At 45.7% G+C, this 57,671-nt stretch carries 54 protein-coding genes, 1 tRNA gene and 1 rRNA gene (1 of these 56 running past the window's edge); 44 read left to right on the top strand and 12 right to left on the bottom strand.

The window, feature by feature from the left end; genetic code table 11:
- The 3 genes in view from G632_RS0104330 to G632_RS0104320 are tightly spaced (at most 17 nt apart) and all read left to right on the top strand, a layout consistent with a single transcriptional unit that may run on beyond the window.
- On the top strand, positions 1 to 617 hold the 3' end of the coding sequence (locus tag G632_RS0104330) for a dihydroorotase (protein ID WP_022767808.1). Its footprint begins 691 nt before the window's first position; the window shows 617 of its 1,308 coding nt (coding positions 692-1,308); its start codon lies beyond the left edge, outside the window; the stop codon is at positions 615 to 617.
- Positions 618 to 626: 9 nt separating this feature from the next.
- Positions 627 to 1,418, top strand: coding sequence for a dihydroorotate dehydrogenase electron transfer subunit (locus G632_RS0104325; protein WP_022767807.1), 792 nt, complete (start codon positions 627 to 629; stop codon positions 1,416 to 1,418).
- A 17-nt stretch (positions 1,419 to 1,435) separates the two neighbouring features.
- Positions 1,436 to 2,335 (top strand): dihydroorotate dehydrogenase, encoded by a 900-nt coding sequence (locus tag G632_RS0104320; protein WP_022767806.1) that lies wholly within the window; start codon positions 1,436 to 1,438, stop codon positions 2,333 to 2,335.
- Positions 2,336 to 2,397: 62 nt separating this feature from the next.
- Here G632_RS0104320 and G632_RS0104315 read toward each other — a convergent pair whose 3' ends face one another.
- Entirely contained in the window at positions 2,398 to 3,021 is a 624-nt protein-coding gene (locus G632_RS0104315; RefSeq protein ID WP_022767805.1) for a hypothetical protein, read from the bottom strand.
- 231 nt (positions 3,022 to 3,252) lie between these two features.
- On the opposite strand from G632_RS0104315, the gene ispE reads away from it, so the two are divergent.
- Positions 3,253 to 4,122, top strand: a complete 870-nt coding sequence (gene ispE / locus G632_RS0104310; protein WP_022767804.1) for a 4-(cytidine 5'-diphospho)-2-C-methyl-D-erythritol kinase — start codon at positions 3,253 to 3,255, stop codon at positions 4,120 to 4,122.
- 13 nt (positions 4,123 to 4,135) lie between these two features.
- Positions 4,136 to 4,588 (top strand): DUF1934 domain-containing protein, encoded by a 453-nt coding sequence (locus G632_RS0104305; protein ID WP_022767803.1) that lies wholly within the window; start codon positions 4,136 to 4,138, stop codon positions 4,586 to 4,588.
- Between the two features lie 25 nt (positions 4,589 to 4,613).
- On the opposite strand, the gene G632_RS0104300 is transcribed toward G632_RS0104305, so the two are convergent.
- A complete protein-coding gene (locus tag G632_RS0104300; protein WP_022767802.1) occupies positions 4,614 to 5,087 on the bottom strand; it encodes a hypothetical protein in 474 nt (157 codons plus the stop codon).
- 134 nt (positions 5,088 to 5,221) lie between these two features.
- Here G632_RS0104300 and tig point away from each other — a divergent pair, with 134 nt between their 5' ends.
- The 5 genes from tig to G632_RS0104275 all read left to right on the top strand — a co-directional run bounded on the left by tig (position 5,222) and on the right by G632_RS0104275 (position 11,088).
- The gene (tig, locus tag G632_RS0104295; RefSeq protein ID WP_022767801.1) at positions 5,222 to 6,463 is read left to right on the top strand and encodes a trigger factor; all 1,242 of its coding nucleotides are present in this window, start codon (positions 5,222 to 5,224) and stop codon (positions 6,461 to 6,463) included.
- 73 nt (positions 6,464 to 6,536) lie between these two features.
- Positions 6,537 to 7,853, top strand: coding sequence for a C40 family peptidase (locus G632_RS0104290; protein ID WP_022767800.1), 1,317 nt, complete (start codon positions 6,537 to 6,539; stop codon positions 7,851 to 7,853).
- Between the two features lie 50 nt (positions 7,854 to 7,903).
- Positions 7,904 to 9,454, top strand: coding sequence for a glutamine-hydrolyzing GMP synthase (gene guaA, locus G632_RS0104285; protein WP_022767799.1), 1,551 nt, complete (start codon positions 7,904 to 7,906; stop codon positions 9,452 to 9,454).
- A gap of 550 nt (positions 9,455 to 10,004) precedes the next feature.
- The gene (locus tag G632_RS0104280; RefSeq protein WP_022767798.1) at positions 10,005 to 10,532 is read left to right on the top strand and encodes a cysteine hydrolase family protein; all 528 of its coding nucleotides are present in this window, start codon (positions 10,005 to 10,007) and stop codon (positions 10,530 to 10,532) included.
- Between the two features lie 49 nt (positions 10,533 to 10,581).
- Entirely contained in the window at positions 10,582 to 11,088 is a 507-nt protein-coding gene (locus G632_RS0104275) for a GNAT family N-acetyltransferase (RefSeq protein ID WP_022767797.1), read from the top strand.
- 52 nt (positions 11,089 to 11,140) lie between these two features.
- On the opposite strand, the gene G632_RS0104270 is transcribed toward G632_RS0104275, so the two are convergent.
- A complete protein-coding gene (locus tag G632_RS0104270) occupies positions 11,141 to 13,894 on the bottom strand; it encodes a phospholipase D-like domain-containing protein (protein WP_022767796.1) in 2,754 nt (917 codons plus the stop codon).
- A gap of 120 nt (positions 13,895 to 14,014) precedes the next feature.
- Here G632_RS0104270 and G632_RS0104265 point away from each other — a divergent pair, with 120 nt between their 5' ends.
- The 7 genes from G632_RS0104265 (at position 14,015) to G632_RS0104235 (ending at position 21,716) form a co-directional block, all read left to right on the top strand.
- Positions 14,015 to 14,494: a hypothetical protein gene (locus G632_RS0104265; protein WP_022767795.1), complete on the top strand. Its 480-nt coding sequence runs from the start codon at positions 14,015 to 14,017 to the stop codon at positions 14,492 to 14,494.
- A 294-nt stretch (positions 14,495 to 14,788) separates the two neighbouring features.
- Complete coding sequence (locus G632_RS0104260) at positions 14,789 to 16,522, top strand: ABC transporter ATP-binding protein (protein WP_022767794.1); 1,734 nt, start codon at positions 14,789 to 14,791, stop codon at positions 16,520 to 16,522.
- Positions 16,523 to 16,534: 12 nt separating this feature from the next.
- Positions 16,535 to 18,319, top strand: a complete 1,785-nt coding sequence (locus G632_RS0104255) for an ABC transporter ATP-binding protein (RefSeq protein ID WP_022767793.1) — start codon at positions 16,535 to 16,537, stop codon at positions 18,317 to 18,319.
- Between the two features lie 18 nt (positions 18,320 to 18,337).
- Positions 18,338 to 19,255, top strand: coding sequence for a radical SAM protein (locus G632_RS0104250; protein WP_026512379.1), 918 nt, complete (start codon positions 18,338 to 18,340; stop codon positions 19,253 to 19,255).
- A gap of 210 nt (positions 19,256 to 19,465) precedes the next feature.
- Positions 19,466 to 21,160, top strand: a complete 1,695-nt coding sequence (locus tag G632_RS0104245) for a phospho-sugar mutase (protein ID WP_022767791.1) — start codon at positions 19,466 to 19,468, stop codon at positions 21,158 to 21,160.
- 12 nt (positions 21,161 to 21,172) lie between these two features.
- On the top strand, positions 21,173 to 21,514 hold the full coding sequence (locus G632_RS20925; protein ID WP_051154858.1) for a hypothetical protein: 342 nt from the start codon (positions 21,173 to 21,175) through the stop codon (positions 21,512 to 21,514).
- 16 nt (positions 21,515 to 21,530) lie between these two features.
- Entirely contained in the window at positions 21,531 to 21,716 is a 186-nt protein-coding gene (locus G632_RS0104235; protein WP_022767790.1) for a CooT family nickel-binding protein, read from the top strand.
- 51 nt (positions 21,717 to 21,767) lie between these two features.
- On the opposite strand, the gene G632_RS0104230 is transcribed toward G632_RS0104235, so the two are convergent.
- From G632_RS0104230 to G632_RS0104220, 3 genes are read right to left on the bottom strand one after another with little or no spacing between them, the layout of a single operon-like run.
- Positions 21,768 to 21,983 carry a hypothetical protein gene (locus G632_RS0104230; protein ID WP_022767789.1) on the bottom strand — a complete coding sequence of 72 codons (216 nt, stop codon included), beginning with the start codon at positions 21,981 to 21,983 and terminating at the stop codon, positions 21,768 to 21,770.
- A gap of 17 nt (positions 21,984 to 22,000) precedes the next feature.
- Entirely contained in the window at positions 22,001 to 23,692 is a 1,692-nt protein-coding gene (locus G632_RS0104225; RefSeq protein ID WP_022767788.1) for a 2-hydroxyacyl-CoA dehydratase family protein, read from the bottom strand.
- Positions 23,693 to 23,697: 5 nt separating this feature from the next.
- Positions 23,698 to 24,885: a 2-hydroxyacyl-CoA dehydratase family protein gene (locus tag G632_RS0104220; protein ID WP_022767787.1), complete on the bottom strand. Its 1,188-nt coding sequence runs from the start codon at positions 24,883 to 24,885 to the stop codon at positions 23,698 to 23,700.
- A 196-nt stretch (positions 24,886 to 25,081) separates the two neighbouring features.
- Here G632_RS0104220 and G632_RS0104215 point away from each other — a divergent pair, with 196 nt between their 5' ends.
- Genes G632_RS0104215 through G632_RS0104185 form a run of 7 tightly spaced genes read left to right on the top strand, consistent with a single transcriptional unit; the run spans position 25,082 to position 32,697 of the window.
- A complete protein-coding gene (locus tag G632_RS0104215) occupies positions 25,082 to 25,843 on the top strand; it encodes a nucleotide-binding protein (RefSeq protein ID WP_022767786.1) in 762 nt (253 codons plus the stop codon).
- A 21-nt stretch (positions 25,844 to 25,864) separates the two neighbouring features.
- Positions 25,865 to 27,073, top strand: a complete 1,209-nt coding sequence (locus G632_RS0104210) for a 2-hydroxyacyl-CoA dehydratase family protein (RefSeq protein ID WP_022767785.1) — start codon at positions 25,865 to 25,867, stop codon at positions 27,071 to 27,073.
- Positions 27,070 to 28,845, top strand: a complete 1,776-nt coding sequence (locus tag G632_RS0104205) for a 2-hydroxyacyl-CoA dehydratase family protein (RefSeq protein ID WP_022767784.1) — start codon at positions 27,070 to 27,072, stop codon at positions 28,843 to 28,845. Before G632_RS0104210 ends, G632_RS0104205 begins: the two co-directional genes overlap by 4 nt.
- Before the next feature lie 54 nt (positions 28,846 to 28,899).
- Complete coding sequence (locus tag G632_RS0104200) at positions 28,900 to 29,694, top strand: acyl-CoA dehydratase activase (RefSeq protein ID WP_022767783.1); 795 nt, start codon at positions 28,900 to 28,902, stop codon at positions 29,692 to 29,694.
- 22 nt (positions 29,695 to 29,716) lie between these two features.
- Entirely contained in the window at positions 29,717 to 29,884 is a 168-nt protein-coding gene (locus G632_RS21900; RefSeq protein WP_022767782.1) for a hypothetical protein, read from the top strand.
- Between the two features lie 14 nt (positions 29,885 to 29,898).
- The gene (locus G632_RS18780) at positions 29,899 to 30,615 is read left to right on the top strand and encodes a hypothetical protein (protein WP_022767781.1); all 717 of its coding nucleotides are present in this window, start codon (positions 29,899 to 29,901) and stop codon (positions 30,613 to 30,615) included.
- An 18-nt stretch (positions 30,616 to 30,633) separates the two neighbouring features.
- Complete coding sequence (locus G632_RS0104185; RefSeq protein WP_022767780.1) at positions 30,634 to 32,697, top strand: oxidoreductase; 2,064 nt, start codon at positions 30,634 to 30,636, stop codon at positions 32,695 to 32,697.
- 59 nt (positions 32,698 to 32,756) lie between these two features.
- Here the strand turns inward: G632_RS0104185 and G632_RS0104180 are convergent, their stop codons facing one another.
- From G632_RS0104180 to G632_RS0104160, 5 genes are read right to left on the bottom strand one after another with little or no spacing between them, the layout of a single operon-like run.
- Positions 32,757 to 34,454, bottom strand: coding sequence for a GGDEF domain-containing protein (locus G632_RS0104180; RefSeq protein ID WP_022767779.1), 1,698 nt, complete (start codon positions 34,452 to 34,454; stop codon positions 32,757 to 32,759).
- Entirely contained in the window at positions 34,447 to 36,213 is a 1,767-nt protein-coding gene (locus G632_RS0104175) for a GGDEF domain-containing protein (protein WP_242826707.1), read from the bottom strand. Before G632_RS0104175 ends, G632_RS0104180 begins: the two co-directional genes overlap by 8 nt.
- A gap of 23 nt (positions 36,214 to 36,236) precedes the next feature.
- Positions 36,237 to 37,115, bottom strand: coding sequence for a TPM domain-containing protein (locus tag G632_RS0104170; RefSeq protein WP_022767777.1), 879 nt, complete (start codon positions 37,113 to 37,115; stop codon positions 36,237 to 36,239).
- A gap of 20 nt (positions 37,116 to 37,135) precedes the next feature.
- Positions 37,136 to 38,206 (bottom strand): hypothetical protein, encoded by a 1,071-nt coding sequence (locus G632_RS0104165; RefSeq protein ID WP_022767776.1) that lies wholly within the window; start codon positions 38,204 to 38,206, stop codon positions 37,136 to 37,138.
- A gap of 21 nt (positions 38,207 to 38,227) precedes the next feature.
- Positions 38,228 to 39,418 (bottom strand): SPFH domain-containing protein, encoded by a 1,191-nt coding sequence (locus G632_RS0104160; RefSeq protein ID WP_022767775.1) that lies wholly within the window; start codon positions 39,416 to 39,418, stop codon positions 38,228 to 38,230.
- Between the two features lie 588 nt (positions 39,419 to 40,006).
- Here G632_RS0104160 and G632_RS0104155 point away from each other — a divergent pair.
- From G632_RS0104155 to G632_RS0104100, 12 genes are all read left to right on the top strand, one after another.
- The gene (locus tag G632_RS0104155; protein WP_022767774.1) at positions 40,007 to 41,626 is read left to right on the top strand and encodes an ASKHA domain-containing protein; all 1,620 of its coding nucleotides are present in this window, start codon (positions 40,007 to 40,009) and stop codon (positions 41,624 to 41,626) included.
- 14 nt (positions 41,627 to 41,640) lie between these two features.
- Positions 41,641 to 41,973, top strand: coding sequence for a cupin domain-containing protein (locus tag G632_RS0104150; protein ID WP_022767773.1), 333 nt, complete (start codon positions 41,641 to 41,643; stop codon positions 41,971 to 41,973).
- Positions 41,970 to 42,140, top strand: a complete 171-nt coding sequence (locus G632_RS22105) for a DUF6472 family protein (protein ID WP_022767772.1) — start codon at positions 41,970 to 41,972, stop codon at positions 42,138 to 42,140. Before G632_RS0104150 ends, G632_RS22105 begins: the two co-directional genes overlap by 4 nt.
- 9 nt (positions 42,141 to 42,149) lie before the next feature.
- Positions 42,150 to 43,250: an ABC transporter ATP-binding protein gene (locus tag G632_RS0104140; protein WP_022767771.1), complete on the top strand. Its 1,101-nt coding sequence runs from the start codon at positions 42,150 to 42,152 to the stop codon at positions 43,248 to 43,250.
- Complete coding sequence (locus tag G632_RS0104135) at positions 43,247 to 44,137, top strand: carbohydrate ABC transporter permease (RefSeq protein WP_022767770.1); 891 nt, start codon at positions 43,247 to 43,249, stop codon at positions 44,135 to 44,137. Before G632_RS0104140 ends, G632_RS0104135 begins: the two co-directional genes overlap by 4 nt.
- A 26-nt stretch (positions 44,138 to 44,163) precedes the next feature.
- Entirely contained in the window at positions 44,164 to 45,036 is an 873-nt protein-coding gene (locus G632_RS0104130) for a carbohydrate ABC transporter permease (protein WP_022767769.1), read from the top strand.
- A gap of 19 nt (positions 45,037 to 45,055) precedes the next feature.
- Positions 45,056 to 46,642 (top strand): extracellular solute-binding protein, encoded by a 1,587-nt coding sequence (locus tag G632_RS0104125; protein WP_022767768.1) that lies wholly within the window; start codon positions 45,056 to 45,058, stop codon positions 46,640 to 46,642.
- A 52-nt stretch (positions 46,643 to 46,694) separates the two neighbouring features.
- Positions 46,695 to 47,432, top strand: a complete 738-nt coding sequence (locus tag G632_RS0104120) for a hypothetical protein (RefSeq protein ID WP_022767767.1) — start codon at positions 46,695 to 46,697, stop codon at positions 47,430 to 47,432.
- Positions 47,433 to 47,498: 66 nt separating this feature from the next.
- Positions 47,499 to 48,167, top strand: coding sequence for an NUDIX hydrolase (locus tag G632_RS0104115; RefSeq protein ID WP_022767766.1), 669 nt, complete (start codon positions 47,499 to 47,501; stop codon positions 48,165 to 48,167).
- A gap of 47 nt (positions 48,168 to 48,214) precedes the next feature.
- Positions 48,215 to 49,138 (top strand): hypothetical protein, encoded by a 924-nt coding sequence (locus G632_RS0104110; protein WP_022767765.1) that lies wholly within the window; start codon positions 48,215 to 48,217, stop codon positions 49,136 to 49,138.
- A gap of 54 nt (positions 49,139 to 49,192) precedes the next feature.
- The gene (locus G632_RS0104105) at positions 49,193 to 49,936 is read left to right on the top strand and encodes a DUF6033 family protein (RefSeq protein WP_022767764.1); all 744 of its coding nucleotides are present in this window, start codon (positions 49,193 to 49,195) and stop codon (positions 49,934 to 49,936) included.
- Positions 49,937 to 49,951: 15 nt separating this feature from the next.
- Entirely contained in the window at positions 49,952 to 50,653 is a 702-nt protein-coding gene (locus G632_RS0104100) for a LytR/AlgR family response regulator transcription factor (protein WP_022767763.1), read from the top strand.
- 51 nt (positions 50,654 to 50,704) lie between these two features.
- On the opposite strand, the gene G632_RS0104095 is transcribed toward G632_RS0104100, so the two are convergent.
- Positions 50,705 to 50,790, bottom strand: a tRNA-Ser gene (locus tag G632_RS0104095).
- Positions 50,791 to 50,943: 153 nt separating this feature from the next.
- Between G632_RS0104095 and G632_RS0104090 the strand changes: the two genes are divergently transcribed.
- The 8 genes from G632_RS0104090 to G632_RS0104055 form a co-directional block, all read left to right on the top strand.
- A complete protein-coding gene (locus G632_RS0104090; protein WP_022767762.1) occupies positions 50,944 to 52,017 on the top strand; it encodes a 6-phosphofructokinase in 1,074 nt (357 codons plus the stop codon).
- A 34-nt stretch (positions 52,018 to 52,051) separates the two neighbouring features.
- On the top strand, positions 52,052 to 53,653 hold the full coding sequence (dnaX, locus tag G632_RS0104085; RefSeq protein WP_022767761.1) for a DNA polymerase III subunit gamma/tau: 1,602 nt from the start codon (positions 52,052 to 52,054) through the stop codon (positions 53,651 to 53,653).
- 2 nt (positions 53,654 to 53,655) lie between these two features.
- On the top strand, positions 53,656 to 54,003 hold the full coding sequence (locus tag G632_RS0104080; RefSeq protein ID WP_022764712.1) for a YbaB/EbfC family nucleoid-associated protein: 348 nt from the start codon (positions 53,656 to 53,658) through the stop codon (positions 54,001 to 54,003).
- A complete protein-coding gene (gene recR, locus G632_RS0104075) occupies positions 54,003 to 54,602 on the top strand; it encodes a recombination mediator RecR (protein WP_022767760.1) in 600 nt (199 codons plus the stop codon). The genes G632_RS0104080 and recR overlap by 1 nt, the downstream gene beginning before the upstream one ends.
- Before the next feature lie 31 nt (positions 54,603 to 54,633).
- Positions 54,634 to 55,677 carry an aldose epimerase family protein gene (locus G632_RS0104070; RefSeq protein ID WP_022767759.1) on the top strand — a complete coding sequence of 348 codons (1,044 nt, stop codon included), beginning with the start codon at positions 54,634 to 54,636 and terminating at the stop codon, positions 55,675 to 55,677.
- 32 nt (positions 55,678 to 55,709) lie between these two features.
- Positions 55,710 to 56,936, top strand: a complete 1,227-nt coding sequence (locus G632_RS0104065; protein ID WP_022767758.1) for a DUF5711 family protein — start codon at positions 55,710 to 55,712, stop codon at positions 56,934 to 56,936.
- Between the two features lie 9 nt (positions 56,937 to 56,945).
- Positions 56,946 to 57,401, top strand: a complete 456-nt coding sequence (locus G632_RS0104060; RefSeq protein ID WP_022767757.1) for a CvpA family protein — start codon at positions 56,946 to 56,948, stop codon at positions 57,399 to 57,401.
- Positions 57,402 to 57,602: 201 nt separating this feature from the next.
- Positions 57,603 to 57,671 (top strand): 16S ribosomal RNA (locus G632_RS0104055); the annotation flags it as partial.

Raw genomic sequence — 57,671 nt, 5'->3', positions numbered from 1 at the left:
AAATAGCCAGAAAGACCGGCGCCACAATAGTTGTGCAGCACATAAGCGCAGCTGAATCGGTGGAACTTATAAGACAGGCCAGAAGAGAGTGGGTCAAGGTCTTTGCGGAGGCAACTCCACACCACTTTACGCTGACTGAGGATGCGGTAAGAAAACACGGCACCCTGGCCAAGATGAATCCGCCACTTCGCCTTGAGAGCGACAGACAGGCGATAATCGAAGGTCTGAGGGACGGAACCATAGATATGATCGCGACGGATCACGCGCCACACTCCAAAGAGGAGAAGGAAAAGAGCTTTAAGGAGGCGCCCAGCGGAATCACAGGACTTGAGACCTCGCTGGCACTGGGCATCAGGGAACTGGTAAAGCCCGGGCATCTTAGCCTTATGGAACTTCTATCTAGCATGAGTGCCAAGCCGGCGGCTCTGTACGGGCTTGAGGCAGGAGCCATAAGAGTTGGTGATAATGCGGATCTGATAATCTTTAACCCCGATGAGGAGTGGGTGTTTGACAAGAGTTTTTCCAAGGCATCGAATACACCGTTTCTTGGAGAGAGGCTCCCAGGCAAGATATTCTTTACCATCTGCAGGGGACAAATAGTATATAAAGCTGATTGAGGTGGATATATGGCAAAGAAAATGAAAACAGAGGCAAAAGTCCTCTCCCAGAGGCTATTAGCCGACGGAATCTATGACATGTGGCTTGAGACGGAGATGGCAGCCGATGCCCATCCCGGGCAGTTTGTGGGAGTGTATCCCGCAGGCAAGGCAACACTTCTTCCAAGACCAATAAGCATCTGCGAGGTTGATGGTGCAAGGCGTGCCATCAGGCTGGTGTACAGAGTAGTAGGCCAGGGAACTGCTGAGTTTGCGCTCTATCAGCCCGGGGACTACATCAGTATTCTGGGCGTTTTGGGAAACGGCTTTCCGCTTGATAAGGCAGAGGGCAAAAGAGTTCTTCTGATGGGCGGAGGAATCGGAGTTCCGCCTCTTCTTCAGACAGCAAAAGAGCTAAAGGCTGCAGGTAAGGCAGCATCTGTGACCTGCGTAATGGGATACAGGAACGCCGAGACTTTCCTACGTGACGATTTTGAGAAGGCAGCAGAGCTTGTCATTGCCACAGAGGATGGCAGTATCGGAACCAAAGGGAATGTCATTGATGCTATTAAGGAAAACGGTCTTGTAGCAGATGTGATCTATGCCTGCGGACCAATGCCGATGCTTAGAGCCATCAAGGCTTATGCTTCAGAGAATGGCATGAAGGCTTATGTTTCTTTGGAAGAGAGAATGGCCTGCGGCGTTGGAGCCTGCCTTGGATGTATCTGTAAGACAAAAGAGATCGATGAGCACTCACAGGTTAAGAATACAAGGATCTGTACCGACGGACCTGTGTTTGATGCTGACGATCTTGATATGTGATAGTTGGAGGTGAAGCTTTGAAACTTTCTGTTAATATAGCCGGCGTTGAATTCAAGAACCCTGTGATGACTGCATCGGGAACCTTCGGATCCGGCATGGAATATTCTGATTTTGTTGATCTGAACAGACTTGGTGCTGTGGTTACCAAGGGCGTAGCTAACGTGCCCTGGGAGGGAAACCCGACACCGAGAGTTGCGGAAGTTTACGGCGGAATGCTAAATGCCATAGGACTTCAGAACCCGGGAATCGAGACCTTTGTCAAAAGAGATCTTGAGTTCCTGAAAGGGTATGACACAAAGGTGATCGTCAACGTATGCGGAAAAAGCATTCAGGACTATGTTGATGTGGTAGAGAGATTATCGGACGAGCATGTGGATATGCTTGAGATCAATGTCTCCTGCCCTAACGTTAAGGAAGGTGCCATTGCATTTGGACAGAATGCCAAGGCCCTTACTGAAATAACCACCGAGATCAAAAAACACGCAAAGCAGCCTGTGATCATGAAGCTCAGCCCCAATGTCACCAGTATTTCAGAGATGGCAAAGGCTGCAGAGGCAGCAGGTGCGGATGCGATATCACTTATAAACACTATTACGGGAATGAAGATAGATATTCACAGAAGAAAGTTTGCTCTGGCAAACAGAACAGGCGGTCTTTCAGGCCCTGCCATCAAGCCTGTTGCCGTAAGGATGGTCTACGAGGCATCTCATGCGGTAGATATCCCGGTTATCGGAATGGGTGGAATAGCCACAGGAGATGATGCCATCGAGTTTATCATGGCAGGAGCAAGTGCTGTGGCAGTGGGAGCCATGAACTTCCATGACCCTTACGCAACAATTCATGTGATAGAGGGAATCGAGAATTACATGAAGCAGTACGGCGTAGAGGACATAAACGAACTTAGAAAAATACTGTGATAAAAGGAAAAAGAGGAAGAGCTTTTTACGGCACTTCCTCTTTTGTGTTACTAGCAACGGTATTAAGTTTCTACTTTCCCTGCGAGCTCGTCGAAACCTTTCATAACGGCGTCAAAGGTCTGTTTTGAAATATCAGGGAGCTCTCCACCCCAGGTCTTTTCGGCCTGTTTGTATCCCTTTTCAAATGCAGATCTCATCTTCTCGAGCTTTTCAGGATCGTCTCCTGCAAGCGCCTTGGCAAAATCAAGAATACGCTCTGAGGTCTGTTTAACGCCCCAATAGCCATTTTCTGAAATGTCTTCCTGCGCCTGCGCCTTGGTAGCTGCGTCTACTGTGAAATCACCCTTTGCAAGGAATTTCCAGATAGAATCCTCATCATTTTCGCTGTTTGCAATGCCATAGGTCTTGGCCTGCTTGCCCATCATCTTGTGGACGATGTCCAAAAGCTGCTGTTGGCGAAGCGCATCATCTGCTTTCAGCTGTTGAATGATCTTGGTTCTGTCTGTCTCTTTCGATGAAACCTTGGAGGTACTTGAATTTTCCTCGGATTTCTCGTATACGGCAGCCGCTTCTTTTTTGACCTCTACCTCTTTGTCTTTCTTCTTGTCTTCGACAGGAGAATTAACGGTTGAAGTATAGGTCGTTGCGATGTTGTTAGTAACCTCGGTAACTCCGTTTACGCCCATATAGAACTCCTTTTCCGCACAGGTTAGCTAATACCGCGCTGAAACGAAACTATAGTTTACCTATTCTGACTATCGGCTATTTTTTGAAAAACTTAACCCCTGAAATAAAAATTTTTCATTTTTTTTGTATTTTTTTTCTTGTAATGGATTATGGATGGTGAGAAGATGTGAAGTAGCGGGGGATGTAGAGATTTCTTTTGCAAATTACCAGTAGGGGAGCGGATTCGTAAGATGAAGATAACCAGAAAAGCTTATGCCAAGATAAACCTGGGACTTGATGTAATAGGGAAAAGAGATGACGGCTATCATCTGGTGAAGATGATAATGCAGAACGTAGACATATATGACACACTGACTTTCGAGGATAATGCCGGAGGGGAGATAACCCTTAAGGCTAATTCCGAGACCATTCCGACGGATGGAAGCAACCTTATCTGCAAGGTGGCAAATCAGCTGAAAGAGGAATTTGGTATTAAGGCCGGCGTAAATATCACTTTGGAAAAGAGAATTCCCGTGGCGGCAGGTATGGCGGGAGGAAGCACCGACGGAGCAGCAGCGTATCTCGCATTGAATGAGCTGTGGAATCTCGGGCTTTCCAAAGAGGAGCTGTGCAAAAGAGCTGTTAAGCTGGGAGCGGACATTCCATACTGCATCATTGGAGGAACGGCTCTGTCGGAGGGAATCGGAGAAGAACTTACCGTTCTTAAGGATGCCCCGGAATTCTATCTTGTGGTTGCAAAGCCTGCTATAGCTGTTTCGACAGGCTGGGTATATACAGAGCTTGATAGCAATGTTATTGAAAAACACCCTGATATAGATGGTATCAGGAAGGCCATAGAAGAGGGTGATGTCAGAGGAATGTGCGATAAGATACATAACGTACTTGAGCCTGTAACAACAGGTAAGTACAGCGTTATCAAGGATATAGAGAGAGTCCTTGAAGATAACGGAGCCGTAAGGGCTTTTATGACAGGAAGCGGTCCAACTGTTTTTGCTGTTTACGAGAGAGAAGAAGATGCCAGAAAAGGTTATGAGGCGGTCAAAAAATCCGGCCTTGCTCCGGAGCTCTTTTTAACAAAGCCAATTAACCCCGGCAAATGATCAGGTGAATTTTATGAAGAGAAATGTAGAGGTCAGTGTTACAGGCATACATTCAAGAGAAGGCGAGCCTACTGAAAAGGTTGAATCTTTGGCAGCGGGAATATATGAGCTTTTGGAGGACGGAAGTTTTATCGTCGAATACGACGAGGAACAGGATACCGGAGCCGGGAACATGAAGGTTCACAACCGGGTGCACATCGGTGCCGATGGCCGGAAGATGGAGATTGTAAGAGGAGGAGCAACTACCTCAACGCTTACATTTGCCGATGATCTTGAGTATGACACTGAGTATGCAACGCCCTATGGAACCATGCTGATGAAGGTAAGGACCAAGAGCTTTGACTTTACCAAGGTCGGCGGAGACGAGGAAATAAAGCTGGTTGCGGATTATGACCTGGAGATTGAAGGACAGGTGGTTTCAAGTTCGATGATAGTTATAGACATAAAAAATGCGGTGGCAAGCTGAGTTGTCACCGCATTTGTCTTTTTTATTATTTAACCATTTTTGCTCCGGCCTTTTCCTGAGCCTTGGCAACGAGATTCTTAAAGAATCCTTTCTTCTGCTCGGGAGCCTGAACCTTACCGTGAAGGCCCTTGACTTCTGTTACGTAGATACCGCTTACGGAAGCCTTAACCTCTTTTTTGGTAGGAACTGAGTCGAAGATCTTCTCATCACAGATAAGACTCATTACTCTGTTGCCGATCCTAACCTTGAGGATAGGAAGTCTTGAACCCCTGAGGAGCTTGGGAGTCTGATCGATAACGGCCTGTGGAAGACCTGCTTCCTTGAGCTTCATTCTCTTCTTGTCAATGATCAGCATTGTGACTGTCTGCTTCATGGCATCGAGCTGAACCTGCTGCTCTTCCTGCTTCTTCTGAGCTCTCTTACCGAGTATGAAAAGTGCAACACCAGCTGCAATCAGAACAACTAAAACTACAATTAAAACTATTAATCCTGTACTCAAAATGTAATCCTCCAAACTAAATAAAAAGTGCACTACCTATTCTAGCATTCTTTTTAGTTTTGCGCAATTAAATACTTTAATAAGAAGTTAGAGTGTGGTAGTATAAGAAATATTGTTTGAAGGAGTAACATATTATGAAGAAAAACTATAGAATAATCGCTGCTTTGGCAGCATCAATGGTTATGCTCTGTGCCTGCGGAAAAGAGGCAGCAACAGAGACAGCAACAACAGAAGCAACAGCAGAAGCATCAACAGAGGCTACAGCCGGCGAGGCAGCTCAGTCAACAGCAGATGTTTCTACAGATGCAGCTACGGAAGGAACTTCCGGAAGTATCGATGTATCAGGGCTTGAAGCCGTAACACTTAATGATGTTGATATCGACAGCCTGGTTAAGCTTGGAGATTACAAGGGAATCACACTTGATCTCAAGAAGACAGAAGTAACAGATGCAGACGTTGAGGACAGCCTTAAGAGTGCTTATTCTCAGAATCCTAACATGAAGGAAGTTACTGACAGAGCTATCGAGAGTGGCGATACAGCCAACATCGATTTCGTTGGAAAATATGCTGACACCAAGGAAGAGTTCCAGGGCGGAGCCGGACAGGGATATGACCTTGTGATCGGTTCAGGTTCATTTATCGATGGATTTGAGGATGGCCTTATCGGAGTTAAGAAGGGTGAGACAGTTGATCTTAACCTCACCTTCCCTGAGGATTATGGCGCTGCAGATCTTGCTGGCAAGGATGTTATCTTTACAGTAACAGTTAACAGCATCAAGGTTGCAGATACTGAGCCTTCTGATGAGTGGGTTAAGGGCCTTGGCCTTGAGGATGTTGAGAACATGGATCAGTTCAGAGCACATCTTCGTGCAGAACTTGAAGCTGATGCAGATACCAAATACAATGAGGACCTCAAGAACGCAGCTGTTGAGACGGTAGCAGACAATGCAACGGTAGACGATATGCCTGAGAAGCTCTACAACAGATACTACATTCAGATGGTAGATTCTCTTAAGAGCTATGTTCAGCAGATTTATTACACATACGGCGTTCAGGTTTCAGAGACAGAGTATGTTCAGACAGTAATGCAAAACAACGGTCTTACAGGAACTCCTGAGGATTACCTCAATGACCTTGCTAACCAGCAGACCAAGAGGATCATGGTTCTTCAGGCGATTGCAAACAAAGAGGGTATCGAGGTTTCACAGGAGACCATTGATAAATATATCCAAGAAGACTATGACAACTATTTCAAGTCAAGCTACAACACCATTGATGAGTTCAAGGCATCCTTTGACACAGAGGATTACAGAGAGCAGATCATGGCTGAGCAGGTTGCAGACTTCCTCGTAGAGAATGCAAATATTTCAGAATAATGTTATACTACATATAGTAGTAATTGGTTTTATTTGATACTAGTTGTTGAAATTAAAGCAAGGGGGTATTGGGATGAAAAGATTTTATTCTATCGTTGCCGTGATACTTTCCCTTGCTTTTTTTGTACTTACTCCGGTGCAGTCTTTTGCTACAACCAGTGAAGAACTCCAGGAACAGCAAAAGAAATTGGAAGAGGAAGAAAAGGCCCTGAAGCAGCAAAAGAAAGCGGCTGAGAGCCAGAAGGCAGCAAGCCAGAATAAGTTAAACGAGGCAAACAGCCAGATCTCGGAATCAACAGAGGGACTTGGAGAAACCCAGGAAGCTATTGATTCCACCAATGCTGAGATCGTTGGCCTGATGACAGATATTGAACTCATCAAAGAGGATATTGAAGATAAGACACAGCTGATAGAGCAGACCAATGCTGAATATGAAGAGGCCAAAAATCATGAGGAAACCCTTTATGAATCGATGGTACAAAGGGTTAAGTTCATGTATGAAAAAGGAAATCTGTCTTATGTACAGCTCCTGCTTACGGCTACAAGTTACGCAGATGCTTTGAACAAAGCTCAGTATATCGAACAGCTCTACGAGTACGACAGACAGAAACTCTCAGAGTATGTGGCAGCCAAGGAGGCAGCAGCTGCACTGGCGCAGAGGCTTGAAGAGGAAAAGGCAGAGCTTGAGGCCTCACAGTTTGAGCTTGAAGAGGAAGAAGCTTACATGGAAGAGCTTCTTGCTCAGTACAAGGCGACTTATGCAGACTATGAAGTTAAGCTTGCCAAGGCAAAACAGGACGCGGCAGTTTATACGGCTCAGGTCAAGAGCCAGCAGGCCAGCATCGCAGGACTTCAAAAGAAGATTGAGGATAAGCAAAAGGAAGTTGACGCAGCCAAGCAGGCTACTCAGAATGCATTAGAAGCAGAAAGAGCAGCTGCCGAGGCGGCTCAAAATACGGAATCCGACAGTGGTGAAACTTCATCGGGCAGCAGTTCAGGCTCAAACAGTTCATCAGGTGGCGGTAAGACCTATGCTGCAGCAGGAAGTGCTACCGGAAGCAATATTGCCAAGTATGCATGTCAGTTTGTCGGTAATCCTTATGTACCCGGTGGTACAAGCCTTACCAATGGAGCAGATTGCTCAGGATTTGTTCAGTCAGTTTACAAGGCCTTTGGAATAAGCGTTCCCAGAACCTCCTGGGGACAGGGATCCTACGGCAGAGAAGTTTCCTATGCGGATGCCCAGCCGGGAGATGTAATTTACTACGGCGGACACGTTGGAATATATATAGGTGGCGGACAGATTGTCCACGCCAGTACTCAGAAGACAGGTATTAAGTACAGCCCTGCAACTTACAGATCGATCATCACTGTAAGGAGATTTTTGTAAGGCAGTATTTGATGTGATAGAAGTTGAGTTTTTAGTTGCGAGGAGGAAGAATGGCTTCAGAAGAAAAGGTCATAGTCATTGACTTTGGCGGGCAGTACAACCAGCTTGTTGCCCGAAGAGTCAGAGAATGCAATGTGTACTGTGAGATTTATTCTTATCGTACGCCAATTGAGCAGATTAAGGAGATGGCGCCCAAGGGAATCATCCTTACCGGTGGTCCCAATTCCTGTTATGAGGATGGTGCACCTTCATACACCAAAGAGCTCTTTGAACTGGGAATTCCGGTTCTTGGACTTTGCTACGGCGCACAGCTTATGATGCACCTATTGGGTGGCAAGGTTGAGAAGGCTCCTGTAAGGGAGTATGGCAAGACCAATACTTTTATTGACGGATCCTGCGATACACTGTTTAAGGATATCGACAAGGAGACCATTGTATGGATGAGTCACTTTGACTACATCAGCAAGGTTGCACCCGGATTTGATATCATTGCACACACGGCAGATTGCCCTGTTGCAGCAGCTGCCTGCGAGGACAAGAAGCTCTATGCAATCCAGTTCCACCCTGAAGTTCTCCATACCGTTCAGGGTAAAGAGATTCTTCATAACTTTGTAAGGAATATCTGCAATACACAGGGAACCTGGAGAATGGACTCCTTCGTTGAGAATACGGTTAAGGAGATCAAAGAGAAGGTCGGCGATGGCAAGGTACTTCTTGCTCTTTCCGGCGGTGTTGATTCATCGGTTCTTGCAGCACTTCTTGCCAAGGCCATCGGAAGACAGCTCACCTGCGTCTTTGTCGATCACGGACTTCTCCGTAAGAATGAAGGCGATGAGGTCGAGGGAGTATTTGGACCAAACGGTAATTTTGATATAAATTTCGTCCGCGTCAATGCGGCTGAGAGATATTACGCTAAGCTCAAGGGCGTTGAGGAGCCTGAGAGAAAGCGTAAGATAATCGGAGAGGAATTCATCCGTGTATTCGAGGAAGAAGCCAAGAAGATCGGAGCAGTTGATTTCCTCGCTCAGGGAACAATTTACCCTGACGTTGTAGAGTCAGGACTTGGCGGAGAGTCAGTTGTCATCAAGTCTCACCACAATGTTGGCGGACTTCCCGACTATGTTGATTTTAAAGAAATCATTGAGCCACTTCGTCTTTTGTTCAAGGACGAAGTCCGCAAGGTTGGTCTTGAACTCGGACTTCCCGAGTACCTGGTATTTCGTCAGCCATTCCCCGGCCCCGGACTTGGTATTCGTATCATCGGTGAAGTTACAGCCGAGAAGGTTCGCATCGTTCAGGACGCTGACTACATCTACAGAACCGAGCTTGCCGAGGCAGGTCTTGAGAAGCTCCCTGACCAGTATTTCGCAGCTCTTTCCAACATGCGTTCCGTAGGTGTTATGGGAGATGAGCGTACTTACGACTACGCCGTGGTTCTCCGCGCCGTTGAGACCGTAGACTTCATGACCGCAGAGGCATCAGAGATTCCATTCGCAGTTCTTCAGAAGGTCATGAGCCGCATCATCAACGAGGTCAAGGGCGTTAACCGTGTAATGTTTGATCTTACAAGTAAGCCCCCGGGAACGGTGGAGCTTGAGTAAAAAATCAAAACCCGCAAACCTAGTATTTTCAAGGCTTTGCGGGTTTTTTATTATCTTTTTTGCCTTTTTCTATCTGACGAATTATTTTTCTATGCAGGTCATCCTGCTTGGCTTCTTCGACGCTAAGGAAGTCAATTGGTTACAAATTGTAACCAGATGAAAATGAAATAGTGATAGATCTGAAACAAACATAAGTTGACGATAAAAAGCACATGATTTACGTCTGAAATTGAATTTTTTGAAATTGAGATATATGCCTCAAAATGGACTACATCTGGATTTGAAAAAATGCTATTTTAGACGTAAAGAACAGGCGTAAGGCTTGGGTGAATACTAATTCATGTCTTGGTATTGTCGGGGATTGTTTGATAAAAATGCATATTGTCAGACAACTGTTGTCAAATAATGCTTGTAGAAAGAAAACTCTGCTTGCTATAATAGTGCTCAATACATCTGAAATTCGAAAAATATGATTTCAGACGTAATAGTTAAAATGGCATCGTCCAAAATCGAGAAAAGTAAGATTTGAGACGTAAAATGGGAGCAGGATATGATATTACTTGTAGTAGATGTCCAAAAGGGCATAACAAACGACAGGCTTTATGGGTGCGAGAGCTTTATCAATAACATAACTGAATTGATTAACACAGCCAGGAGCAACAATACAGAAATAATCTACATTCAGCATGATGATGGGCCGGGATCAGGCTTTTCGATTGGGGATGAAGCTTTTGAAATCGCAGAGCAGGTGGCGCCAAACAAGGATGAAAAAGTCTTTGTAAAAACCATCAACAGCTGCTTTGGAAATCCTGATCTTACAGAATATTTGAAACAGACGGGTGAAAAAGAGCTGATGATTATCGGGCTTCAGACCAACTTCTGTATTGATGCAACTGTAAAATCTGCTTTTGAGAGAGGCTATAAAGTAATTATTCCAAAAGGGACCAATTCAACTTTTGACAATGATTACATGGATGCAGAGACCACTTACAGGTACTATAACGAAATGATGTGGCCGAAAAGATTTGCGGAATGCGTATCGATGGAAGAAGCAATTAAACTAATGCAGAAGACCTGATAGCTAAGAACCCAAAAACCAAAGATCAAAAAAGAGTAGGCGAGATATCATGGAACTTAGAAAGATAAACAAAGAAGATGCAAAAGCACAGTGGGAGTATACTACAGCACTTCCTGAAGATGAGAACGGCTTAACAAATCCATATAACGGAGTATCATATGAGGAGTATATAGATCAGGTTCTGCAAACCCTGATTTCCTATGAACACCCTGTTAATATGCCGGATTGGTTTGTTCCGGAAACATATTATTACCTTTGGGATGAAGGACATCTTGTCGGAGAATTTCGCATCAGACATCACCTCACAGAAGCTCTTAGGAATGGTGCAGGTCATATCGGTTATAGCATCAAAAGAGACGAGCGAGGAAAAGGGTATGGTACAGCCGGCTTAAAGCTAACGCTCCTAGAAGCGAAAAAGATTGTACCAGAAGATGAAATCTACCTTCGCGTAAACAAAGATAATATTGCATCACAGAAGGTAATGCTTAAGAACGGAGGAAAGATAGTCGGTGAAGATGAGGGGCACTTTTTTGTTCGAATACAGAAAAATACATAAATAGACAGTGGTAAAAGGCAATTCACTTTTTGCCAGCGAATTGCCTTTTTTGTTATATTCCTAAATCATTTTCAGGTTTTGTTTTTTCAAAACTAAAATACATATCGTACAAGGTCTTGATTACGGTAGAATTTTCACTTTTCTCTGCAAGTTCTCCCCAACCGGAGCCGTCTCTTTGATACGATAAAAAGTTCAGACTACCGATAATGTAGTATTTGTTATCTACCATCATCAGCTTTGAGTGAGAACGATGACGATAACTTATGAACATTCCGGGATATTCTTTGTCGAATCTTTTATGCAAATCCATTATGTTTTTGACGGACCACTCAAAGCGAGTACCGGGCATTTCTTTTTTGGCTATTTTTTCCCTCAATCTGCTATCTGAATAGTCTTTGTCTTTATTATCATCCTTTAGTCCATAACGAATTTTTATTTTTACATTTCTTTTAAGGCAGCTTTCCATAAGGTCCGGAAATTCGTCGGATGCATATTTCCCCAGCCATGGAACAGCAATATCTATTTCACTACTAGCTGTTTTAAATGCATTTTTAAACTCATTTAGTATCTTATTCTCTTTTAAAATTGTCGAGCTCTTAAGCTCATTTTCAAGTTTTTCTTTGTCACGCTGCAGCTGGGAAATCTTATTATCCTGCAATGTGATTATTTCCTGGACCTTATTTTTCGCCTCCTCTAAAACTGAAATCTCTTTTTTGAGTTGTTTTTGCTTTTCTTCATTTTGGGTTATTTGCGTGGCTTGTGCTTGAATTACACCTTCATCATATTTCTTCTCGCTTTCCAATTTTTCAATTATATTATTAAGCTCAGTTGCTTTAGCACCCTGCGAATCTAATTTCTTTCTTCTTTCATCAAGCAACTTCTGTTTCAAATAGATATCGCTTTCAAGTTTATCATTATTATTTTTTAGTTTTTCATTTTCCTGATTAAGGGCTCCAATTACAGACACTTTCTCTGAAATAGCAGCTTCTAAATTCTTAATTTCAGCATGTCCTTGCTTTATGTCCGTTAACAGCTTTTGGTATTTTTCTTCATAAGTCTTATTAAGGTTATCTATTTCAATCTTCTTATCCTTCAAGTCATTTTCCAACTCTGATATTTTCTTATTTAATTCATTCAGTTTGGCTTGTAGCTCAAGCCTTTCAGCTTCGTCGACAATTGACTTTTCTAGTTGGCTCTTGAGTTCGTCACGTTCTTCTTCTAAGCGCTCTTTTTCAGCTTCCTTTGAAGCAATTTCCAGGTTCAATGTCTCCTTTTCAACTACAAGCTGTGCATTCTGATGTGAAAGATCGTTGAGTTTTACTTGGCTCTCTTTAAGTTTTACTGCCAGAGAGTTTATAATCTTTTTAGCAGAAATACCTCCCGTGGACACAGGTTCTTGAGCGTCTTTGATAATGCCATACTCTATGAGAACACGACGTAAATCATCTTCTCCAAGCGCAATATCATCCGGCTTGGGAAGCCCTCGGAGTACCCCGGTCAAATTGATTTTTTTATCAACTTTATAGAAGATCTGACCACACTCTTGCTTTGTTGAAAACTTGATAAACAGTTGATCGTTGGTGGAAGGTTCGCCGAGAGCCTGAGGGTCTTGAGCCCTTAGTAGTTCAATAAGTCGTCTTTCTATTTTCTCAAACGCATTCCATTCGCATGAATCCACCATTGATTCAAAAAAACCGTTTAGCAGATTGAGTTCTGAATATGATGAAATCCAGAGCTTGCTGATTTGGCCCACCAGTATTTTTCTTAGAGCTATTTTCTGTTCATCGAAATGTTTAATCGCATCCTTAGCTTGAGATATGGTGTTTTCTCCTTGAAGGATCGATTCTTTTTTTCTTATTTTCTCGCTTTCTTTCTCCTTTATCTGATTATTTATGAATGAAACATCTGCATTGGATTCAGATAGAGATATATTGAGTGTTCTCAGATATTCATCATCTTTTTTTATCTCTGCGGATAGCCTGTCATTGTTTTCAGAAAGGCTTTTAATCTGACTTCTTATAAGGTCAATTTGCCCGGCAATAGTATGCAGAGCTCTAAGTCCTGCCTCATATCTTGTTGACAAATCCTGATCCATTTTCGAGATTGTGGTTTCATCTATCGAAACCGAAAAGGTCTTTCCATACCCTGTTCCACCTACTGCAATCACATAAGCCAGTTTTTCCAAAGAAAGCTTTTTCTTTGTAGAAAGGAACCATATGACCTCGCTTATTAGTCCGATTGCAATAACAAATAATTTGATCTTATTTATTTGCGACTGAGGAATGCCATAACCAGATAATTTGTGGCTTATATATATAAGCAAAAACAAAGTGATAATGATAATTACAATGGCGACAATTCCCCATATTGCCGGCAAGCGCTTTATTTTATTGACGTCCCTGTTTTTGCATTTGACTGTGAGATCATCGGCCATTTCCGCAGGAGACATCACTGAATAATGCTGCTTTCCATACAAAGCGGAAACAGCACGCATCATTGAAACGGAGAGCATATCATCGCTGCCACCCCGGACGCCAACTCTTTTTCCGTATTTCACAATATCATTTCTTGCTCGTGACATAAGAATGTCATGGGGTGTTCGAACAAGTTCATCAACCTTTGCTTCGTACAACACATTTAGTCCGGCGGGAATTACAGTTTTTTTAGCGATTTTTCTAAAGATATTTGCAAGGCTTTTTACGGTCTGACCTACCCAGTTTGCTGGGGTATAAGACTCAATACAGGCTAGAAGCTCTGCAATTTCAGTTTTTGTCGTTTTTTCAAGTCCATCAATTATAGTTGACATACGGTTTCCTTTCTGACGGAATGATATCACACTATTAATCGTAAAATAATACGGCATCAAATTCAAGATGACGGGCGGATAGTACATGTTATAATGGTAACCGTTAGGGGAAGGAGTTGTATGAAAAGTAAAGTATCAAAAGACAGGATATGGATTGTAGCTCTACTGGTAGCACTGGCGCTGGGCTTTGCAGTCTTTGTAATAACTGCCCTGTTTATGGAAACAAAGAAGATCAGGGAGTTCAAGGTAGACGTATTTGTACTCAGCAATGAGTCTGACATATGCATGGCTGACGGCCCGGATGGAACTGTGAAGATGAGCGCAGACAACCTTCCGGCGATCTATTCGATAATCTTAAAGTCCAAGGGCAGGATCGTTTTCGGAGAGCCCAAAGTGCAGGATACAGTAGTATTTAACTTTGAGTGCCATGATGAAGACTGGACCATGACAGTAGATGAGATCGATGAAGACAAGATCAGGGTAAACCTTGAAGGCCCGAGAACTTATACCATGTACCTGAACAATAACAAGAATTTCGAGGCATTTCAGAAGGCAGCATCAGCCGAAGGCTACGTTAGTAAAAACAAGGTTATCAGGTAAAAAGACAGTTAATTTAAATAATTGTGTTGACAAAGCCCATCAATTAGCATAATGTAATAATTACTTGTAGCAAAGCAAACTAAGAAAGGAGGTAAGGACAATGTTAAAGACTAGAAATTATGTGGCAGTGAATATGGAAATTGTGGTTACCTCGCAGGAGTTTGCTCAGTAATTGGATTTGTCTTGAAGCAATCAGGCGTGGTATCCGCATGGAGACCACGCTATTTTTATGGCTGTTTATGGCGGTAGGGTCTCCGGGCTCTACCGCTGTTTTTATATGAGGATGTGATAATTATGAAAAAGTATTTGATAAGGAACTGGTGGAGATATACCCTCGGCGGAATATCACTTATATGCAGCACAGCAATCGATGTGCTTCTTCCCTTTGTAACACTTTCCATGGTGGATGATGTCATCGTCGGAAGAAATATGGATATTTTCAGAAGGGACATACTTCTGTTTGTGGCAGCAGGCCTGGGAAGAGCTTTCTTCCAGTTCGTAAAAGAGTTCCTTTGTGACATGTCGGGATGTCGCGTGGCATCTGGCCTTAGAAAAGATATGATGAAGCATATCTTCACGCTCCACAAGGGATATTTTGACAAGACCAACACCGGCGAACTCATGGCAAGGGTCAAGGATGACGCCGGAGCAGTCTGGGATCTGACCGGATTTGTTGGAATGCTGCTGACAGAGGCGACAGTTTACTTCATCGGAGTAGTCATCTGCATGATCAGGCTCAACTGGAAGCTCAGCCTTGTTCCCCTGGTGTTTATGCCTTTCCTTGCCTATGTGGCTCTTCATCTGGAAAAGACACTTAGCAAGGATTACGACGACATAAGTGAGAGAAATGCAGCCCTTACCAAGGTCGTTGAAGAAAACATCTCAGGCGTAAGGACCGTTAAGGCTTTTTCCGCTGAAGGCACTGAGATGAAGAAGTTCGATGAGAAGAACCTCGACTATGCTAAGGCCAACAAGAAGTTTGCCTCTGACCTTGCAGACTCTGATCCGCTCATCGGCCTTATACCTAAGGTTATGCAGGTGGCTGTGGTTGCAATCGGCGGCTATGCAGCGATCAAAGGAAGCATAACCTACGGAACACTTGTGGCATTCGTGTCATATTCGATCAACATCGTATGGCCCATCGAGAATCTTGGCTGGATGCTCTCACTGGTTTCTCAGGGACTTGCAGGCTACAAGAAGATATCCAAGGTTCTTGGCACAACACCCGATATCACCGATCCTTCGGGAAAAGAGCTTTCGGAATCAGCAAACGTTCCCGGACAGATCAGCTTTGAGAATGTAAGCTTTGCTATCGACGATAAGCCCATTTTAGAGGATGTGTCTTTTACCATAGAAAAAGGAAAGACCCTGGGTATCATGGGCGCAACGGGTGCGGGAAAGAGTACCATCGTCAACCTGCTTGAGAGATTCTATGACGTGACAGACGGATGCATTCGCATCGAGGGAAAAGACATTAAGGACATGCCACTTAGCGATGTAAGGGCCTTCTCATCAGTGGTAACCCAGGATGTATTTCTTTTCTCCGACACTATCACTGAGAATGTAAGACTTGGATTTAAGGACAGCATGGACGAGGTGACGGTAAGAAATGCCATTAAGAGTGCCCATGCAAAAGACTTTGTCGAGAAGATAACCGATAGCTACGAGGCGGTTATCGGAGAGAGAGGCATTGGCCTGTCCGGCGGTCAGAAGCAGAGACTTTCAATTGCGAGAGCCCTTGCCAAGAAGGCAGATCTTCTGGTTCTTGATGACTCCACATCTGCACTTGATATGGAGACGGAAGCTGCGATCCAGCAGGAGCTTTTAAAGAAAAAAGACATGAGTAAGATCATCATCGGTCACCGTATATCATCGGTTAAGGACGCAGATGAGATCATAGTTTTGGAAAACGGAAGAGTAAAAGAGAGAGGAACCCATGCTGAGCTCATCGGAAAGAGGGGACTGTACTACAGCACCTACGAAGCCCAGTACGGAGACTACAGGAATGCTCTTGCGGTAAATGAGTAAGGAGGTGCATATATGGCAATAAACAGCACCAGAGAGGATGAGGATTTAAAGGAGAGCCTTAAGCTTGACGTCTTAAAGAGACTTCTTAAGAATCTCCTGGAATATAAGGGTAAAATTGTGCTGGTAACCGGACTTATTCTGGTGACGGTTGCCATTCAGACCACTTATCCTCTGCTGATAGAAAAAGTAATTGATGATGAGATCATAGATGGAAATGTCCGGGGGCTTTTTACCATGGCCGGATTTATGATAGTCCTGGCCTTTGTGAACTACGCAGCCACCAGGATCTGGAGGCGCATTATGGCTGTGATCTCAAACGATATGATCATGAACATCAGAAGAAGGCTCTATGTCCATATTCAGGAGCTGGGCGTAGACTTTTTTGACCAGAGACCATCCGGCAAGATCCTGGCAAGGATCACGGGTGATGTCAATGCGTTAAAAGAGGTTCTCTCAAGCACTATTACGACCCTGGCACCTGAGGCAGTGATGCTTGTTGCGATATTGGCTATTATGATCGTAAAGAGCCCGGTTCTGTCGCTGTCTGCGGCAGTTGCAGTTCCGATCATCATGCTGGGACTGTACTTCTGCGAGATCCTGGCCCACAAAAGGTGGCAGATCTGGAAAAAGAAAGATTCCAACATGACAGCATACATCCATGAGGGAATTGAAGGAGTATCCATTATCCAGAGCTTCAACGCTCAGGAGGAGTCCTCAAAGGAGTTCGACGGTCTTGTCAATGAGGTTATCAAGGCCTTCAGAAATGCGGTAGTTATAACTGATATCTACAGCCCTACAATCGAGATTGCAGGCGGACTTGGAACAGCCACGCTTTACTATCTGGCAGTTACAAAGCTCAATGTTCAGCCGGAGTCCATAGGTACGCTTTCAGCTTTTGTTCTCTATCTTGGCATGTTCTTCAGTCCTATCAGGAACCTTGCCAACTATTACAACAAGCTGATAACAAACCTTTCTTCTGCTGAGAGAGTTTACGAGATCATGGATATGGATCCTCTTGTTAAGGATGGAGAAAGAGCTATCGACCTTCCCGAGATTGAGGGAAATGTTGAGTTTGATCACGTGACTTTTGCTTACCCCGATGAGCCGGATGTGGATATTCTTCACGACGTCAGCTTTAAGGCTAAAAAGGGAGAGACCATAGCTCTGGTTGGACCGACAGGAGCAGGTAAGACAACCATTGTGAGTCTTATCAGCAGGTTCTATAACACCAAGAGCGGTAGGGTTCTGGTGGACGGATATGACATCAGCAAGGTGACAATCCAGTCACTTAGAAATCAGCTGGGAATCATGACTCAGGACAACTATCTCTTTTCCGGAACCATAAGGGATAATATCAAGTACGGAAGACCTGATGCCACGGATGAGGAGATGCTGGCGGTGTCAAAGGCTGTGCATGCCCATGACTTTATCTCACAGATGGAGAAGGGGTATGACACTGTGATCACAGAGCGCGGAGGCGGACTCTCCAATGGACAGAGACAGCTTGTGGCCTTTGCGAGAACTCTTTTAACAGATCCCAAGATCCTGATACTGGATGAAGCTACAGCAAGTATCGATACCAGAACTGAGATCCTGGTTCAGCAGGGAATTGAGGAGCTTCTTAAAAAGAGAACTTCATTTGTGGTTGCACACAGGCTTTCCACCATCAAGAATGCGGACAAGATATTTGTTATTGATGACGGTGGAATCCTTGAATGGGGCGATCACGAGAGCCTGATGACAAGAAGAGGAGCCTACTACGAGCTCTACTCGGCGCAGTTTGTCAGCGCGTCGTAATGTTGTATAATTTACATTATGAAAGACATGGATAAGGACTACTTATCCTGCAGGTTATGCCCCAGAAACTGCATGGTGGACAGGACCATCACAAGGGGCTATTGCAGGGAACTGAATACTTTGCACGTATCAAGGGCTGCTCTCCATATGTGGGAGGAGCCCTGTATTTCCAGCACTTCCGGGTCAGGAACGGTGTTCTTTTCAGGCTGCAATATGGGATGTGTCTTTTGCCAGAACAGGAAGATCAGCCGGGGAGAGGTTGGGAAATACATAACAACGGAACGCCTTGTGGAGATATTCTTTGAGCAGCAGGAGAGAGGTGCAAACAATATAAATCTCGTGACGGGGGACATGTTTATCCCTACAATTGCAGATGCGATCGAGAGAGCCAAGGGGCAGGGAATTAAGATTCCGTTCCTGTTTAATACATCTTCGTACCTGAATATCGAGAGTGTGAAACGTCTTGAGGGACTGATTGATATTTATCTTCCGGACTTTAAATACATCAGGGAGGAAGATGCTGTTAGGTATAGCAATGCTCCGGGATACCCCGAGGCTGCCAGAGTCGCCATTGCGGAGATGGTAAGGCAGTGTCCTGAGTGCGTGTTTGAGACGGATGATAAAGGGCAGGAGCTTATTAAAAAGGGCGTTATTGTCAGGCATCTTCTTATGCCGGGTATGCTGATACAGGCCAAGATTATCACGAAATATCTGTATGAGACCTATGGTGATAGTATCTATATCAGCCTGATGAACCAGTTTACACCGGGAGAGGGGCTTGAGAAATTTCCTGAGATCAACAGGAAGATCACGGAAGCTGAGTATAGGAGCCTTGTTGATTACGCGTCGAACCTAGGCGTAGTAAACGGCTATGTTCAGGAGGGTGAGACTGCTTCGGAGAGCTTCATTCCGGAGTTTGACTGTGAAGGGGTGTGAGTCAGTGGGGACGGTTCAGTGTGAGTCAGTGGGGACGTTTCAGTTTGACTCATTTTGCTTTACAAAATGAGTCAAACTGAAACGTCCCCACTGACTCACACTGAACCGTCCCCACTTACTTGCGCCCAAACTCCCCTGCAGGGGGTTGCAAAACCCCTTTCAATGGGCGAAAATATTAAATATAATTGTGATTTTATGGAGGGTTAATGCATGGATTATCAGTCAAGATATGAAGAGTGGATGAATAAGCTTTCTGACAGCAATCCCTTAAAAGCTGAGCTTGCTGCCATCGCAGATGATGAGAAGGAAAAGGAAGAGAGATTCTATCAGGATCTTGCATTCGGAACTGCAGGCCTTAGGGGTAAGGTTGGAGCAGGAACCAATCGCATGAATTTCTTAACTGTAGGCAAGGCATCACAGGGTGTTGCCGACTACATCGTTTCAAAGGGACAGGCAGCTTGTGACGCAGGTGTTATCATAGCTCATGATCCCAGACATTTTTCAAGAGAGTTTTCAGAGCTGGCAGCAGGAATCTTTGCGGCTAACGGCATCAAGGTTTATACCTTCCCGAGCCTTCGCCCTACACCTGAGCTGGCATTTATGATAAGACGCCTTCATACGGTTTCCGGAATCAATATCACAGCATCCCACAACCCTAAGGATTACAACGGTTACAAAGCTTACTGGGATGACGGATGCCAGGTTTCAGCAGAGGTTGCAGACGGAATGACCGAGTGCATCAATGCGGTAGACATCTGGTCCGGAATCAAGAAGTCCGACTATGATGAGGGCGTAAAGGCAGGCAAGATCATAGTTCTTGGTGAGGAGTACGACAGAGAGTATCTGGACAAGATTGAATCCCTGGCAATCCACGAGGGCGACGATCTTGATCTTTCAATTCCTCTTGTTTACACACCACTTAACGGATGCGGATCAATTCCGTTCAGGCAGATGCTCACAGACAGAGGCTTTACTAACTGGAAGATCGTTCCCGAGCAGGAGAATCCCGATCCTGATTTCACAACTGTCGGATATCCCAATCCCGAGGATCCCAAGGCCTTTGCTCTTTCTGAGAAGTATGGAAAAGAGTTTGGTGCAGAGCTTCTTATGGCTACCGACCCCGACTCTGACAGATTTGCTATTGAGATCAGAGATGACAACGGCAACTACGTTCCTCTTAACGGAAACCAGACAGGTTACCTTCTTGTAAACTATGTCCTTGAGGGACACAAGAGCGCAGGAACACTGCCTGCTAAGGGAGCAATGGTTAAGTCTATTGTTACCTCAACTCTTTCAACAATAATTGCAAAGGCTTACGGAGTTGAGATGTTTGAGACTCTGACAGGCTTTAAGAATATCTGTGGCAAGATCCCTTACCTTCACGAGAACGGCTATCAGTATCTCTTTGGCTATGAAGAGTCAGTTGGATATGCAGTTTGTGAGGATATCAGAGACAAGGACGGAATCTCAGCAGGAATGCTGGTTGCAGAGGCAGCAGCTTACTACCGCAAGCAGGGTAAGACCCTTTGGGATGTTCTTGGCGAGATCTATGCCAAGTACGGTTTCTTTGCAGAGGATGAGCCGAACATCGTGCTTGAGGGAATTCCGGGTGCTCAGCGTATCCAGCGCATGATGAAGTACTACAGGGAGAACATTCCTACAGAAGTTGCCGGTGCCAAGGTAGAAAAGGTCATCGACTACATAAACGGCTACGAAGACATTCCACCACAGAACGCTATCAGAATGTTCCTCGATAATGGCTCATGGTTTGCAATAAGACCAAGTGGAACAGAGCCCAAGATCAAGTTCTACTTCTATTCAAATCAGGATTCAAGAGAGAATGCGCTGAAGGTTAACGCCGATATCAAGAAAGCTACTCTTGATCTGATAAATTCTGTTGAGTAAGGGGATATATAAATGAGCGAGCACACACATACATATACACATGAGCATGACGGAAGTCAGCATACTCATACATATACGCATGATCACGAGAATGGTGCAGAACATCATGACCACGATCATCACGAGCATCACCACCATGATCATCCTATGGAGAACAAAGAGCAGGTAAAAGCTCTTTTGGACTACAATTACAAGCACAACACCAGCCATGCTGACGAGCTGACAAAGCTTGCAGATAAGCTTGAGAGCCTTGGATTTGCTGATGCATCAGCTAAGGTATCGGAGGCGGAAAAGCTCTTTTCCGAAGGCAATGCCAACCTTAAGGCAGCGCTTGATCTTATCAGTGGCGACTGATAGAAGGAGGTGTGATATGTGCCTTTCTACAGTTTATAAGAACTCCAAGCCGGATGAGGCAATCATGGAGTACGTAAGTACCATAACCTTTGATGGGGACAACGTCATCTGCACGGATCTCATGGGTGAGAAAAAGAGCTTTAAGGGTAAGCTCACCTTTGTTGACCTGACAGGCGGAGTCATCAGGATCGATTGTGAATAAGAACAAAAAAATAAGAGGCCATCGCTAGGTGCGATAGCCTCTTTTAATTTCTTAAAGACTTGTATCTTCTACGCTTTCCTTCATTGAGTAAGGCATTGCAGTTGCATCGGGGCGCTTCATGTTATCAAAGCGCTTGATCATAAGTGGCTCCCAAATGTAGTACAGGAATTTGCCATCCAGATCAAAATAGAAAACTGCGAAGAGGATGCCATAAATAAGTGCTGCAATCCTGAAAAGCTTGAAAAAGAATTTTAATATTTTACTCATAATTACTCTCCCTTTAATTACCAGCTGCCACCGTCATCAAAATCAAGAAGTGAAGGATCCAGTGGCTCCTCGCGCATTACGGTTGTCATGTAGTCGTTTATGATATCGCGGATCTCTGCGCGGGATACTGTTCTCTTATCCGGAAGAGCATGTGGAACCCAGATAGCATGGATGTTACGTTTGCGGAATTCGTCCTCGAATACTCCGTGGATTCCCTGCATTCCCTTACACTGAAGCTGGTCGTACATGATGACCATATCGCAGTTGAATCTCTCCATGTAATCAAACAGGGAAAGAATGTGCTCGTGTCCGCCAACTGCCATTGCACGCATAGGTGCTTTCTCATTGAACCATGCCAGATCCTCAAGAGCGTGCTCGTAAGTATCGGTACGCAGGTACTGGTCAAACATAAGTGAATCCATGTTGATTACGCAGTTGATACCCCAGCAGTTGTAAGCCCATGTGCACCAGTGTGAGTAGTAAAGAGGTGCGCAGCTCCATGCAATTGCACGGTGTCTGGTCTTTGGGAAGGTCTCGATCTTGTTCTTGACACACTTGTCCATGATGCGCTTTACATGTGCATCCATCTCATGCCAGATAGGTCTGTCACCATCCTGTGAGTAGTAGATTCTGTAAAGAGCCTGAGCAACACCGGTGATAGGATAGTAAGGAGTGTTGGCTGCAACGTCCCATTTCTCCCATTCAAACTCGGTGAGTTTGTTGAAGTTCTGTGCATATTTAACGTACTTATCCCAATCCATCTTGATGCCGAAGTTCTCTTCTACGAACTTCCATGCGCCTTCGATCTCTTTCTGACAGTTCTTCTGAACCAGAGGATCGTCATAGCGCATAGGCTGTGGCATAGCATAGAGCGGACGGTTTAAGAACCAGTCCTGAAGAACTGAAGTTGCAACGGATCCGTCACAGGCCTCGTTCGTTGTAAGCATAACCGGGCTGTAATCCGGATAATCGTCAAGGACAAAGAGTCCGTACTCAGCCTGACACATAGGACATGGATCTGCAGGAAGTCCGATGGACTGCGCTGCGTCAATGTAATTCAGAACTGTGTGGTTGTTTACGTGTACTGAAACGAAGTAGGGGATCATCTCAAGAGCTACGTCATCGAGTTCACCTCTCCAGCCGTAAAAGATATTTCCACTGAGCGTCTCGTTGTGGGCAATAGTCTTTTTCCAGGTCTCGTTCTCTTCTCCGCCGTTGAGCTTTTTGTCGGCCTCAAACATTCTCATGAACTGTCTGATGGTCTCACTTACCATTCCGCGGTAGTGCCATGCAGAAGCCTTCATGGCCTCGCCCCTTGTACCTTCAAGACCTCTGTCGAACCAGTGCATAACTGTAAGATAAGTCTGACCCATCCAGCGATATCTCATGGTTCCCTTGACGAAAGTAACAACGCCCTTAGGACCGCCGCCGTACTTCATGATATCAGTAACCATGTGAGCGTAGTTGTAAAGCCAGATCATGTTGAAGTAGTACATGGTGTCTTTTACGCCACGCCACTCACGGTGCTTGTAAAGTCCTGTGTTGCCGACGTAGAGATCACCAAGGCGTCTCTCTTCATGGGGCTTGCCATACCAGAAATCCCTGGCCATTTTCTTTACGTCTTTTGGTTTATTCTTTTCTTCCGGGCTCTTTTCTACAACGAAGAGCTCTCGATATTTTGCTTTTATGTCTTTAAGTCCGAATGCCATATATCTCAGCCCTCCTTCTGTATTTTCTTGAGCTCGATGCTCTCAACAAACGCCTGGAATCTGGTTCTTAACTGTCCTACGGCGTTGTTTACATATTCTTTCTCGATAGAACATACGGGGTAACCGAAGTCTCTTGGGATAACGAGTGTGTCGATGGTACGCTCATAACTCCAGTACTCGCAGAACTTCATCTGTGAAATGATGATACCGTCTGCCTTGTATTCCTTGGCAATATCAGCAAGGTACTGCTTACGAGCACGCATGATATGCTGATCCATGAAACGAGGACACTCGCTGGTCTCAAGGTAGTGGCGTGCTATAGCGCGAAGGGGAGTCTCACCCTCTTTTACCACGATCTCTTCTCGTCCGGGAAGAGAGCCATAGCAGTAGCGGTCAGCAACGACCAAAGCGCCGCACTCCTCAATGAGTTTGATGAAGTCAGGATCATCCTCCTCGGAGCCTGTAAGAACAACCTTGACTCTGTAGTTCTTCTTGGCATCGGGCTTTCTGGTCTTGAGCTCTTCTGCGATGTCTTTTAACTTATCGATGATAAGGTACTTGGGACATACAAGAGTTGCCAGCTGGATGACGGAGAATTCCCAACCTGTGATGGTGGGTTCGTCGAGCTTTCTGTAGCTGCCGATCTCCTGAATGAGACGGCAAACCTCATTGTGCTGTTCGATAGCTTTTAAAAGAGCTTCATCAGAAGTGTCGATGTCGAAGTGCTCTTTTAACTTATCAAGCACGTGAGCCTGTAGCTGGCCTACATAGTGGTCGATGGAGTTCTCGTTTTTCTTGAATGGAACATCGGTGAATTCGCAGAAGAAATCAGGATTCTTGATGATGTCCATAAGCTGGAGATGCTCCTGGAACCTACAGGTCACAGTACAGGTTTCTGTTGCCATTTCGGCGTCAAGGAAGTTGAAGCCTCCCTCAAGAGCCCTCTCTAAAAGGCAACGTCCGTACATACAGGTACGGTTGGTCATGTAGTAGGTTGCCATGTCAGGCGATCCACTACGCGGTGCACGAAGACGCACTGAAAAACACCCCGGAAGGTCCAAAAGAACTTCCGGCATGAAGTAGCAGGTATAACCAAGAGCGCGCTTTCCGTCAGCTTTTGCCTGGCGAACAAGCGGATTGTTGGCTTCCTGCAAAAGGTCTTCGAGCTCAAAGATATGCACGAGATCTTTCATGTATTTGGTTTCCCCCTCTTGTAGATTAAAAAAGCAAAAATACCACAGGGCATTTTGCTTAAAAATATGCATAATATTTTCAAGCATATGATATCACATATCACAAAAAGTTAAAAGAATAAGGTAATACTCTTGTAGAAATTATACAATCCTTTATAATATAAGAGCAGGGTAATTAACTCTACGAGGGGGATTTATGGCACATAATACAGTTGTTATCGCATTAGCGGGCAAAGGTGGCGTTGGCAAGACGTCTCTTTCTGCTGCTATTGTAAGACTCCTTACTGAAAAAAGACCCGACGCCAAGATTCTGGCTATTGATGCAGATCCGGCGGTGGGTCTTTCTGTCGCTCTTGGGGTAGAAGTTACTGAGACTCTGGACCAGATAAGAAAGAGAGTGGCAGAGGATGTTACCGGTAAACTAAGGGATACCCAGGACATTTTAGCGGAGGCCAAATTCAGGCTCTACGATGCCATGGCTGAGCAGAGAGGTTTCGCTTTTCTTGCTATCGGAAGGCCCGAGGCGGCCGGATGTTACTGCGCCATCAATACGTATCTTAAGAAGGTCATCGAGATGCTCGTGGATGATTTCGACTACGTGGTGATTGACGGAGAGGCAGGAATTGAGCAGATCAACAGAAGAGTTCTGGAGAAGGTAACCCACCTTGTGTGTGTATCGGATCAGAGTCAGAAGGGTCTTAAGATCATCGGTACTATCAGAGACGTGGCAGGCGAGCTGGTGATGTACGATGAGATCGGTCTCATAGTAAACAGGGCGCTGTTCCCTGAGAGAATTGAGGACAAAGAGATCGAGGGAGTTAAGGTTGTGTCCGTCATCCCTCAGGATGATGCCATGACGGAGAACGACATGGAAGGACGCAGCATCTTTGAACTTCCGCAGGATACCGGAATATTAAAGGGCGCCGACGAGGCCCTTAAAAATTTAAAAATCTATTAAAGGCATAGAAAGGAGGTAGCCGTGCAGGACCTAAAACATCTAATCAAATTCGAGAATCTATTGGATGATGCAGCCAACGATCTGGTCAAGGAAGCACAGGCAGAAGGGCAGTATGCTATCGGATACACCTGTTATCACATGCCGGAGGTACTTCTGAATGTTGATAATTGTTTTTCAACCCGTATGCGAGCTCCGCGTACAGGTTCGATAGACATTTCCACATATTACATGTCCAACTACACCTGCGAGTTTGCCAGAGCTCTTTTGGAGAGAGGCATCGAGGGTGGTTATGAATATCTGGACGGTGTAGCCGGTGTTGATGCATGCTCAGCCATGAACAGATGCTATGAGCATCTTGAAGTGCTTGAGTGCAACAAGAAGCCACATTTCTTTGTAACTCACACCGATGTACCCTACAAGGTAGAGGACTACAACGTAGATCAGGTTGCAACACAGATGCGCCTTAGACTTCTCGATGTTATGCACGAAAAACTCGGCACCGACGTATCGGACGAGGCAATCAGAAAAGCAGTAGAGGAACACAACGAACTCTGCAGAGTTGTCACAGAAATCGGAAACTTCAGAAAGCTGGAGAATCCACCTATTACAGGATATGAATTCCATGTCATCTCTCTTGTGAGCTACTGCTGTCCGACTGCCAAGATCCTTCCGCTCCTTAAGGAGACTTTGGAGGAGATAAAGACAAGAAAGCCTGATCCCAAGCCATGGTTCAGAGCAAGAGTTGCAATTGTCGGATCAGAGGTGGACGACCTTGATCTTACAAGACTTCTCGAGGAAGCAGGAGCAATGGTCGTAGCCGACAGATACTGCTACGGATCATTCCCCGGAAGAGAAGAGATTAGGCTCAATGATGACGAAGATATCGTCAAGCAGATAGCAAGACATTACATGATGACTTCCGAGTGCCCAAGGTACATGGCTGAGGAAAAGATAAAGCAGAGGAGAGATACTGCTGACAGACTCGCCAAAGAGTACGGCGCTGACGGAATCATCTTTGAACAGATGAAGTACTGTGATTTCTGGGCATTTGAGAGACCTCTTGCCAGCCATATCCTCACTGAGGAGTACGGATGGCCGACGCTCTCCATTGACAGATCTTACAACGTACACAATTCGGGACAGCTGCGAACACGTTTCCAGGCTTTTGTTGAGGCCCTTGAGATTAAACGAATCAGAAGAAATGCCCAGGAACAGGAGGTGGTTGGATGAAATACATAGATCCCAAGAATTTCAGACTTAAAGACCACATCGACTGGAAAGCTCAGGCTGAGAACATGAAGGAGATCGCAGGCATCGTCGGAGAGCTGGTCAAAGAGACCGACTGGAAAGACGTTGCAGCAGCTGCAGGTAAGGACGCCAAGGGACTTAAAAAGCGTATTACCCATGAAGTAAATCTTCTAAGGAACATGTCTCCCGAAGAGGTAAAAGACCTTGTTCTTAACGGTGAGAAACAGCTTGGTAAGCTCTATGCCAACGGCAAGATGGCCACAGTAAGGCGTGAGTGGAGAGGTATAAAGGACACCGGAGTTGACTTCTATGAGTGGACCAGAATGTGGGGAATGCTTCTTGCAACCTTCTCAAAAGACCTGGTACCTGCTCTTATGGGAGCAACACATTACAGATGGATGATCTCATACTTCTGTTGTCACTCCTTCATGGACAAGAACACCATGGGACTTAGAGGAAGAGCTCTTAAGATGCACCACGAGCTCATCTATGCAATATTCAGATATGTTGCTGAGAATCTGGTTCTTCTTATGAAGGCAGATGAGAAGGTTGGTAACAGCACAGACCTCTCCAAGAAGATAGTTCTTTTCGACGAGATGACAATGTCACAGATCATGGCAGGATTCCCGGACCTCATCGGTATTCCTTATCAGCTGATGCCGGTATTCCTTCTCTCTGAGATCGACCAGCTGGCATGTATGCCATACATTGACGCGATAGAGTCCTATGGACTTCCGTCAGATACCTGCCCGGTTCCTTCATCAGAGTGCGGAGCGGTAGTTGTGGATGCTCTTCCTCACATGGGAGCATGCTTCATCTCCAGCTCAATGCCTTGTGACGGATCTGTTATGGCTTCCTCTTATACAAGCCGCAGATTTAAGGATCTTCCGACATATCACCTGGCATTCCCGGTTAGATATGAGGACGAGTCCATTATGGATGCAGCGGTAAAAGACATTAAGGGCTGCATCAAGTTTATCGAAGACAACACAGGTGCAAAGTGGAACTGGGATGCTTACTTTGCAGCCATGAAGAGATTTAACGAAGAGACCAAATATGAGCTCCAGAAATGGGAGATCAACCAGACTCCTCATCCTCAGCTCATCGGACCATGCTACGAGCTGTTCCGTAAGTGGAACTACGAGATGGACGGAGGTCTCGATCCCAGAATCATCTCAACCTTCAAGAAGGTTGATAAGCTCATGCTCAAGGCTTATGAGAATAAGGATGAAGCATGGCGCGGCAAGATGAAGTACAGAGCGATCGTTTGGTCAATACCTGCTCACTACTATGCAAACTTCTCCAACTGGGCAGCTAACTGCTGGGGCGTAGATATTCTGGTAGAGATGGAGTCACTGAACTTCACCAAGCCTCTTGAGACAGAAGACAAGGAAGAGGCTCTTAAGGATCTTTCAAGACTCTACGAGAGAATGGTAATGAGAAGACACACCAACGGTGGATATGACCACGTTGTTACAGAGCTCTGGAGACAGTGCGAGGCATGGAATGTTGACTTCGTACTTATGTATCAGCACGTATCCTGCAAGAACATGGCTACTGTTCAGGGTCTGTTCGAGGATCAGGCAAGGGAGAGAGGCATCAAGCTTTTGTGGTGCAGCCACGACCTTATGGATCCAAGAACCGTATCCCGTAAGGATATGAGATCAGAGTTTAACGAGTTCATGAGAACAGTTATGAAGGCAGAACCGGTTGATCCGTCACTGCTGGATTTCGAAGATGATACCACCTGGTAAAGCCATGTGGACTTAAACAAATTAGTTAATATTTTCTTAGGAGGAATTTTTAAAATGAAATATTTCGGTGGATGTGACGTAGGATCAACATATACAAAGGCTGTAATTGTTGATGAGACAGGCAAGATGGTTGCAGGAACAACTGTAAAGAGCAAGATCATTGCTCAGGAGTCTGCAGAGATTGCCATGAAGGAAGTAATCGATCAGGTTGAGGGACTTAATAGTTCCAAGGATCTTGAGTACCTCATCGGTACAGGATACGGACGCAACAAGGTTCCTTTCGCTGACGAGAACATTTCTGAGATTTCATGTCACGCTATGGGCGTACATGTAACAAACCCTTCAGTTAAGGCTATCATCGATATCGGTGGACAGGACGTTAAGGGTATTTCAATCGATACAGACGGAACAGTTAAGAACTTTGCCATGAACGATAAGTGCGCAGCAGGAACAGGACGTTTCTTCGAGGCTATGGCTCGTTCTTTCGAGATGAGTCTTGAGCAGTTCTCAAACCTCTCACTCTCAGCCAAGAACGTTATTCCTATCACAGCTCAGTGCACAGTTTTCGCTGAGTCTGAGGTTATCACCCTTGTCGGTGAAGGAAAGCCTATGGACGAGATCGCAGCAGGTATCGAGATGGCTGTTGCCAAGAGATGTTTCGTAATGTCCAAGAAGGCAGGCGCTACAGATTCAATCACACTTACAGGTGGATGCGCTAAGAATGCCGGGCTTAAGGCTGCCATCGAGCAGGTACTTAAACTCAAGGTTGTTGATCTTTCTATCGATCCTCAGCTTATGGGAGCACTTGGAGCTGCTGAGTATGCAAGACAGAAGGGCCTTGCTAAGTAATAAGTGAAAGGACTTATTAAGGATGAGTAAGACTATAAAGATCATTCTGAAAATAATAAAAATTCTTGCCATTGTCACAGGAATACTCTTTGTGATTTATTTCTGGAACCTTGATCAGAAGCTCATGGCCTGGGCATATACACAGGTAAACAAGATTTTTGACCGCAAGAAGGCGGACATTAAGTTCTGATTGGAGAAGGTTCTATGAAGTTATATGATAATTTGATCGATGTGACAGTGGGGGAACTTGAGAAGGCGCATGGAAAGGTCTTTTTCTATGAAAAGACATCCCCCTGGAAATGTCTTGATAACACTGAGTTCATCATGCAGAGAGATGCTGCGCTTGAGCTTGGTTCAGCAGGACTTCCTTCTGTTAACTATACCTGTGTCACCACATCGGGGAAGGTCCTTGATGACGAGATAGTCGTTTACGGAAAAGATATCTCGGAGATAAGCGGCCCTACAGCCTTTGCCAGGATTGTGATCCTTGAGACAGGTAACCTCGGAGAAGATGAGGACCAGGAGAAGGCGTTCCAGGCCATCAGAAATCTTGAGTTCGTAAGATACCATGTTTTCCCTGAAGGCTACATGGTAAGGGTATCTTCCCAGAGCAATCAGGAACAGGTTCGCATCGCAAAGAGTGCCCTAAAGAAGGGAATAAACTTTGCCGGCGTGGGAGCAGCTTATATTGCCAAGTACAAGGAGCTCGACCTGGTAAAGAAAGTCAGGGTTATTTTCATTACAGAAAAAGAGCTGGTGGAAGCTCTTTTGCCAAATGCAGACAAGGTTGATGCCATCACCAAAACTCTTACTCACATTCTCGACGGATTGCCAACGGACTGCGGTCACTGCAGCATGAAGCCGGTTTGTGATGAGGTCGAGGGCATGCGCGAGCTGCATCTTGGAAAGAATAAAAAATAAACGAAAGGAATTGCCTAAATGAAACAGGAATATGAATCACTGTTCACCCCATGGAAGATCGGCAATCTTGAGATCAAGAACAGGATTGTACTGGCACCCATGGGTGGCACATGTATCTTCGGCTGGATGGAACCAGGCGGAAGTCATTTCGACAAAGAGGCAGCAAGGCTTCTTTTAAAGATTGCCAAGCATGACTGCGGACTTGTTATTCCCGGTATCGCTCCGGTAAAAGACATGCTGGGCGGAAAATGGCTGTATCAGAACAAACGCAAATTCAGTGAGCTGGCCGACTTCATGGATGAACTCCATGCTACGGGAGCCAAGATGTTTGTGCAGATGACTGCCGGATTCGGCAGATCTTTTGCCCTTACAGCTCCGCTTGCACTTCTTGCTAAGAATAAGGCTCTTAACACACTTGCTAAGCCTTACATCGATGCAGAGTATCTTACAGCAGCGCCTTCAGTTCTTCCTAACCGCTGGGCTGACGACGTAACAACACGTGCAATCACAGAAAAAGAGATCAAGGACATCATCTATGCTTTCGGAGAGACAGCAAGACTGTGCAAGGAAGCAGGAGTTGACGGTGTTGAAGTGCATGCTGTTCACGAGGGATACCTCCTTGACCAGTTCACACTTAAGTACACCAACAAGCGTACTGACGACTACGGCGGATCTTTTGAGAACCGTTATCGTTTCGCAGTAGAGATTGTAAAAGAGATAAAGAAGAAATGTGGGGATGACTTCCCTGTTTCTCTTAGATATTCCGTAAGGTCCATGACCAAGGCATTCCAGTACGGAGCTATGCCCGGAGAGGACTTCGAAGAGATCGGAAGAGATATGGAAGAGTCTGAGAAGGCAGCCAAGTACCTTCAGGATGCAGGCTACGATATGCTCAACTGTGACAACGGAACCTATGATGCATGGTACTGGGCACATCCACCGCAGTACATGCCTCAGAACTGTAATCTCGCGGATGTTGAGCACATCAAGAAGTTCGTTGATATTCCTGTTGTATGTGCAGGTAAGATGGAGCCCGATGTTGGAGCAGCAGCCATCAGAGAGGGTGGCATCGATGCTATGGCTGTCGGAAGACAGTTCCTTGCTGATCCCAAGTGGGTATCCAAGCTTAAGAGAGGCATGGAGGAGGAGATCCGTCCATGTATCTGCTGTCATTCAGCATGCTTTAACCTTACCAAGCACAACGGTACAGCCAATGATCAGGATCTTTCAGAGTCTGCAGGAATGTGTAAGTGCGCGGTTAACCCTCGCAGCATGCAGTCCAAGAAATACAGAGTTAAACCTACCGATTCACCTAAGAAGGTTGCCATCATCGGCGGCGGTGTAGGTGGTATGGAAGCAGCAAGAATCCTTGCTCTTCGCGGACATGAGCCTGAGATCTATGAGAAGACCAGCGAGCTTGGCGGTGTATTCATCGCAGCTGCAGCTCCTGAGTTCAAGGAGAAGGATAAACAGCTCATCGCATGGCAGAAGCATCAGCTTAAAAAGCTCGGTGTCAAGATCCACTTCAATTATGAAGTAAGACCTGATTCACTGCCATCAGCTGACGAGTACATCATCGCAACAGGTGCTGAGGCCAACAAGATTCCGATTCCCGGAGCAGCAGAGTATGCTATGGATGCTACAGATTACCTCCTTGGTAAGAAGAGCGTAGGAAACGATGTTGTTATCATTGGCGGAGGTCTTACAGGCTGTGAGATCGCTCTTGACCTCTTTAGAAAGGGCAAGAACCCTCAGATCGTTGAGATGAAGGATGACCTTATTGCAGTCAAGAACATGTGCCTTGCTAACACAAGTTACCTTCGTGACTGCTTCAAGACCAACAATGTTCCTGTATATCTCAATGCAGGTGTTAAGCAGATTAACGAAAAGAGTGTTGATGTTAACCTCAAGGATGGAAGAACAATTACTCTTCCGGCTGACAATGTTATCATGTCAGTTGGATATCATCCTATTCCACTCCTTCAGGCAGCTAAGAACGTACACCTCCTTGGCGATTGCCAGAAGGTTGGAAATATCCGTTCAGCTATCTGGGGTGCATGGGACATCGCAATGAAGATTTAAATAATGATAAATTAAAAGCTCCGCTGTTTTGTGACAGCGGAGCTTTTTTATGTTTGTCGTTATAGTCTGTTATGTATTCCTAGTTCCTCATGCATCTTGCGTTTTAGCTCATACATTCTCTGATCTGCAAGCAGATATACTTCATGAGATGTGGCGTTTTCTGCACATTCATGCCTGAAGGCGTAGCCCGTAGCAACACTCCTGTGATACTCGGAGTATATGGCGTTCATTACGTTTAGAGCGCTGTTCATTCTTCCAAGCAGTGCATCGACGTCTTTTTCTGTTGAATCTTCCAGGATGACCAGGAATTCATCTCCACCGATCCTTGCGCAGAACCCGGTATTGTCAAAGGTTGTAATAAGAACCTTGGCAAAATCTGTTATGTACTTATCTCCGGAAGGATGCCCGAACTTGTCGTTGACGTACTTAAGGCCGTTTAAGTCAACGGAGATAATACAGTAATCGAGATTTGTCTTATCAAGATCCTCCATCTTTTTGTCTGCTTTTGCTCTGTTGGGCAGATTGGTAAGACCGTCTGCATAAGCCAGGTGCGAAAGTGAAGCATGTTCCTGCCTTTGGGCATAAGCACCTGTGATAAACACAAGATAGTTGGCAAGCTGGCAGACGACAAACACAAGACATCCGGCATCAATGGTTGCAATGCTGAGGAAGCTGGCATTTGGCATATAGTGGTAATTGGCCATGTAATAAATAATAAGATGTATCAGCTGTGCCAGTGCAAAGATAAACATTCCAAACATCTGTATCATATCGGATTCGGAGATATCTCTTTTGCGGATATTCCTGATGAGATAATAGGTTATCACTCCAAATCCGAATGCGCCTGCTGCGTGATAGATCGGCAGCGTAACCTTCATATGGATTCCGAAGATATAGTGAAGGACATACTGGGCAATGGTTACGCCTGTGGTCAAAAGAGCAGCTGTAAGATAAAGTTTCTTGTTCTCAATTTTCTGTATCAGATACAGGAAAAGATAGCAATAAGGCACAATAAGGTACATGGTGAAAAACTCAACCTCTGTCTCAAATCTGGTGTAAACAAAGGGCGAGAGTATGCTGTAGTAGGACATGATCCATGCTGACAGGTTCATACAAAAGATGGAACCTATTAGGAAGGATCTGATGTCCGGTACTGAGCTTACAAAAAACATTGTGATGCAAAGGAAGGAAAGACCAAATACCATCAGGAACATGCCGGTTGCGATTATGGGCAGATGCCTGTGGATGAAATCTCCCTCGACATCGGGCTGGCTTCCGAGCATAGGTGGATTAAGGTCCTTAAAGGCGCCCTGCTCACTTACTTTCATGATGAACTTTAGCTCTTTTCCCGCATAATCAGTGGGGAGCGTTATGAAATGGTAGGTCTTACCTAGGAATTTTTTTTCTTTGTAAATGTCTGATCCGAAATCGAAGATTTCCCTGCTGTCGAGAAAGGCGGTAAGGGTCGTGTATCTGCTCTTGAACAGTATTACGGGAAATGGGATATCGCCCAGATCCGGTAGTGTCGTGTACATTACGATGTTATCGCCTCTCTCAAGATGGCCGTTGGTGATGGACATAAAGCGGGTGAGAGGAATGTCTTTATTAACAATGCCGTTTACGGTAATGACCCAGCCCTCGTCCAGCTCGGCCATGGGGTACTCTGCAGTAAATGACATGCAGGTACGGATAAAAAGGCTTACGCAGGCAGTCAGTATCAATGCACAGATTATAGGGAGAATGCGCTTTTTACTCATCGCTGTCACCTCCCTTTTCCAGCATCTTGCCGAGAAGATCGTCATAGAGTCTTCCGAGGGTCTGCCTGTGATGCTGATTTTTCATGGCATACATGCGCTGATCGGCAAGAAGATATACCTTCTGTGCCGGTGAGCCGGACTTTAATTCTTTATCCCTGCTGGAAGCATAGCCCCAGGAAGCGGAGAATCTAAGGGTTGTGCTGCCGGAATTTCTGTGTTCCATCTGATCGGCAAAGCATGCCAGATCTCTCTGGGTTCTTTCTTCGTCTATAAACGGGAGAATGACGATAAACTCATCACCGCCCATTCTTCCGATGAGTGAGGCGTCGGTGAAGCTGTTCTGAAGTATTTCCGAAAAGCCGCTAAGGAGCTTGTCTCCCATGTCGTGGCCATAATTGTCATTGGTGTATTTAAGGTAATCGAGGTCCATGCTTATTATGGTGTAGTCGCCGGACAACTCTGCAAGAGTCTGTTCGCAGCGGGATCTGTTGGAGATACCTGTTAAGGCATCACTGTAAGCAAGGCCTTCAAGCTGCGTTTTTATAGTGGATTCGTTGATGAATTCTATGCAGTGGAAGAAGAAGTTAAGAAGAAGGCTCATGATGAAAACCAGGGCACCAACTGTGGTGAAGGTGATCTCAACCTTGGCCTGGCCTGTGGAGACGAACTTCAAAATGTTGTAAGCAACAATATCTATCATGGCACAGAATACGAATAGAATAAGACCTATGATAAGGATCTGAGTAGAGACTATTCTTGCGCGAACAATGTCGGCATCATTATCATTGGAGGCTTTGATTACTGTATGTATGAGTGAGAATATTAAAAATATGCCTTCTGTCAGAGCAAGAATGTGAAGCGTGGTGACGAAATTACAAATGTGCACCAGATTAGTAAAGTGAAGGACGGCTGTCATTATTCCAAATAAGACATTTATGATAAACAAAGCCTTGGCAGTGCGCTTAAAGCTTGACTGACCTGTCACAACAACAAAGCCCATGATGGCAGCAGGAATCAAATATAAAGTGATGTATTCAGCAAAGGTATAAAATGGCGGATTATCCGCTAGATACCAAAAAACATCGTTAAAGCTGAGTATATATATTCCGATGAGCAGCGATGTTAAGCCGCTGAATATAATACTCAGGTCATGATATCTCGAGAACGCCAAAAAAGGTGCCATGATGATGAGCAGGAATCCCAGATGGCAAAGGTATACACCAATTACCATGGGGAGACGAACGCCCTGTATCATGGTGTTTTTTATGTCGTTATAAATGCCAATCCTTATTGGGGATAAGCCGGAAAAGGCATCTTTGTTGCTGGTAGTAAGAATGATCGTCAGCTCTTTTCCCTGATAATCATCCGGGAGCTGTACGAAGTTCTCGTTCTTTGGGGCCATTTTGCCCTTTTCGATGTAATCTGTTCCGAAAGAATAGATGGGCTCACCATCTAAAAATACTTCAACTGAAGAGAGGATTGATCTGAATGAAAGTGCTGCAGGTGCAATCTGTTCATCGGGAAGAATGGTAGAAAGCTTAAGGACGTCGCCTGCATTTAGCGTTCCTAGGCTGGTCTTGGTTATGTTGTCAGGCTGCCAAACCTCATCTCCACGAGAAATAGTCCAGCCGGAATCCAGCTGAACTATTTTATTCTGTAATGGAGTATCGTACTTGTGTGTGCCAAGAAACAGCAGAAAAACAGTAACCAGAAGTACTGCCATTACTGACAACAAAGCTGTGCGGATTTTCACAGTCATTGCCACCGGGTAATCCTCCTGCTTTAGAAGTGTCCGTGACTTCCTCCGTGAGTGTGTCCGGAACTGGATGTGTGGACTGAACTTCCGCCTCCAAATGAGCTGCCACGTCCTGAAGAATTGTTGTCGCGGGGGATTGGAGTTCTTTGAAGGGTCTTATTAATGAATCTGTCCTCGCAAACTCTGAGAGTTGGTGAGCCTGCCTGATAACCACCGGCACCGGGTTTCATCTTGACGGTCTTTAAGTCTGATTTCATCTTAAGGATCGGGGCAAGACCCAGTAAAAGTCCGATGATAACACTGTATAGGCCAAAGCTCATATAGTCAGAAGCTGTGCGAATGGGTTTGGAATACACATCATAAGGTGTACCCTTGGAAGCCTCTTCGAGGAGCTTGTCACATTCCTTGACATAAGTTGTAAATGCACCGTTGTAGTCGCCATTTCGCAGGTCATCCATCATGGCGTTTACCATGTAGGCCTGACCGTAGTCCGTGAAGGTGTTAATCGCACTGCCGCTGGTACTGATGGCCCATTCTCTGTCGTACATGCTGAGCATAAAGAGAATACCGCTTTCATTGTAGTCAGCGCCGAAACCGTTGTAATCGAAATAGTCATCTGCGTAAGCCTGGATGTCTCCATCGTGGGCATTGGTCGTCAGCAAAACGATGTTGCAGCTCCATTTCTGACTGGTCTCGTCAAGCCTTGCAAGCAGCGCCTGCTCCTGTGAATCCGTAAGGAGATCTGCATTGTCAACAAGTCTTGGCTTTTGGCGACTTGAAGGTACTGTATTGCTATCCCAGAGTTTATCGGCTGCCAGAACCTTAACCGGTAACAGCAGTGTAAGGAGGAGCAAAGCCAATATCATTCTGGATAGATAGATTTTTAAATGTGTCTTTTTATTCATGGTTTGTCCTGAAGGTTACATTATGCAAACATGCAGAAAAGGCCGAAGGCTATAGCTGCTATTACACCGGCGATAGGGAAGTAGTACATGAGTGCTCTCGATAAAGAAAATGGGAGATTTCCCACAAACTTACCGCTCTGTCCGTTCATGGCAAAGAGGTAATTTCCTCCGTTCCAGGAAGTATTGAGGATATAAACCGGATAAAGAGCATACTTGCTGGACTCGTTGGAAGGAGTGCACTGTTCGCTTCTTGCCCGAAGCGTCGAGTAACCTGAAATGGTATTTCTGAAGTCGGTAATGGCGGAGGAATGCATCCTGCTCAGCGCCCTACCCTGGTCTTCATCGGCGTTGACGTTGTATTTGTTGGCGAGAAATCCTGCTAGATAACCCATGTTGAAGGGAACCATCTTGGACTGGTCGAAGGGTTCAAGTGATTCCATAAGGTCATCGGGCATCTCTTTGGAGCCGTCAACAGGAACTTTTTCAAAGCGCTCGGATCCAACCCTTGTAATATCGTAGTGGCTGGTCTCTGTGTAGTGATAGTTATGATCGCTCCAGGTCCTGACCTTGGTGGCATCAAAGGAAGCGCTGTAGTTCTGGGTTGCGTCAAAGAGCCAGAAGGGCACATAGATACCCTTGATCTCATCGATGTGATTCTGATCAAAGAATACCTTTGGCAGGAGCTTCTTGGATTTTACGTAACCTTTATAAGCCTCGATGGCATCATCCTTTGTCTTTTCAAAAGGAATGATGTAGTCGGGGGTGAACTTTCCTGTGAACTTTTCTTTTACAACGACGTTGTTACTGCAGAAAGGACATTTCATGGAGCCAAGCGACTCTGTGGCCAGGATTTCGCCGCTACAGGATCCACAGCGGTAGATGAACATCGGCTGGGAAGCGTCTGCCTCACCTTCGGCGGGATTTGTAACATAATCATCTGCTGATTCTCCGGCAGAGTCTGAGTTGTGATTGGCTATATAGTCCTTTACATCAAATTCCGAATCACAGAAGGGGCATTTGATCTTCTGGGTCTTCGGATTAAATTCCATTGCCCCGCCACAGGCGGGGCATTCATATTCGTGTAAAGCCATGATTTCCTCTAAATAATAAAATTAGTTAGGTCTTGGTGAGCCACACTGTGTGCAGAAGTTGCCAGAGTTTACAGTGCCACATGAGCATGTCCATCCGGCATCGGGCTTCTTAGCACCACAGTTAGGGCAGAAGTTACCTGTATTTACGTTTCCGCAGGAACATGTCCATGAACCTGCAGAAGGAGCTGCCATCTGAGGAGCAGCCTGAGGCTGAGCCTGCTGAGCCCCCATTGCATAGAGTGACTGTGCGTTCATTCCACCTGCCTGCTGAGCCATGTTCATTCCTGCAAATGCCATCATAGGACCTGTTGCAGTGTTCTTAGCTGCATCCTGCATAGCCTGTGCCTGAGCACTTGCAAGTGTAGCAGCTGCCATATTAGGATTCTTAAGAGCGCCGGCTCTCTGGAGCTCTTTGATTGTCTTTTCATCTTCTTCGGAAGCATTAACTGAGCTGATACCGAAGGAAGAAATCTTGATACCGTAGGTCTCTGTCCACTTCTTTGAAAGAACTGTGTTGAGAACATCTGCGATCTCTGTTGTGTGTCCGGGAAGTGCGCTGTAACGGATTCCCATTTCTGAGATCTTTGCAAATGTAGGTTGAAGAGCTGTAAGGAGCTCACTCTTGAGCTGAGACTCAATCTTGTCTCTTCTGAACTCATCAGTTACGTTGCCAACGATGTTCTTGTAGAAAAGAACAGGATCAACGATCTTATAGCTGTATTCACCGTGGCAGCGGATATCGATATCCATATCAAGTCCAACGTTAGTGTCAACTACGCGGAAAGGAACGGGATTTACTGTTCCGTACTTGTTGCCGATGATGTCTTTTGTATTGATGTAATAAACTCTCTGATCCTTAGCTGTGCCACCTGCAAAGCTGAGTCTCTTATAGAATTCCTTAAAGGAGTTAACGATGTTCTCTCCAAGATCGCCATAGAAAATAGATGGCTCTGTTGAAGTGTCATATACGAATTCGCCTGCCTCAGCACAGATTTCAGTAATCTGTCCCTGGTCAACTAAGATCATGCACTGACCTTCGTTAACAGCAACGATAGATCCGTTAGAGATGATGTTCTCATTGCCCTTGCCCTGTTTCTTCTTACCTTTTGTTAGAAGCACATCAGAAGTGAGTGAATCACAATAGAAATAATCTCTCCAGGAATCAGAGAGTACGCTTCCGCCTGCTGAGAGTGCTGCTGAAATAAGCCCCATAACTATCTCCTTTCATACTAAAAAGCCATTTTTTATTTCCGAATTATTCTACTCGGTTACCTTATATTTTCTCACATTTAAGCTGAAAATGCCATTGTTTTGTGACAATTTCGCCCCCCTAAATGAGCCCCCGGGACGGAGTCAGTGGCTCATTTTTGATCCCTAGGGACGGAGTCAAGGGCTCATTTTTGACCCCTGGGGACGGAGGTAAGGGATCATTTTTGGGGGAGCTGCTTCCTCCTGAGGGCCTGGAGCGCTGGTAAAAGACTACTAAGAAGCATCACATCAGGTCAATTTTATAAGTCTTGGTTGGAAACCCAACTAGTTTGTCATATAAAATTTTTGTGATGCTTTTAAAAAATCGGTTCCAATTAATAGGGTGATATATCCTATTTTGTGATGCATATTTCCGTGTTCCAGATGAAAATGAGCCACTGACTCCGTCCCCAGGGCTCAAAAATGATCCCCTGACTCCGTCCCCAGGGATCAAAAAGTGAGTCAAACTGAAACGTCCCCGGTGACTCAAAAGGAGTCAAAGAGAACCGTCCCCATTGACTCTAAAAGCCACAGTTACTACACTTAGTGTATATGAGGGCAAAAGAGATTACGGTTACCATAAATGAATATGGAAAAGTGCAAACCGTCGCTGCCACAAAGGGTGAGCGCCTAAAGGCAATCCTCGACAGAGCGGGAATCGTGTACTCGCTTCCCTGCGCAGGGGCAGGAAGGTGTGGAAGATGCAGGATCAAGTTCCTGAAAGGCGCGCCAATTCCCGGCAGTTTCGAGGAGAAGTTCCTGACGGATGAAGAGACGGAAGAAGGAATCAGAATCCTCTGCAGAACCGTGGTCTATGAAGACTGCGAGGTGGAGCTTCTTGAAAGTGCCAAGGAACATGACATATCTGCGCTGACTTTAGACGATGAGCCGGTAAATTCTCCCGGTAAGCTGGGCAAGCCAACAGGCCATGATGGTGAAACGACAAGATCCTACGGCATTGCCATCGACCTCGGCACAACCACCATCGCCGCAGCCCTGATATCAACCACTTCGGACAATCCCGGCTACAAGGTCTTTCAGACCGCCAGCTGCATCAATTCCCAGCGCCGCTATGGAGCTGATGTCATATCAAGAATTTCAGCTGCGGAGGATGAGGAGACACGAGAGGCCCTTCGCAGAACCGTAGTCACAGATATAGAGAATCTGATAAAAGAGCTGACGACAGCCGGAAGCATCACCTATATCGGTCAAAACCCGGACCTAAAGGCCATAACCATAACTGGCAACACAACCATGCTTTACCTCCTTGCCGGCAATGATCCGAAAAGCCTTGGCAGTTATCCGTACATAGCAGAGCATTTGGAAAAAGAGTGGATGCTATCTGACATAATCCTTGATAACATCCCGGACATCAGCTTAACAATCCTTCCCGGAATATCAGCCTTTGTGGGCGCAGACATCGTAGCCGGACTCTTCACCCTGGAACTTACCGATGATGAAAAGTTCTTTTTCCTTGACCTTGGGACCAACGGTGAGATGGCTTTCTACGACGGAGAAAACCTGAAAGTCACTTCAGCCGCCGCTGGGCCTGTGTTTGAGGCAGGTGGCATCAGCTGCGGAACAGCATCAATTCCCGGCGCCATCGACCACATAACAATAGATAAAACAGATCACCATGTGACCATCCATACCATCGGCGACGCAGAACCCATCGGCATCTGCGGAACAGGCGTTATGGAGATAACCTCCGAACTTGTCAAAAATCACATCGCTGATGAGACAGGTCTTTTAACAGATGAGTACTTCGATGATGGCTTTCCGCTGACCAAAGACGGCAAAATAAGATTCACACAGCAGGATATCAGAAACGTCCAGCTGGCTAAGGCTGCGATTTACACCGGCGCAAAGACTCTTTTAAACGGAGATATTCCCGATAAGGTCTATGTTTCCGGAGGATTTGGAAGTAAAATATCACCAGAAAATGTAGAAGAATTACGTATGTTTCCAAGGGAATTTGATGGTAAGATAGTAGCAATCGGAAACTCTGCACTCAGAGGCGCTGCGCAGTATACAGCATGTGTCCTCTCCGGGTGGGAAAAAGAAACTGATGGGGCAGCGAAACTTGACCTCATAACCGAAAGCGCTGTGGTAACCGAACTGGCAACCACGGACGGATTTGATGAGGACTATATCGCAGCAATGAACTTTTGACGGAGGATGAGAAAATGATAGACGAGAGATGGGTATTTCATAAGGATGTTAAGGCAGAAGATCAGGGAAACGGCGTGATAAGGCGCGTTCTTGCATACAGTAAGGACCTCATGTGTGTTGAGAACACCTTTGAGAAAGGAGCAATAGGAGCACTTCACCACCACCCACACACCCAGATCACTTATATTGTAAGCGGCAAATTTGAGTTTGAGATTGATGGGGTAAAAAAGATCGTGGAAGCCGGAGACACCATGCTCAAGATGAACGATGTGGTTCACGGATGCGTATGTCTTGAAGCCGGAATTCTTCTGGATATCTTTAATCCCATGAGAGAGGATTTTGTATGATCTGCGACAGCTGCGCAAATTATGTGTATGATGAGGACTGGGAGTGTTACACCTGTATGGTGAACATGGATGAGGACGACTACTACAGGCTCATGTCCGGCAATAATAAGGAGTGCCCTTATTACCAGGACGGCGATGAGTACAAGGTTGTAAGACACCAGATCTGAGGGGAGAGTATGAAAATAGTATTTGAGCACCTCACAAAGAGGTTTCCCAACAGGAATAGGAAGATAAAAGATGAGGTGGTTGCTGTCTCTGACTTCAACTTCACGATTCCTGACGGTAAACTGGTGGGGCTTTTGGGGCCTTCCGGCTGTGGTAAGAGTACCGCGCTGAATCTTATCTGCGGACTCGAGAAGCCCACGGAAGGAAGAATATATTTTGAGGACCTTGATGTTACGGACCTTGAACCCGAGAACAGGGGAGTGGGACTGGTTTTCCAGAACTACGCCCTCTATCCGCATCTGACCGTAAGGCAGAATATCAGATTTCCTCTTGAGAACCTTCGCGGAGACAAAAAGCTCTCCAAGGAAGAAATGGAAGAGAAGGTCCAGGCAGCTGCCAGGCTCGTTCAGATCGAGGCGCTTCTTGACAGAAAACCCAATGAGATGTCCGGCGGACAGCAGCAGAGAGTGGCCATTGCCAGAGCACTGGTAAAGGTCCCTAAAGTTCTTTTACTGGATGAGCCCCTCTCAAACCTTGATGCGAGACTGCGGCTCAAGACCAGAGAAGAAATAAAGCACATCCAGGTTAAAACAGGCATCACTACTGTGTTTGTAACCCATGACCAGGAAGAGGCCATGAGCATTTCAGATATAATCGTTGTTATGAAAGACGGCGTTCTTCAGCAGATGGGTAAACCCCAGGAAGTTTACGACGAGCCGGAGAACCTGTTTGTTGCCATGTTCCTTGGAACTCCGCAGATCAACGTGTTTGAAGGCGCCATAAAGGGTGAGAAGGTGTACATCGGAGACGAGGCGGTTATGGATGCCAAGGGGGCAGGGGACAGAGACGTCTTCGTTGCAGTAAGACCCGAGGGCTTTATTGTTGACCCTGACGGACCATTGTCATGCACGTTTATAAACAGGGAAGTTATGGGCCGCGATACCAGTGTTATCGCATCCCACAAGCTTTTTGAGGGCGAGAACATAAGGGCAATCATTCCTTCGGAAGAAGATGTTACGCCGGTAGACGGAATCGTGAGATTTTCCCTTAAGCCTTTTAAAGTTAAATTATTCGACAGGATCAGTGAGGAAAGGATACGGATTAAGTCATGAAGAAGAATCTGACGGCCTGGCTGTGTCTTCTTCCTGCGCTGGCCTTTCTTTTGGTATTTATGGTTTACCCTCTTGTGGATGTTTTCATCTATTCCTTTGAAGAGGGTTATAACTTCGCATCCCAGAGCTATTTCGGCGTTGGGCTTTATAACTACAACTATGTCCTTCACGACCCGTACTTCATTCAGGCCCTGAAGAACACCTTCATTATCGTTATTATTACGGTTCCGCTTTCTACCGGAATCGCTCTTTTGATTTCCTTGGAGCTCAGTAAGATTCGGCACATCAGGAATTTCTTTCAGACGGTTTATTTTCTCCCCTATGTGACAAATACTTTGGCTGTGGGACTTGTCTTCATGATCCTCTTTAAGAAGACGCCTTACTCCGACGGTCTCGTAAATATACTGATACAGTTCTTTGGCGGAAAGGGCGTGGATTTCATCGACGGTCCCTACTGGGCCAAGATGTTCGTTATGTGCTTTTACACCATATGGATCGTTATGCCCTTCAAGATCCTGATCCTGACCAGCGCCCTGGCATCGGTGAACCCGATGTATTACAAGGCAGCCAAGGTGGACAACACATCGCCCTTCAGGATCTTCTACAAGATCACGCTTCCGATGATATCGCCCATGGTCTTCTACCTGGTGATCACAGGATTTATCGGAGCGTTCAAAGCCTACAGCGATGAGGTGGCTCTTTTTGGGACGGACCTTAATGCAGCGGGTATGAATACCATCGTTGGCTACGTTTACGACATGCTCTACGGCAACAGCGGCGGATATCCGTCCTTTGCATCGGCAGCAGCCCTGATACTGTTTGCCATCGTATTCACCATCACCACCATCAACCTCATGGTCAGCAGAAAGACTGTGTTCTACAATTAAAAGAGCTTTAAGAGGAACCTGTATAAATGGACAAAACGCAAGTAAAAAAACTTGAGAAAGAAAGCAGAATAAAAGAGACTGCAAGAACAGTGCTAAGGTACTTTTTCCTGGCGCTCTGGGCGCTTTTGGTGCTGTTTCCGTTTTACTGGATGATACTTACTTCGGTAAAGAGCTATGGATCGTACAACTCTGAGTACATTCCGAAGTTCTATACCTTAAGTCCCACCACGGCAAACTATATTCAGGCCTTCACGGCAGTGCCTCTTGCAAGGTACTTCCTGAACACACTGATATTTACCGTTGTCACAACAGGCCTTATGATGATTGTCGTTATCTTTGCGGCTTTTGCTTTCGCGAGACTTGATTTTAAGGGAAAAGACATTGTCTTTTCAATGTTTCTTTCTCTCATGATGATACCTAATGAGCTGGTCATCATAACGAATTTCGTGACCATAACAAACCTTGATCTGCGCAATACTTATCTGGGTCTTATCCTGCCGTCGGTTACTTCGGTGTTCTATATTTATCTGCTCAAGGAGAATTTCGAGCTGATCCCGGAGGAACTCTACAAGGCAGCCAAGGTGGACGGAACCTCGGATATGAGATATCTGTTCAGGGTTATGATCCCGATATCAAGGCCAACGCTGGTGACCATCGTTATCCTTAAAGTTATTGAGTGCTGGAACAGCTACGTATGGCCAAGACTCATTACCGATGACAAGAATTACTTCCTGGTATCCAACGGAATCCAGGAGATCAGAGAAAACGGCTTCGGAAGAGAAAACGTACCTGCCATGATGGCTGCGGTTGTAGTGATCTCGCTCCCGCTGGTAGTTCTTTTCCTGATCTTCAAGAGGAAGATAATGGAGGGTGTAGCTCGCGGCGGAACCAAGGGCTGAGCTTTGTGTGAGGAACAGTATGAAGAAGATTAGAGTTATGGCGATGGCGCTGGCAGCAGGTGCGATGCTGCTTACCGGATGCCATGGAGCCAAGGCCAACAAAGCTTTTGAGATTCCTGAGAGCTTTGATGAAAACAAACAAATACAGATCACCTTCTGGGCCAAGAACGACACCAACGTTGTGCAGAGCAGGATTTACGCGCAGGCCATAGAGGACTTTGAGAAGCTATATCCAAACATCACAGTAAACCTGCGTCTCTACACCGATTACGGCAAGATATACAACGATGTTATTACCAACATTTCAACAGGCACCACTCCGGATGTCTGCATAACTTACCCGGACCACATCGCAACTTACCTTACGGGCAATAACGTTGTAGTGCCGCTTGATGACCTCATGTCAGATGCCAGGTACGGCCTTGGAGGAAGTGAGCTTAAATACGACTCACCCGGTAAGGATGAGATCGTAACCGAGTTCCTTGATGAAGGACTCATCGGGGAAAGCCACTATGCGCTTCCCTTTATGAGATCCACCGAGGCTTGTTACGTTAATGAGACTTATGTAGAGAAGCTTGGCTTTACCCTTCCTGAAGTCCTTACCTGGGACTTTATGTGGGAGGTAGCCGAGGCAGCTACAGAGAAAAACGAAGACGGAACCTATAAAGTAAACGGACAGAACGTCTTGATCCCTGTAATCTACAAGTCCACAGACAACATGCTGATCACAATGCTAAGGCAGGAAGATGCGCCTTACACCGACAGTGACGGAAACGCCCTTCTTTTTAACGATGATACAAAAGACATTTTAAAGACCGTTGCGCAGCACACAGAAACCGGGGCTTTTTCCACCTTCAAGATATCCGGATATCCGGCAAACTTTTTAAATGCCGGACAGTGCATCTTTGCCATTGATTCAACTGCAGGCTCAACCTGGATGGGCAGCAAAGCGCCTCTTCTTGATATCGCACCGGATAAGGTTGTGGATTTTGAAACTAAAGTGTTGCCGGTTCCGCAGTATGATACTTCGGATCTTAAGATGATCTCCCAGGGCCCTTCTCTTTGCATCTTCAATAAGAAAGACCCCCAGCAGGTTCTGGCATCCTGGATGTTTGCACAATATCTTTTGACTAACGATGTACAGATAGCTTACTCCAAGACAGAGGGGTATATTCCGGTGACCACCAAGGCGCAGAACAGCCCTGAGTATCAGGAGTACCTTGCAAAAGAGGGAGAGGACAACTCTGAGCATTATGACGTAAAGATCAAGGCAGTTAAACTTCTTATGGATAACACCAAAAACACCTTCGTGACCGAGGTGTTTAACGGCTCAGCTTCAGTCAGGGACGCGGCGGGACAGCTCATAGAAAACGTGACAAAGTCTGTCCGCAGAAAAAAGACTGTTGATGACGCCTTCATAGAAGCTCAGTACAAAGAGGTTAAGTCGCTCTACCACCTGGATCAGAGGAGCGCAGGCGCTTCTTCCGGTGAGAAAAAAGCTTTGGGACCACTTTCCGGTGCGTCGAAAGCTCTTTTAACAGTACTTGTTCTGGCGTGGGCTTTGATAGGGCTTGTCGCCTTTAGGGAATACAACAAGAAAAAATAATGTGCTATAATCATTTTGCTAAAACAGTAGCACACACAAAAGGAGAAAAATTATGAAAAAGACATTGGCAGTAGTACTTACTATGGTAGTCGCTCTGTCGACTGCGGCATGCGGGGCTTCAGGAAGTGGCAAGTCAGCTAAGAGCGAGGGCGTTATGACTTACGCTGAATACGCAGCAGCTGAGCTTGATTCTGAAGTAGTTGTTGAGACTTATGTTCAGGCTAAGCAGTCATGGTGGGAGAACAAGGCAACCATCTACACTCAGGATGCTGACGGCGGATACTTCATCTATGAGCTTCCTTGCACAGAGGATGAGTACAACAAGCTTGTTCCCGGAACAAAGATCAAGGTTACAGGTTACAAGTCAGAGTGGTCAGGCGAAGTTGAGATCGTTGACGCAACTTACGAGATCGAGAGTGGTGACACCTATGTTGCTAAGGCACAGGACGTTACAGGACTTCTTGGCAAGGATGAGCTTGTCGACAAGCAGAACGTTTTTGCAGCATTCAAGGGCCTTACAATCGAGCCTTCAAAGGATGCAAACGGAGCAGATGTAGCTTACCTTTACAAGTGGGACGGCTCAGGAACAGAGGGCGATGACCTTTACTTCAACGCTTCTGTTAACGGCCAGACATATACATTTACAGTAGAGTCTTACCTTTGCGGCGCTGACACAGAGGTTTACAAGGCTGTTCAGGGCCTTGAGATCGGTCAGACTGTAGATATGGAGGGATTCCTCTACTGGTACGAGGGTGCAAATCCTCACATCACAAAGGTTACAGTTAAGTAATCAAAGGCACAAACTAGCCCCATGGTTCTAGGAACTATGGGGCTTTTATGCAAAAAGGGGACAATTATGGAAACAAATAAAATGCCAAAGATCACAAAGGAATGTGTTGAGAATGTAGTAGACAAGAAGTTTCTCCGGGTATACGACTTAAAGTACGAAGAGGGAAAGCACTATTTTGATGCCTCAAGAAGATCGCTCGAAAATCTGGTTGCACCTATGACCGAGGATGAGTTTAAGGCCATGATCCCGGACGCCGTAAGCTGCGTTGTTATCGTGGAGCTTCCCGGCAAAGAGCCACAGCTTCTTTTCTCCTATGAGTTCAGATATCCCACAGGAAGGCTCCTTCTAAGTGTCCCTGCAGGACTTGTGGATCCTGAGGATAAAGAAAAAGAAAATCCCCTGATCGAGACAGCAAAGCGCGAAATCTTCGAGGAGACAGGCATTGTGGTGGATGAAAACAGAGATGAACTCTTTGTTATAAATCCGCTTCTGTTCAGCTCGCCCGGAATGACTGATGAGAGCAACGGCCTTGTCTGCGTTAAGCTCCACCTCGATAACCTTGATATGCTGGATCAGACCGGCGCTCTTGGCCAGGAGTGCTTTGACGGGTTCGAACTGGTAAATGAGGATAAGGCAAAAGAAATTTTGAAGAAGGGAGTAGATGACAAAGGGCATTTTTACTCTGTATATACCTGGTCTGCGCTGATTTATTTTATATCAGGTTTATGGAAATAAGGGTGATTTCTTTATATAATTGAAATTACCTAGAGGAGGGTAAAATTATGAAAAACAGACTTTTGGCGGTATTTTTGATTACAGTTTTATCAGCTGCCATGATGGCTGGCTGTGGTAAAAAGGATGCACCTGTAGAAGAAGTGCCCGAAGCCACTACAGAGGCATCAACTGAGGAGGCCAGCGTAGAGGCACCTGCCCCGGAGCCTTCAGATGCAGCTACAGAAGAAGTTTCAGATCCGCTCATCACTGCAGATCTCGATGAGACCATCGGAAACGGAATCCTTATAACCATCAACAACCTTTATAAGGCAGGCGAGACTCAGGGCGAGGGCCATATCCTTATGGACAAGGAAGAGCCTGATGAGAACGGCGAGATAAAGTGCTATGTGCTTGAGACTTTCGGAGCTTACGAGTTCCAGGACGGCAACTTTGTAAGATGCGCAGGTTCAGGTGTTATCCCTGCAGTCGTAACAGTTAAGGCCAATGAAGACGGAACCTATGAATTCATATCAATCGTAGAGGCTGAAGACGGAAGCAACTTTGTTGATTCAATCAAGGAGAACTTCCCTGAGAAACTCTGGAGCAGATGCATCACCATCGAGGATGATGACAGGAATGAGCTGAACAAACAGGATAGGGCTTATGCTGAGGAGTACCTCAGTACTATCGGAAGAGAAGACGCCGAGATTGGAGATTATGGCGACTTTGAGCACACTCTTTTAACCGATGAGGGCGTATCCGTAGAGGTTTCCAACAAGATGGTGGATGTTCAGTCAGGAGACGGATTTGAATTTTTCTGCCCAATGTGGCTCGGAGACCGTGAAGTTCTTGATGAAAACATCCGATATACATATAAGACAGAGTATGACAAGAAGAAAAATGAGATAACATTCTCAAAGGTATTGTATGAGACAGGTGAAGTGCTGGAGTCATCAACATACGATGCCAAGACAGGTGACAAGGTAGAATAATTGATTTGATAGCAAGGATGCTAGCGAGACTATACTCGAGAAAAGGAGGGAACCATGAGCAATATTTCTGAGATCACTGCTGCTAATACTGGCGCTGCTCTTGAGGCCAATAAAACTCAGAGTGCCACAAAGCCCGGTAACTACGGCAAAACTGTCGGAAAGCCCCAGCTTAGTGAAGCGGGTGCTAAATACTACGAAGAACTTAAGAAAAAATATTCAGGCATGGACTTCGTTCTTGTCAGTAAAGACATGAAGGAAGTTGCCAAGCAGAATGCCAGCTCCTATGGCAATGCAAACAGAATGGTAGTTCTCATCGATGAAGAGAAGATCGAGAGAATGGCCACTGACGAGAATTATCGTGCAAAATACGAAGGCCTTATTGCAAAGGCTCAATCACAGATGCCACAGCTTAAGTCCGTTATGGCTAATCAGCCCGGTGTTAAGACCATCGGAATGCAGGTTAATGACAACGGAACAGCATCGTTCTTCGCTGTAATGAGCAAGTCCAATCAGGATATGACTGAGAAGCTTGCTGCCAAGAGAGCAGAGAAGAAGGCTGCAGAAAAGGCCGAGGCCAAGAAGGAAGCCAAAAAGGAGCAGATGGAGAAGCTCCGGGAAGGGCATCTCGATAAATCCGACAAGGTGCCTGATGATGACGAAGATTACGTTATCTTGCAGGCAGATTCCGTGGAGGAACTGGTCAAGAAGATCGAGAATTACAATTTCAGTCTGAGAGCGGATTCCGTTCAGACGCCGTATGAGAAGAGTATTGGACAGTCCATAGATTTTAAAGGCTGACAATTCGGGGGTTATATGTACAAACTGGCGATATGCGATGATGAGAAAAGCTCTGCTGCTGAGGCGGCAGAGCTTTTGGAAAAATATAAGGCAGCTCACAGCGGCCTTGAATTTAGCGTGGATATCTTTTACACGTCCTTAGATCTTCTGGGTGCGATGGAAAAGAAGGTCTACGATATTTTTTTGCTGGATATCTATATTGATAAGATCAACGGTATAGAGCTGGCTGAGACCATAATGAAGAACAATGAGAATGCCCATATCATTTTCATGACATCCTCAAATGCATTTTACAAAGATGCCTTCAGGATCCATGCAGTTCATTATCTCGAAAAACCTATTCTGCAGGAAGAGTTCTTTGAAGCCATGGACAGGGTCTGCACTGAGGAAGAGGAAGATCACTATTTAACCTTCAGGGAGAGCGGAGAGGTCCACAAGGTTTTAATGGATGATATTCTGTACGTGGAGTCTGAGGATCATTACAAGAGGATTGTAACCGGCGATGACAGTTTCCTGATCAGAAGTACCATGCAGGCTCTTCAGGAAAGCCTTGATTATCCTCACTTCTATGCCATGGGAGTCAAGAGCATTATAAATCTCAAGAGAGTTTTAAAGATCACCAAGGACTCGGTTGTTATGGAGAACGGAAAAGAGTTCTCGGTGCCAAGAGGAACTTACAGAAGCCTTAGCGAGTTGGTACTTAAATACACATTCTAAATAAAAAAGTGAAAGCTCCCACAGATTGTGGGAGCTTTAATTGGATAAAAGCGGAGACGGCGGGATTCGAACCCGCGTGCCCCGGAGGACAAACGCATTTCGAGTGCGCCTCATTACGACCACTTTGATACGTCTCCATGCGCTTCGGACGATGCTCCGAAGCGTTTTTTATTATACTTTTTTAATGGCTGTGAGTCAACCAGATTACTTGGCAGTATGGACTGTATTAATGTATAATTACTAGTAGTGTGCATTTACAAATTTGAATATTCAAAGGAGGCCTTTTTCACATGATGAGAATTGGTATGTTGACTAGCGGTGGTGACTGTCAGGCTTTGAATGCAGCAATGCGCGGCGTTGTTAAGTGTATTGCGCACAGTGGTGAGGAAGTTGAGTTCTATGGCTTCAAGAACGGCTACAGAGGACTCATCTACAGCGATTTCAGAATGCTTACCTCCAAGGACTTTTCAGGAATCCTGACAAAGGGCGGAACTATTCTTGGTAGCTCCAGAACACCTTTTAAGACGATCAGAGAACCTGATGAGAACGGACTTGATAAGGTAGAGGCTATGAAGCAGAATTACTACAAGCTTCAGCTGGACTGCCTTGTGGTTCTCGGAGGAAACGGCTCACAGAAGACCGCTAACCTCCTTTCAGAAGAGGGACTTAATGTAGTATCTCTTCCGAAGACAATTGATAATGATCTTTGGGGCACAGATATGACCTTTGGTTTCCAGAGTGCCGTTGACGTTGCAACCAATGTTATCGATAATATCCATACAACAGCTGACTCCCATGGCCGTGTATTCATCATCGAAGTTATGGGACATAAGGTTGGATGGCTTACTCTGAACGCAGGCCTTGCCGGCGGTGCAGACGTTATCCTCATCCCTGAGATTCCTTATGACATCGGCAAGATCTGTGACGCCATCGAGGCAAGAGATGCAAGAGGCAGCAGATTTACCATCATCGCTGTTGCAGAGGGCGCTATCTCCAAGAAGGACGCCAAACTCTCCAAGAAGGAATACAAGGAGAAGATGGCCAACTACAAGTACCCTTCAGTATCCTACGAGATAGCAGAAGCAATTCAGAAAAAGACAGGACATGAGGTAAGAGTAACCGTTCCCGGACACATGCAGAGGGGCGGAGCTCCGGATCCTTATGACCGTGTATTTGCATCAAGACTTGGAGCAGAAGCCGGACAGCTCATCCTTAACAAGGAATACGGCTTCATGGTAGCTTACAAGAACAGGGAGATCGTTAAGGTACCTCTTTCCGAGATCGCCGGCAAGCTGAAATACGTTTCGCCGGATGCCAGCATCATCAAGGAAGCCAAGATGCTTGGTGTATGCTTCGGGGATTAAGTGATTTAAAGTTTTGTTGGAGTAGTTTTTTACAATGGGTTATGTAGCACTATACAGGAAATTCAGACCCCCGGTCTTTGAGGATGTCAAAGGCCAGGATCATATAATTACAACGCTCAAGAATCAGATCAGATCGGACAGAGTTGGACATGCTTACCTGTTCTGCGGAACTCGTGGAACAGGTAAGACTTCTGTTGCAAAGATTTTGGCCAAGGCGGTTAACTGCGAGCACCCTGTGGACGGAAGTCCCTGCGGTGAATGCGCTATGTGCAAGGAGATCGCAGCCGGCAACAGCATGAACGTCATCGAGATCGATGCTGCGTCCAACAACGGCGTTGATAATGTCAGAGAGATCATTGACGAGGTCTCCTACTCCCCAACCAGAGGCAAAAAGAAGGTTTACATCATCGACGAGGTACACATGTTATCCGCCGGTGCTTTTAACGCGCTCCTGAAAACCCTTGAGGAGCCGCCGGAATACGTTCTGTTCATCCTGGCAACCACGGAGGTCCACAAGATCCCCATCACTATTCTCTCAAGGTGCCAGAGATACGACTTCCACAGGATTACCATCGATGATATCGAGGGAAGGCTCAGAACAGTAGTTGACGCAGAGGGTATAAAGGTTGAGGACAAGGCCCTTAGATACATCGCCAAGACTGCGGACGGATCCATGAGAGATTCACTAAGTCTTCTTGATCAGTGCATAGCCTTTAACTACGGCGAAGAGCTCACCTATGACAAGGTCCTGGGAGTTCTGGGTGCGGTAGACACTGAGGTATTCAGCAATCTCTTTTCCGCGCTCTACGAGCAGGATGTAAACAAGGCTCTGACAATCTTGTCGGATGTAGTTATCCAGGGTAGGGAGCTCACACAATTTGTTAACGACTTTGTATGGTACCTCAGAAACCTCATGCTGGTACAGGCTTCCGATCAGATGGAGGACGTGGTTGATATTTCAACCGACAATCTTAAGATGCTCAAGGAACAGGCAGCAGGTGTTAGCAGCGATGCAATTTTAAGATTCATAAGGATCTTTTCCGAGCTTAGTGCAAACATCAGGTATGCGACACAGAAGAGGATACTCATAGAGATCACGCTCATAAGGCTCTGCAAACCGCAGATGGACAAGGATGAACAGGACTCCTTCGAAGACAGGCTCAGGATCTTAGAGGAGCACGATGAGAAGAACAGCAAGGTCCTTAGCGGAATTCAGACGGGACAGATCGCAGTAGCATCAGCAGGAGGCGCAGGTATGGCGGCTTCGCCGGTGGTAAAAGAGAAGAAGACCTTAGAGAGGGCTGTTCCCGAAGATATACAAAAGCTTGTTAAAAGCTGGCCACAGGCCGTAGCAAGAATGGGTAACCCCATGAAGACTTACATGCAGAGAGCTAAGCTTAGCCTTGGCAATGATGACAGACTTCAGGTGGTTTTTGATAATAAACAGCTGGCAGACAAATACTCAAGCGGAGAGTTTGTGCAGGAGTTCCAGGATACACTGGATGCCATAATCGGCAAGCACGTTGAGTATGAGGCCAGATTCCTCGAACCCACCCAGAATTTCGAGGAGAATTACGTAAACTTACAATCCATCAATTTTGATGTTGTAACAGAAGATGAAGAAGAGGAGAATTAACAATGGCAAAAAGAGGCGGATTTCCCGGCGGCGGAATGCCCGGTAACATGCAGAACCTTATGAAGCAGGCGCAGAGAATGCAGCGCCAGATGGAGGAGAGCCAGAAAGAGCTCGAGACCAAGGAGTTTACTGCCAAGGCAGGTGGCGGAGCTGTAGAGGCTACCGTTATGGGAAACAAGACTTTAAAGAGCATCACAATCTCACCCGATGCAGTTGATCCCGATGATGTGGAGATGCTCCAGGATATGATCGTTGCAGCTGTCAACGAGGCTATGAAGCAGGCTGATGAAGCCAGCGGCGCAATGATGAATAAGATGACAGGCGGATTAGGCGGAGGCCTTGGATTTTAATGGAATTATACAGCGGACATATCAACCGTTTAATTGAAGAACTGGCAGCCCTCCCGGGAATCGGGGGCAAGTCCGCTCAGAGACTGGCTTTTTACCTGATAAATCTGCCCAAGGACAGAGTTAAGAAATTGGCGGATTCTATCGTGGATGCCAGAGAGAACGTGCACTATTGCGAGGTATGCTGTACTCTCACCGATGAGGATATATGCCCTATCTGCAGCAACCAGAACCGTGATCATCACACAATCATGGTTGTGGAGAATGCAAGGGACCTGGCAGCCTATGAGAAAACCGGCAAGTACGAGGGTGTCTACCACGTACTTCACGGGGCGATTTCTCCTATGCTTGGAATAGGGCCCGGAGATATCAGGCTCACTGAGCTTATGAAGAGGCTTCAGGAAGAGGATGTTGACGAAGTGATCATCGCCACAAACTCATCCCTTGAAGGTGAAACAACAGCTATGTATATCAGTAAACTTGTCAAACCCACAGGAATCAAGGTTACAAGGATAGCCAGCGGAGTACCTGTCGGGGGCGACTTGGAATACATTGATGAAGTCACGCTCCTTCGTGCTCTTGAGGGAAGAACAGAGCTATAAGGCGTGGCGCAAGCGATTAAGGAGGTCACAAATGGCAGTAAAAAGAGAGTTTTGGGGAGAGGCTCCAAGTGGTGCACCTATCTATGTGTATCATTTGACCAACCAGTCCGGTGTTGAGGTATGCGTTCTCAACTACGGTTGTACTATCAGAAATATCTTTGTACCTGACAAGAACGGCGAGAAGGTTGACGTTGTTCTTGGCTATGATGACTACAAGGAGTACTTTGGAAACGACTGCTTCCTCGGTGCTACTGTAGGACCTACAGCAAACAGAATTGCCAATGCCAAGTATTCGATAGATGGAAAAGAGTTTATCCTTCCCATCAATGATGGACCAAACAATCTTCATACCGATATGAACAACGGTTTCCACAAGAGAGTGTGGGACGCTGAAGAGGGCGAGAATTTCGTTACCTTCACGCTTAAGGTTGACGACGGAGATCTTGGATTCTCCGGAAACAGAGAGTTTAAGCTCACATATACACTTACAGATGACAATGCTCTTGAGCTTCACTACCATGCAACAAGTGATGCCAAGACTCTGATCAACATGACAAACCATGCGTACTTTAACCTGGCAGGTCAGGGCTCAGGAAGCTGTCTTGACCATGTCATGAAGATGTACACATCACATTACACACCTGTTATTGATTCAGCAGCTATTCCTACAGGTGAGATAGCTTCTGTAGAGGGAACACCTTTCGATTTCAGAGTTGCCAAGACAATCGGCAAGGATATAAACGCAGACAACGAGCAGCTTAAGTTTGTTGGCGGATACGATCACAACTATGCTATTGACGGCGCTGACGGATCAATGAAGGTATTCTGCGAGGTAACAGCACCTGCAACAGGAATCACAATGAAGTGCTCAACAGATCTTCCGGGATTCCAGCTCTATGCCGGCAATTTCCTGAAGCATCCAAACGGCAAGGGCGGAAAGGCTTATGTGCCAAGAGACGGATTCTGCCTTGAGACACAGTTCTATCCAAACTCAATCAATGAGGCCGGATTCCCTGACTGTGTATTTGGACCTGACAGAGAGTATGATACAAAGACTGTTTATCAGTTTGTATAAAGAAATAAAGGATATCGTTTGGAGGTTGGCATTTGGCTGAAGTACGTGATTTTGCCTCATATGCAGAAAAAGTTAATAACGGGAATTATAGTCAGAGGTCTTCCGAAGACGAACCTTCTTATAAGGAAAAGATAAGAAATCACAAGCTGGCGGTCTTGTTCAGGACCGCCGGCATTACCTTTGTAGTCGTACTGCTTGTTGCACTGATCTATCTTAGCTGGAGAGACAAGGAATATTCGGAGGCTCTTCTTGAGAACGAAGCACCTATAACCAACGGACTTGACTCAAAAGTATTGGGCCTTGGCGGACATGTCATTCAGTACAGTAAGGATGGTGTGAGCTGCATTAATCCATCGGGACAGGTTCTCTGGAATCAGACCTATGAGATGCAGAACCCTATAGCAAGGACATGTGGCTCGGTGGTGGCGGTTGGTGACTACAACGGCCACAATATTTATGTCAACAGCACATCAGGTTCCATGGGAGTTATTGATACCAATCTTCCTATCAGAGATTTCTGTGTATCATCCCAGGGCGTAGTGGCTGTAGTTCTTGACGGAACAGATGTAACCTGGATCTACCTTTATGATGCAGAAGGCAATACTATTGCCAACTTTAAGACCACCATGAAGGACAGTGGATACCCGATTGACATTAGCATCTCGCCAAACGCAGAGCTTGTGTGCGTATCCTATCTGTATCCTGACGAAGGCGCTCTTAAGACCAGTGTGGCGTTCTTTAACTTTGGCTCTGTAGGACAGAACTCTATAGACAACTATGCAAGCGGATACGAATATCCGGGAGTAGTGGTTCCTTATGTTCAGTTTATGAATACAAGTTCCTGCTTTGCTGTGTCTGATGACAGAGTGATGTTTTACACGGGAGATCAGAAGCCTGTCAGCCAGGCAGATTATTTTACCGGTGAAGAAGAGATAAAGTCTGTCTTTAACAGTGAATCATACGTGGGCCTTGTGTTCCCCAACAGCACTACCGATGGAGCGTACAGACTTCAGGTGTACAATGACAAGGGTGACAGCATACTTACTACCTACTTTGATATGGAGTGCTCGGAGATCATTTTCAATAACAAGCAGATCATCATATATAATGAAGACGAGTGCCTCATCATGGATATGAACGGGCACGTTAAGTACCATGACAAATTTGAAGTTCCGGTAAGGACAATGGTTCCAACCGGTATCAGAAGTAAATTCACATTGGTGACCGGAAACAGCGTGGTTACCATGAATCTGAAATAGGAGAAACAAATGAGTTTGGAAATTTCACAGATAGTGATCACCGTCGTTGTGGTATGTCTGTTTCTGTGGAGAATCTCATATGGAACAAATAATGGCCTGTTTGCGGAAGCAGCAGGCCTTATTGCTGTAATAGCATCTTACATTGCTGTGTACTATCTTATGAGTATTACAGGGAGCGTGCTTAGTAATAAGTTCGGCGAGGTTATCCCCAAGATCGGATACCTGGTAGCAGCGTTCCTTGTTTACAGTCTTATGACAGCTCTGGCCGGTGCGCTTCGCAAGGTAAAAGAGATACCGATTTTAGGAGGGCTGGACAGACTGCTTGGAGGAGTTCTTGGTGGAATAGAAGCTGCTATTATAATTTATATTGTTGAATTTATTACAGGATTCGATCTTTTTGGACCTGCAATAGCCGCTTGGAATCAGCTTTTTGGCTACATTCAAAAAACTTTTATAAAGAATTAAAAAAAGTAGTTGACATGCCAAACCTCCTATGCTATTCTAAATAAGCTGTCGCTGAGGCAGTGACAACAAAGCACCTTGACAAATAAACAGTAATGCAACCCTGAAAAATTCCAAGAGAATTATTCAGAAGTAACAAACCAAAAGTAATAACGGACAGAACGAAAGCTAACGTTTTAGTTCTGGCTGGAATTGAACTTATTTTAACGTGAGAGTTCGATCCTGGCTCAGGATGAACGCTGGCGGCGTGCCTAACACATGCAAGTCGAACGG

The organism is Butyrivibrio sp. NC2007 (assembly GCF_000421405.1).
Classification (GTDB): domain Bacteria; phylum Bacillota; class Clostridia; order Lachnospirales; family Lachnospiraceae; genus Butyrivibrio.
Note: the sequence above shows the minus strand (reverse complement) of the source record. Positions and strands in the feature narration are given on the sequence as shown.

Excerpts from the sequence above, each read along its gene's own strand:
- G632_RS0104150 (WP_022767773.1), top strand. The coding sequence starts at position 41,641 with ATGATAGACGAGAGATGGGTATTTCATAAGGATGTTAAGGCAGAAGAT.
- G632_RS0104220 (WP_022767787.1), bottom strand. The coding sequence starts at position 24,885 with ATGAAAGATCTCGTGCATATCTTTGAGCTCGAAGACCTTTTGCAGGAA.
- tig (WP_022767801.1), top strand. The coding sequence starts at position 5,222 with ATGAAGAAAAACTATAGAATAATCGCTGCTTTGGCAGCATCAATGGTT.
- G632_RS0104315 (WP_022767805.1), bottom strand. The coding sequence starts at position 3,021 with ATGGGCGTAAACGGAGTTACCGAGGTTACTAACAACATCGCAACGACC.
- guaA (WP_022767799.1), top strand. The coding sequence starts at position 7,904 with ATGGCTTCAGAAGAAAAGGTCATAGTCATTGACTTTGGCGGGCAGTAC.
- G632_RS0104305 (WP_022767803.1), top strand. The coding sequence starts at position 4,136 with ATGAAGAGAAATGTAGAGGTCAGTGTTACAGGCATACATTCAAGAGAA.
- G632_RS21900 (WP_022767782.1), top strand. The coding sequence starts at position 29,717 with ATGAGTAAGACTATAAAGATCATTCTGAAAATAATAAAAATTCTTGCC.
- G632_RS0104125 (WP_022767768.1), top strand. The coding sequence starts at position 45,056 with ATGAAGAAGATTAGAGTTATGGCGATGGCGCTGGCAGCAGGTGCGATG.
- G632_RS0104185 (WP_022767780.1), top strand. The coding sequence starts at position 30,634 with ATGAAACAGGAATATGAATCACTGTTCACCCCATGGAAGATCGGCAAT.
- G632_RS0104235 (WP_022767790.1), top strand. The coding sequence starts at position 21,531 with ATGTGCCTTTCTACAGTTTATAAGAACTCCAAGCCGGATGAGGCAATC.
- G632_RS0104180 (WP_022767779.1), bottom strand. The coding sequence starts at position 34,454 with ATGAGTAAAAAGCGCATTCTCCCTATAATCTGTGCATTGATACTGACT.
- G632_RS0104105 (WP_022767764.1), top strand. The coding sequence starts at position 49,193 with ATGAGCAATATTTCTGAGATCACTGCTGCTAATACTGGCGCTGCTCTT.
- G632_RS0104245 (WP_022767791.1), top strand. The coding sequence starts at position 19,466 with ATGGATTATCAGTCAAGATATGAAGAGTGGATGAATAAGCTTTCTGAC.
- G632_RS0104140 (WP_022767771.1), top strand. The coding sequence starts at position 42,150 with ATGAAAATAGTATTTGAGCACCTCACAAAGAGGTTTCCCAACAGGAAT.
- recR (WP_022767760.1), top strand. The coding sequence starts at position 54,003 with ATGGAATTATACAGCGGACATATCAACCGTTTAATTGAAGAACTGGCA.
- G632_RS0104270 (WP_022767796.1), bottom strand. The coding sequence starts at position 13,894 with ATGTCAACTATAATTGATGGACTTGAAAAAACGACAAAAACTGAAATT.
- G632_RS0104260 (WP_022767794.1), top strand. The coding sequence starts at position 14,789 with ATGAAAAAGTATTTGATAAGGAACTGGTGGAGATATACCCTCGGCGGA.
- G632_RS0104215 (WP_022767786.1), top strand. The coding sequence starts at position 25,082 with ATGGCACATAATACAGTTGTTATCGCATTAGCGGGCAAAGGTGGCGTT.
- G632_RS0104060 (WP_022767757.1), top strand. The coding sequence starts at position 56,946 with ATGAGTTTGGAAATTTCACAGATAGTGATCACCGTCGTTGTGGTATGT.
- G632_RS0104255 (WP_022767793.1), top strand. The coding sequence starts at position 16,535 with ATGGCAATAAACAGCACCAGAGAGGATGAGGATTTAAAGGAGAGCCTT.
- G632_RS0104275 (WP_022767797.1), top strand. The coding sequence starts at position 10,582 with ATGGAACTTAGAAAGATAAACAAAGAAGATGCAAAAGCACAGTGGGAG.
- G632_RS0104080 (WP_022764712.1), top strand. The coding sequence starts at position 53,656 with ATGGCAAAAAGAGGCGGATTTCCCGGCGGCGGAATGCCCGGTAACATG.
- G632_RS0104325 (WP_022767807.1), top strand. The coding sequence starts at position 627 with ATGGCAAAGAAAATGAAAACAGAGGCAAAAGTCCTCTCCCAGAGGCTA.
- G632_RS0104120 (WP_022767767.1), top strand. The coding sequence starts at position 46,695 with ATGAAAAAGACATTGGCAGTAGTACTTACTATGGTAGTCGCTCTGTCG.
- G632_RS0104135 (WP_022767770.1), top strand. The coding sequence starts at position 43,247 with ATGAAGAAGAATCTGACGGCCTGGCTGTGTCTTCTTCCTGCGCTGGCC.
- G632_RS0104130 (WP_022767769.1), top strand. The coding sequence starts at position 44,164 with ATGGACAAAACGCAAGTAAAAAAACTTGAGAAAGAAAGCAGAATAAAA.
- G632_RS0104265 (WP_022767795.1), top strand. The coding sequence starts at position 14,015 with ATGAAAAGTAAAGTATCAAAAGACAGGATATGGATTGTAGCTCTACTG.
- G632_RS0104280 (WP_022767798.1), top strand. The coding sequence starts at position 10,005 with ATGATATTACTTGTAGTAGATGTCCAAAAGGGCATAACAAACGACAGG.
- G632_RS0104165 (WP_022767776.1), bottom strand. The coding sequence starts at position 38,206 with ATGGCTTTACACGAATATGAATGCCCCGCCTGTGGCGGGGCAATGGAA.
- G632_RS0104115 (WP_022767766.1), top strand. The coding sequence starts at position 47,499 with ATGGAAACAAATAAAATGCCAAAGATCACAAAGGAATGTGTTGAGAAT.
- G632_RS0104110 (WP_022767765.1), top strand. The coding sequence starts at position 48,215 with ATGAAAAACAGACTTTTGGCGGTATTTTTGATTACAGTTTTATCAGCT.
- G632_RS0104175 (WP_242826707.1), bottom strand. The coding sequence starts at position 36,213 with ATGACTGTGAAAATCCGCACAGCTTTGTTGTCAGTAATGGCAGTACTT.
- G632_RS0104225 (WP_022767788.1), bottom strand. The coding sequence starts at position 23,692 with ATGGCATTCGGACTTAAAGACATAAAAGCAAAATATCGAGAGCTCTTC.
- G632_RS0104070 (WP_022767759.1), top strand. The coding sequence starts at position 54,634 with ATGGCAGTAAAAAGAGAGTTTTGGGGAGAGGCTCCAAGTGGTGCACCT.
- G632_RS0104090 (WP_022767762.1), top strand. The coding sequence starts at position 50,944 with ATGATGAGAATTGGTATGTTGACTAGCGGTGGTGACTGTCAGGCTTTG.
- dnaX (WP_022767761.1), top strand. The coding sequence starts at position 52,052 with ATGGGTTATGTAGCACTATACAGGAAATTCAGACCCCCGGTCTTTGAG.
- G632_RS20925 (WP_051154858.1), top strand. The coding sequence starts at position 21,173 with ATGAGCGAGCACACACATACATATACACATGAGCATGACGGAAGTCAG.
- G632_RS0104290 (WP_022767800.1), top strand. The coding sequence starts at position 6,537 with ATGAAAAGATTTTATTCTATCGTTGCCGTGATACTTTCCCTTGCTTTT.
- G632_RS0104170 (WP_022767777.1), bottom strand. The coding sequence starts at position 37,115 with ATGAATAAAAAGACACATTTAAAAATCTATCTATCCAGAATGATATTG.
- G632_RS0104230 (WP_022767789.1), bottom strand. The coding sequence starts at position 21,983 with ATGAGTAAAATATTAAAATTCTTTTTCAAGCTTTTCAGGATTGCAGCA.
- G632_RS0104200 (WP_022767783.1), top strand. The coding sequence starts at position 28,900 with ATGAAATATTTCGGTGGATGTGACGTAGGATCAACATATACAAAGGCT.
- G632_RS0104100 (WP_022767763.1), top strand. The coding sequence starts at position 49,952 with ATGTACAAACTGGCGATATGCGATGATGAGAAAAGCTCTGCTGCTGAG.
- G632_RS18780 (WP_022767781.1), top strand. The coding sequence starts at position 29,899 with ATGAAGTTATATGATAATTTGATCGATGTGACAGTGGGGGAACTTGAG.
- G632_RS0104160 (WP_022767775.1), bottom strand. The coding sequence starts at position 39,418 with ATGGGGCTTATTTCAGCAGCACTCTCAGCAGGCGGAAGCGTACTCTCT.
- G632_RS0104205 (WP_022767784.1), top strand. The coding sequence starts at position 27,070 with ATGAAATACATAGATCCCAAGAATTTCAGACTTAAAGACCACATCGAC.
- G632_RS0104250 (WP_026512379.1), top strand. The coding sequence starts at position 18,338 with ATGAAAGACATGGATAAGGACTACTTATCCTGCAGGTTATGCCCCAGA.
- ispE (WP_022767804.1), top strand. The coding sequence starts at position 3,253 with ATGAAGATAACCAGAAAAGCTTATGCCAAGATAAACCTGGGACTTGAT.
- G632_RS22105 (WP_022767772.1), top strand. The coding sequence starts at position 41,970 with ATGATCTGCGACAGCTGCGCAAATTATGTGTATGATGAGGACTGGGAG.
- G632_RS0104155 (WP_022767774.1), top strand. The coding sequence starts at position 40,007 with ATGAGGGCAAAAGAGATTACGGTTACCATAAATGAATATGGAAAAGTG.